The sequence below is a fragment of the Streptomyces sp. NPDC046712 genome, assembly GCF_040645695.1.
Lineage (GTDB): Bacteria > Actinomycetota > Actinomycetes > Streptomycetales > Streptomycetaceae > Streptomyces.
The window spans coordinates 1-52,920 of the sequence record NZ_JBEYYW010000044.1 but is presented as its reverse complement, the minus strand read 5'-3'; the positions used below and the strand labels follow the sequence as shown (position 1 = coordinate 52,920).

Annotated in this window: 40 protein-coding genes and 4 pseudogenes; 21 read left to right on the top strand and 23 right to left on the bottom strand. The window is 71.9% G+C overall.

Annotation, left to right across the window (positions count from 1 at the left end; translation table 11 throughout):
• From ABZ939_RS35265 to ABZ939_RS35255, 3 genes and pseudogenes are all read right to left on the bottom strand, one after another.
• A pseudogene (locus ABZ939_RS35265) lies at positions 1–103 on the bottom strand (glyoxalase); the annotation flags it as partial.
• 110 nt (positions 104–213) lie between these two features.
• The gene (locus ABZ939_RS35260) at positions 214–993 is read right to left on the bottom strand and encodes a maleylpyruvate isomerase family mycothiol-dependent enzyme (RefSeq protein ID WP_361864407.1); all 780 of its coding nucleotides are present in this window, start codon (positions 991–993) and stop codon (positions 214–216) included.
• Positions 990–1,901, bottom strand: coding sequence for a LysR family transcriptional regulator (locus tag ABZ939_RS35255; protein ID WP_361864405.1), 912 nt, complete (start codon positions 1,899–1,901; stop codon positions 990–992). Before ABZ939_RS35255 ends, ABZ939_RS35260 begins: the two co-directional genes overlap by 4 nt.
• Before the next feature lie 116 nt (positions 1,902–2,017).
• On the opposite strand from ABZ939_RS35255, the pseudogene ABZ939_RS35250 reads away from it, so the two are divergent.
• Both ABZ939_RS35250 and ABZ939_RS35245 read left to right on the top strand, forming a co-directional pair.
• Positions 2,018–2,572: pseudogene (locus tag ABZ939_RS35250) on the top strand (DUF6817 domain-containing protein); the annotation flags it as partial.
• Positions 2,564–3,493, top strand: a complete 930-nt coding sequence (locus ABZ939_RS35245; RefSeq protein WP_361864413.1) for a 2-dehydropantoate 2-reductase — start codon at positions 2,564–2,566, stop codon at positions 3,491–3,493. The pseudogene ABZ939_RS35250 and the gene ABZ939_RS35245, both read left to right, overlap by 9 nt.
• A gap of 70 nt (positions 3,494–3,563) precedes the next feature.
• Here ABZ939_RS35245 and ABZ939_RS35240 read toward each other — a convergent pair whose 3' ends face one another.
• The 9 genes and pseudogenes from ABZ939_RS35240 to ABZ939_RS35200 all read right to left on the bottom strand — a co-directional run bounded on the left by ABZ939_RS35240 (position 3,564) and on the right by ABZ939_RS35200 (position 13,434).
• On the bottom strand, positions 3,564–4,415 hold the full coding sequence (locus ABZ939_RS35240) for a PaaX family transcriptional regulator C-terminal domain-containing protein (RefSeq protein ID WP_361864403.1): 852 nt from the start codon (positions 4,413–4,415) through the stop codon (positions 3,564–3,566).
• 67 nt (positions 4,416–4,482) lie between these two features.
• Complete coding sequence (locus ABZ939_RS35235; protein WP_361864402.1) at positions 4,483–5,274, bottom strand: Asp/Glu racemase; 792 nt, start codon at positions 5,272–5,274, stop codon at positions 4,483–4,485.
• Positions 5,275–5,283: 9 nt separating this feature from the next.
• On the bottom strand, positions 5,284–6,195 hold the full coding sequence (locus ABZ939_RS35230) for a fumarylacetoacetate hydrolase family protein (RefSeq protein ID WP_361864400.1): 912 nt from the start codon (positions 6,193–6,195) through the stop codon (positions 5,284–5,286).
• Positions 6,196–6,221: 26 nt separating this feature from the next.
• Positions 6,222–7,334 (bottom strand): cupin domain-containing protein, encoded by a 1,113-nt coding sequence (locus ABZ939_RS35225; protein WP_361864398.1) that lies wholly within the window; start codon positions 7,332–7,334, stop codon positions 6,222–6,224.
• Entirely contained in the window at positions 7,331–8,371 is a 1,041-nt protein-coding gene (locus tag ABZ939_RS35220) for a carbon-nitrogen hydrolase family protein (protein WP_361864396.1), read from the bottom strand. The genes ABZ939_RS35225 and ABZ939_RS35220 overlap by 4 nt, the downstream gene beginning before the upstream one ends.
• 12 nt (positions 8,372–8,383) lie before the next feature.
• Entirely contained in the window at positions 8,384–10,783 is a 2,400-nt protein-coding gene (locus ABZ939_RS35215; RefSeq protein ID WP_361864394.1) for a bifunctional salicylyl-CoA 5-hydroxylase/oxidoreductase, read from the bottom strand.
• Positions 10,774–11,151, bottom strand: a pseudogene (locus ABZ939_RS35210) (thioesterase family protein); the annotation flags it as partial. The gene ABZ939_RS35215 and the pseudogene ABZ939_RS35210, both read right to left, overlap by 10 nt.
• 78 nt (positions 11,152–11,229) lie before the next feature.
• Positions 11,230–12,832, bottom strand: a pseudogene (locus tag ABZ939_RS35205) (benzoate-CoA ligase family protein); the annotation flags it as partial.
• 101 nt (positions 12,833–12,933) lie between these two features.
• Complete coding sequence (locus ABZ939_RS35200; RefSeq protein WP_361864392.1) at positions 12,934–13,434, bottom strand: ATP-binding protein; 501 nt, start codon at positions 13,432–13,434, stop codon at positions 12,934–12,936.
• Between the two features lie 218 nt (positions 13,435–13,652).
• Here ABZ939_RS35200 and ABZ939_RS35195 point away from each other — a divergent pair, with 218 nt between their 5' ends.
• Together ABZ939_RS35195 and ABZ939_RS35190 are read left to right on the top strand one after the other, a co-directional pair.
• Positions 13,653–14,594, top strand: a complete 942-nt coding sequence (locus ABZ939_RS35195) for an alpha/beta hydrolase (RefSeq protein ID WP_361864390.1) — start codon at positions 13,653–13,655, stop codon at positions 14,592–14,594.
• A 6-nt stretch (positions 14,595–14,600) separates the two neighbouring features.
• On the top strand, positions 14,601–15,320 hold the full coding sequence (locus ABZ939_RS35190; RefSeq protein ID WP_361864388.1) for a phosphatase PAP2 family protein: 720 nt from the start codon (positions 14,601–14,603) through the stop codon (positions 15,318–15,320).
• Between the two features lie 152 nt (positions 15,321–15,472).
• Here the strand turns inward: ABZ939_RS35190 and ABZ939_RS35185 are convergent, their stop codons facing one another.
• From ABZ939_RS35185 to ABZ939_RS35175, 3 genes are all read right to left on the bottom strand, one after another.
• Positions 15,473–16,480, bottom strand: coding sequence for a LacI family DNA-binding transcriptional regulator (locus ABZ939_RS35185; protein ID WP_361864386.1), 1,008 nt, complete (start codon positions 16,478–16,480; stop codon positions 15,473–15,475).
• Positions 16,481–16,627: 147 nt separating this feature from the next.
• The gene (locus ABZ939_RS35180) at positions 16,628–18,163 is read right to left on the bottom strand and encodes a carboxylesterase family protein (protein ID WP_361864384.1); all 1,536 of its coding nucleotides are present in this window, start codon (positions 18,161–18,163) and stop codon (positions 16,628–16,630) included.
• A 103-nt stretch (positions 18,164–18,266) separates the two neighbouring features.
• Complete coding sequence (locus tag ABZ939_RS35175; RefSeq protein ID WP_361864382.1) at positions 18,267–18,866, bottom strand: phosphatase PAP2 family protein; 600 nt, start codon at positions 18,864–18,866, stop codon at positions 18,267–18,269.
• 582 nt (positions 18,867–19,448) lie between these two features.
• On the opposite strand from ABZ939_RS35175, the gene ABZ939_RS35170 reads away from it, so the two are divergent.
• The 8 genes from ABZ939_RS35170 to ABZ939_RS35135 all read left to right on the top strand — a co-directional run bounded on the left by ABZ939_RS35170 (position 19,449) and on the right by ABZ939_RS35135 (position 30,021).
• Positions 19,449–20,693 (top strand): MFS transporter, encoded by a 1,245-nt coding sequence (locus ABZ939_RS35170; RefSeq protein ID WP_361864380.1) that lies wholly within the window; start codon positions 19,449–19,451, stop codon positions 20,691–20,693.
• A gap of 59 nt (positions 20,694–20,752) precedes the next feature.
• Entirely contained in the window at positions 20,753–21,673 is a 921-nt protein-coding gene (gene surE, locus ABZ939_RS35165; RefSeq protein WP_361864378.1) for a 5'/3'-nucleotidase SurE, read from the top strand.
• Positions 21,674–21,742: 69 nt separating this feature from the next.
• Entirely contained in the window at positions 21,743–23,362 is a 1,620-nt protein-coding gene (locus tag ABZ939_RS35160; protein ID WP_361864376.1) for a carboxylesterase family protein, read from the top strand.
• 118 nt (positions 23,363–23,480) lie between these two features.
• On the top strand, positions 23,481–24,776 hold the full coding sequence (locus ABZ939_RS35155) for a cytochrome P450 (protein WP_361864374.1): 1,296 nt from the start codon (positions 23,481–23,483) through the stop codon (positions 24,774–24,776).
• A gap of 80 nt (positions 24,777–24,856) precedes the next feature.
• The gene (locus ABZ939_RS35150; RefSeq protein WP_361864372.1) at positions 24,857–26,671 is read left to right on the top strand and encodes an ABC transporter ATP-binding protein; all 1,815 of its coding nucleotides are present in this window, start codon (positions 24,857–24,859) and stop codon (positions 26,669–26,671) included.
• Between the two features lie 168 nt (positions 26,672–26,839).
• On the top strand, positions 26,840–27,931 hold the full coding sequence (locus ABZ939_RS35145) for a substrate-binding domain-containing protein (RefSeq protein ID WP_361864370.1): 1,092 nt from the start codon (positions 26,840–26,842) through the stop codon (positions 27,929–27,931).
• A 39-nt stretch (positions 27,932–27,970) separates the two neighbouring features.
• Entirely contained in the window at positions 27,971–28,750 is a 780-nt protein-coding gene (locus ABZ939_RS35140; RefSeq protein WP_361864368.1) for an ATP-binding cassette domain-containing protein, read from the top strand.
• Entirely contained in the window at positions 28,747–30,021 is a 1,275-nt protein-coding gene (locus ABZ939_RS35135) for a sugar ABC transporter permease (RefSeq protein WP_361864366.1), read from the top strand. The genes ABZ939_RS35140 and ABZ939_RS35135 overlap by 4 nt, the downstream gene beginning before the upstream one ends.
• A 113-nt stretch (positions 30,022–30,134) precedes the next feature.
• Here ABZ939_RS35135 and ABZ939_RS35130 read toward each other — a convergent pair whose 3' ends face one another.
• The 3 genes from ABZ939_RS35130 to ABZ939_RS35120 form a co-directional block, all read right to left on the bottom strand.
• The gene (locus ABZ939_RS35130) at positions 30,135–33,746 is read right to left on the bottom strand and encodes a DUF4132 domain-containing protein (protein ID WP_361864364.1); all 3,612 of its coding nucleotides are present in this window, start codon (positions 33,744–33,746) and stop codon (positions 30,135–30,137) included.
• A gap of 72 nt (positions 33,747–33,818) precedes the next feature.
• Positions 33,819–34,739: a ketopantoate reductase family protein gene (locus ABZ939_RS35125; RefSeq protein ID WP_361864362.1), complete on the bottom strand. Its 921-nt coding sequence runs from the start codon at positions 34,737–34,739 to the stop codon at positions 33,819–33,821.
• Entirely contained in the window at positions 34,736–35,299 is a 564-nt protein-coding gene (locus ABZ939_RS35120; RefSeq protein WP_361864360.1) for a helix-turn-helix domain-containing protein, read from the bottom strand. The genes ABZ939_RS35125 and ABZ939_RS35120 overlap by 4 nt, the downstream gene beginning before the upstream one ends.
• 67 nt (positions 35,300–35,366) lie before the next feature.
• On the opposite strand from ABZ939_RS35120, the gene ABZ939_RS35115 reads away from it, so the two are divergent.
• The 4 genes from ABZ939_RS35115 (at position 35,367) to ABZ939_RS35100 (ending at position 39,881) form a co-directional block, all read left to right on the top strand.
• Positions 35,367–36,626, top strand: a complete 1,260-nt coding sequence (locus ABZ939_RS35115) for an ROK family transcriptional regulator (RefSeq protein ID WP_361864358.1) — start codon at positions 35,367–35,369, stop codon at positions 36,624–36,626.
• 214 nt (positions 36,627–36,840) lie between these two features.
• Positions 36,841–38,310, top strand: coding sequence for an ABC transporter permease (locus tag ABZ939_RS35110; protein WP_361864357.1), 1,470 nt, complete (start codon positions 36,841–36,843; stop codon positions 38,308–38,310).
• A 60-nt stretch (positions 38,311–38,370) separates the two neighbouring features.
• Positions 38,371–39,069: an ABC transporter ATP-binding protein gene (locus tag ABZ939_RS35105; protein WP_361864355.1), complete on the top strand. Its 699-nt coding sequence runs from the start codon at positions 38,371–38,373 to the stop codon at positions 39,067–39,069.
• 89 nt (positions 39,070–39,158) lie between these two features.
• The gene (locus ABZ939_RS35100; protein WP_361864353.1) at positions 39,159–39,881 is read left to right on the top strand and encodes a CDP-alcohol phosphatidyltransferase family protein; all 723 of its coding nucleotides are present in this window, start codon (positions 39,159–39,161) and stop codon (positions 39,879–39,881) included.
• Here the strand turns inward: ABZ939_RS35100 and ABZ939_RS35095 are convergent.
• Positions 39,862–40,344 carry an adenylyltransferase/cytidyltransferase family protein gene (locus tag ABZ939_RS35095; RefSeq protein ID WP_361864351.1) on the bottom strand — a complete coding sequence of 161 codons (483 nt, stop codon included), beginning with the start codon at positions 40,342–40,344 and terminating at the stop codon, positions 39,862–39,864. The genes ABZ939_RS35100 and ABZ939_RS35095 overlap by 20 nt on opposite strands.
• A 195-nt stretch (positions 40,345–40,539) precedes the next feature.
• Here ABZ939_RS35095 and ABZ939_RS35090 point away from each other — a divergent pair, with 195 nt between their 5' ends.
• From ABZ939_RS35090 to ABZ939_RS35080, 3 genes are read left to right on the top strand one after another with little or no spacing between them, the layout of a single operon-like run.
• Positions 40,540–41,745, top strand: coding sequence for a glycosyltransferase family 4 protein (locus tag ABZ939_RS35090; RefSeq protein ID WP_361864411.1), 1,206 nt, complete (start codon positions 40,540–40,542; stop codon positions 41,743–41,745).
• A 5-nt stretch (positions 41,746–41,750) separates the two neighbouring features.
• On the top strand, positions 41,751–43,472 hold the full coding sequence (locus tag ABZ939_RS35085) for a lipopolysaccharide biosynthesis protein (RefSeq protein ID WP_361864349.1): 1,722 nt from the start codon (positions 41,751–41,753) through the stop codon (positions 43,470–43,472).
• Complete coding sequence (locus ABZ939_RS35080) at positions 43,469–44,713, top strand: hypothetical protein (RefSeq protein WP_361864347.1); 1,245 nt, start codon at positions 43,469–43,471, stop codon at positions 44,711–44,713. Before ABZ939_RS35085 ends, ABZ939_RS35080 begins: the two co-directional genes overlap by 4 nt.
• Here the strand turns inward: ABZ939_RS35080 and ABZ939_RS35075 are convergent.
• Positions 44,686–46,191, bottom strand: coding sequence for a hypothetical protein (locus tag ABZ939_RS35075; protein ID WP_361864345.1), 1,506 nt, complete (start codon positions 46,189–46,191; stop codon positions 44,686–44,688). The two genes, ABZ939_RS35080 and ABZ939_RS35075, sit on opposite strands and share 28 nt — an antisense overlap.
• Positions 46,192–46,350: 159 nt before the next feature.
• On the opposite strand from ABZ939_RS35075, the gene ABZ939_RS35070 reads away from it, so the two are divergent.
• Positions 46,351–46,887, top strand: a complete 537-nt coding sequence (locus ABZ939_RS35070; RefSeq protein ID WP_361864344.1) for a WcaF family extracellular polysaccharide biosynthesis acetyltransferase — start codon at positions 46,351–46,353, stop codon at positions 46,885–46,887.
• Between the two features lie 5 nt (positions 46,888–46,892).
• Positions 46,893–48,044 carry a glycosyltransferase gene (locus ABZ939_RS35065; protein WP_361864409.1) on the top strand — a complete coding sequence of 384 codons (1,152 nt, stop codon included), beginning with the start codon at positions 46,893–46,895 and terminating at the stop codon, positions 48,042–48,044.
• Here the strand turns inward: ABZ939_RS35065 and ABZ939_RS35060 are convergent.
• The 3 genes from ABZ939_RS35060 to gmd form a co-directional block, all read right to left on the bottom strand.
• Positions 48,023–48,703: a hypothetical protein gene (locus ABZ939_RS35060; protein WP_361864342.1), complete on the bottom strand. Its 681-nt coding sequence runs from the start codon at positions 48,701–48,703 to the stop codon at positions 48,023–48,025. The two genes, ABZ939_RS35065 and ABZ939_RS35060, sit on opposite strands and share 22 nt — an antisense overlap.
• Before the next feature lie 81 nt (positions 48,704–48,784).
• Positions 48,785–51,505: a LamG-like jellyroll fold domain-containing protein gene (locus tag ABZ939_RS35055; RefSeq protein ID WP_361864340.1), complete on the bottom strand. Its 2,721-nt coding sequence runs from the start codon at positions 51,503–51,505 to the stop codon at positions 48,785–48,787.
• 198 nt (positions 51,506–51,703) lie between these two features.
• On the bottom strand, positions 51,704–52,717 hold the full coding sequence (gene gmd, locus ABZ939_RS35050; protein ID WP_361864338.1) for a GDP-mannose 4,6-dehydratase: 1,014 nt from the start codon (positions 52,715–52,717) through the stop codon (positions 51,704–51,706).
• Positions 52,718–52,920: the final 203 nt, after the last annotated feature.

The following is a 52,920-nucleotide window of genomic DNA, read 5'->3' as shown; positions in this document are numbered from 1 at the left end:
CTCCGAAGGCGGTGTAGAAGCGGCGGGCGGCCTCGGGGTCGGCCACCTCGAGGGTGACGGACGCGAGGGACGTGTTGGATGCGGTGGAAGCGGTGGTTGCCATGACCACCACGCTAGGGGCTGGTCGGCCACCGGGGCTTCTCGATTCCTGACCGGTCTCGCCACTTGCTTCGACACACACCCCCGGGCCCCGCCCACTACCGTCATCGCGCGTCATCGAGCGCCTGGTCGGTCTCCGTGGCCGGAGGTCCGGCCCCAGCCGGGAGTCGGGGGCAGCGGCCACGGGCCGGGCGGCTCGGGGACGGGGCCGTCGGCGACGAGGGAGGCGGCGGGCAGGCGCCCGCTGAGCCAGCCGAGCAGGACATGACCGGGCGCGCGGATCGTGGGGCCGGTCGGGGAGAGAGTCCAGGAGCGGTCGATGTCGACGGCCTCGACGCGGGCGACGGGGAAGCCGCGCGCGGCGACCGTGGCCACGGTGTCGTTCAGGGCCCAAGTGACGTACGGCGTCGGCCAGTTGGACGTGGTGTAGCCGACGTTCAGGTCGACGTGGTGAGTCTCCAGCTCACGCCAGCAGCGGTAGAGCGTGTACCAGGCCGGATGGCGCCAGCCCGCCAGGGCGGTGACCAACGTGTCCCATGCTCCGGCGTCCATCGACGTGGCCTCCGCGACCACTCGGTCCAGGGACGAGCGCACATCGGCGAGGAGTTGGGTGGCGGGACGGGCGGCACCGTCGTCGACCGCCTGGGCGAGCGCCGCGGCGCCGGCCCTCGGGGAGGGCTCGGCGCCGGTACGCGCGACGGTCAGCAACCAGACGTAGGCGTCCGCGCCGCGGGCCACATGGGAGACGACGTGGCCCCGGGTCCATGTCGGCAGCGCGGAGGCGGCACGCATGTCCGCGTCCGTCAGGGCGGTGAGAGCGGAGAAGAACCGGGCGCCGGAGCTGACGATCTCGGCGATCGTGGTGGGCAGGTCCGGGCGGGGACGGTCGCTCATGACGCCGAGCCCCGACCGTCGGGCGCGGTGCAGTGATGGGCCACGGCGTCGGCGAAGGCCCGCGCCAGGGGCGAGAGGGAGTCCCAGCGACGTACCGCCCAACCCGCGGTGAGGACCGGCAGGGCGGGGATCGGGACCAGGCGCAGGTCCGGGTGCCCGCCGCCCCACCGGCCGGGGAGAGCGGGGACGACGGCGTGGCCGAGACCGAGTTCGGCCAGGAGTATCGCGGTGTCCCAGTCGGCGACGCCGGTGTCGAAGACCGGCCGGATCCCCGATGCCGTCAGCCAGGCGTCGAGATGGGAGCGGGAGGTCGAGCCCTCGGGGAGGCCGATCAGTCGCGCACCCTCGAGGTCGTCGGGTTCGATCCGTGTACGGGTCGCCAGAGGGTCGTCGGCCCGGACGGCCAGCACCCAGGGGAGCTCGACGACGGGGCGTTGTTCGATGCCTCGGACCGGCGTGCCCAGGGTGATCCAGGCGAGGTCGAGGCCGCCGACGGCCAGGGCATCGAAGCAGCCGCGGCTGGAGTTCTCGGTCTGGAACTCCAGGCTCACCCGGGGAAAGCGCTGCCGGAAGTCCACCACGGCCGCGGACATGAAGTGCCGGACGGTGGTGGCACCGGTGGTGATCCGGACCGAGCCTCCGTCACCCCGCACGAGCTCCTCGATCTGGCGCAGGGCATGGTCGATGCCACTGAGGCCGTCGGTGACCGCCGCGCGCAGCAGGTGCCCGGCCTGCGTGGGCGCGACGCCGCGGGAGTGCCGCTCCAGCAGGCTGAGTCCGATCTCGCGCTCGAGCCGCTTCACATGCTGGCTCACGGCCGACTGCGTACAGGACAGGTCGCGGGCCACGGCGCTCAGCGAGCCGGCCTGGCACACCGCGGCGAAGACACGGAGATCATCAAGAGTCACGGGACCCAAGGTAAACCTTGATGCCTGCGAAGCAAACCCTAGGATTGACTTGGGTGTTGGGCCATTTGATGATCACTGCAGGTCGCGCCGACCACACGCAGAGAGGACCACCTGCCTTGTCCGCATCACCCCATGCCGTCGCTCATGCCGTCACCCGCGCCGTCGCGCTCCTCCGCGAGCTCGGCGCCGAGGACCTCGACCACCCGGGCGGAACGCTCCTCGCCCATCTGACACGCGTACGGGAACGGCTCGCCGCATGGGGCGCCCGTCCCGCTCTACAACTCGCGGGCCTGTGCCACGCGTTCTACGGAACCGACGGCTTTGCCACGGCACTCCTGCCACTGGACCGCCGAAGTGAACTGGCCGCGGTGATCGGAGCCGAGGCCGAAGAACTCGTGTACGCCTACGCGAGCTGCGACCGGGACGCGTCCTATCCCTGCCTGGCCCTGGCCGATGCCACATTCCGCGACCGGTTCACCGGCCGTGTCTTCGCCCCCGGCCACGAGCTCAGACGGGACTTCGCCGAACTGACCGCAGCCAACGAACTGGACATCGCCCACGTCGACCCCGGCTTCCGCCTGGAGTGGGGCCCCGAACTCCTCACCCTGTTCACCCGCTTCAGACCACTGCTGACCGAATCCGCCTGGAAGGAATGCCGCGACGTGCTCGCATCCTCCCCGCCGGCCACGGAGACCTCCGCCCGCGCCTGGACCGTGGCCGTCCTCGGGCCGGGAGGCGTCGGCGGTCTGCTGGCCGCGCTGCTGTCCCGAGCCGGACACCGGGTGATCTGCCTGGCGGGCGAGGCGACGGCACACTGGCTGCGGCGGGACGGCCTCCGTGTGCGCAGCGCACAGTTCGGTGACATCGACGCTCAGGTCGAGGTGGACACCGAGCTGCGCCAACCGGTCGATCTGTGCCTGGTGACCGTCAAGCAGACAGCCCTCGATCAGGCACTGACCCGGATACCGCCCGGCCTCGTCCAGGGCGCGCTCGTGCTGCCGTTGCTCAACGGCATCGAGCACACGGCCGCGCTCCGTCGGCGCTACGGCGCGCGGCAGGTCGTCCCCGGCGCCATCCGTGTCGCATCGACCCGCGTCGCCCCGGGGCGCATCGAGCACGGCAGCCCGTTCACCGAGATCGATCTCGCCGGGCCGGCGGACCGCCTCGCCCCGCTCGAGGCGATGCTCAGGGACGCCGGCGTGCGCGTCCGCGTGAGCGAGGACGAGAGCGCCGTCCTCTGGCCCAAGTTGGCCTTCCTCGCTCCCTTCGCGCTGCTCACCACCCGCTACGGACTGACCATCGGCGACGTACGGACCCGGCACCGTGAGGAGCTGGTGGCTCTCGTCGAGGAGGCCGCAGCCGTCAGCTCCGCCGGCGGAGCACCGGCCGACCCCGCCGCAGTCCTGACGATGTACGACGCGTTTCCGCCGGGCAGCAAGTCCTCGATGCAGCGGGACGCCGAGGCCGGCCGCCCCCTGGAACTGGATGCGATCGTCGGGGCGCTGTTGCGCGCGGCCGCACGGCACGCGGTCGCCGTGCCGGTCACGGCACGGCTGGTGGATGAGCTCACGGAGCAATCCGTCCGGCGATGACGTTCGCTCACGGGCCGTCGACGCCCTGGCCGGGCCGCTCGGCGTGCGAGCGGATGCCGGCCGGTGGTCGTCAGCGGGCCGGGTCCGGCTCTTCGAGGCCCGTCACGCGGGCCACGTGGTGCATGCTCGGTTCGGCGAGGACGGTGTGGAGCTGCTGGAACAGCCGGCGGGCTGGTACCGCGTTCCAGTCGGGCGGCAGCAGCTCGGTGGGCAGGCCGGGGTCGAGGTACGGCAGGCGGCGCCACTGGGTGAGCATCGGGACGTAGTGGCGGAACGCCTCGGCGTCCGCGAGGCCGCCCTGCCCCGTCGACCGCCCGGTCAGTTCCTCGGCGACCGGCTCGTAGGTGTCGGTGAACTCCGCGTACTGCTTCTGGATGGCCGGGAAGTCCCACCAGGAGCTGACCGTGTCGGACAGCTCTCTGAAGGCGGCGTAGTCCGCGGCGAACAGGTGGACGTACGAGCTGAGCCCGAGCCGCTCCAGCATGGCGCGGGAGTCGTCGAGCAGCCGCCCGGGCGCCAGCCACACACCCGGCGCGATGTTGCCGAAGCCGAGCCACGTCAGGCGGGTACGCAGTTGGTAGCGGTACGAGCGCTCCGACTCGGGCACCGAGAAGACCGCCATGGCCCAGCCGTCCGCCAGGTCCGCGGGCTCCAGACTGCCGAAGATGCGCCGGTCGCCCTCGTCGAAGACCGGAAGGACGGCCGGGCTGAGCCGGTAGCCGGTGGCACCCCGCCGCTCGGGTTCCAGGACGCCCTTCTTCTTGAGCCGGGACATCGCCGAGCGCACCGCCGGTCCGTCGACGTCGAGTTCGGACATCAGGGTGATCAGGTCGGCGATGGAGACCCAGCCGCCGAGGCGGCGCAGGAACGCTCCGTAGACCGTGTTGATCAACGAGCTGGGCCTGAGGGGGGTGTCCGACATGATCGCCTTCCGTTGTGCGCGGTCGCGATCATATCCATCCCTCCCCAGGCCCCTCCGGACTCTCGGGCTATCGGACCGCGGGCGGCTCCCCGTGGGCGAAAGCGCCCGAGAGCAGGTGGCCGGCGCCCGGTGCCACGGCCGGCAGGTCCAGGGCGCGCAGCATCTGGTGGGCCGTGCACACCGCGGCGGAGACCACCGGCTTGCCGAGGAGCTGCTCGGCCTCCTCCAGTGCGCCGAGGGAGGGCATCTGCACACAGGCGGAGAGCACGACGGCGTCCGCGTCGGAATGGTCGAGGGCGCGGGCGAGACCGGGGAGCCTCGCCGGGTCGTGCGCGGCGACGTCGAGGTTGTCGGGGATCTCCAGCGCCGTGTAGTCGAGGACCTCGATGCCCTCGTGGGTGAGGTAGTCCACGACCGTCTTCGTCAGGGGCCGCATGTAGGGGGCGATCAGGGCGATCTTCTTGGCGCCGAGGGTGTTCAGGCCGTGGACCAGGGCGCCCGCGCTGGTGACGACCGGGGCGGGGGCGCCGTTCTCGGCCGTCCGGGTGTGCAGGCGTTCCTCGGAGGTGCGGTGGTAGCCGAGCCCCATGCTCATGATGGCGACGAGGCAGGCGTAGCCGAGGACGTCGACGCGGGCGTCGGAGAGCTCCACGGCGCACCGGTCGGAGTCGGCGTCCATGGCCTTGAGCTGTTCGGGAGTCACATGGGTCATGCGCATGCGGCTGGAGTGAAAGGTGAAGCGCTCGGGCGCGATGGATTCCCGGGCCCGCAGGATCGCCGGGATCTCGGTCTCCATGGTGACGTTGGAGCTCGGGACGATCTGGCCGATGCGGTAGGTGGGGTGAGCGGGGTGGGTCATGATCGCTCCTCAGCGGGCGTCGACGACGGGATTGGTCAGCGTGCCGATGCGCTCGACGGTGGCCTCGACGGTGTCGCCGGGGGTCAGGAACTCCGGCGGGACCATGCCCGCGCCGACGCCGGACGGGGACCCGGTGGCGATGACGTCTCCCGGTTCCAGGGTCATGCCGGAGCTGATGTCGGCGATGAGCGCGGCGATGGGGAAGAGCATGTGCCGGGTGTTGGACTTCTGCTTGGTCACGCCGTTGACGCGCAGCGAGAGGTCCAGGTCCATCGGGTCCGGGATCTCGTCGGCGGTGACGACGGCCGGACCGAACGGCGCGTACGAGTCCTGACCCTTGGAGAAGAACCATTGGCCGGAGCGGCGCTGGTCGCGGGCGCTGATGTCGTTGACGATGCTGTAGCCGAAGATGTGCTCGTACGCCTCCTCCTCGCTGACACGGAAGGCGGTCCGGCCGATGACCACGGCGAGTTCGCACTCCCAGTCGAGCTGGGTGGTCAGGTCGGCATTGTGCAGGATCGGCTGACCGGGGCCGGTGACGGCGGTGGCGGGCTTGCTGAAGAGCACGGGGCGGGGCGGCAGGTCCTTGTCGGTGTCCAGGCTGCGGCTCGACTCCTCGACGTGTTCGACGTAGTTGAGCCCGACGCCGATGATCTTGCCAGGTCGCAGCGGGGCCTTCAGGGCGACCGCGTCGAGCCGGTGGGCCGCCTGGTCGGACGCTCCCGCGCACGCGGTGATCAGTTCGTGCGCCGCGACCCGGGCGGCCGGGCCGGCCTGGATGAAGGAGAGCAGGTCGGTGGGGAGGTCGACTCCGGCCCGCTCGGCCAGTGTCGTGAGGTCGAGGACGTGGTCCCCGACCTGGGCGCCGAGCCGGTCGTCGGCGCCGGTGGTGTCGTCGAGGGTGAAGGTCACCAGTCGCATGGGGGTTCCTTGGGGGTTCGAAGGGGTCAAGAGGTGGGCTGGTGGCCGCCGTTGTCGGCGTAGGCCTCTTCGCGGTGGAAGCCGAGCGAGCGCATGACCGGGAAGTCGTTGAAGGAGAACAGGCAGGCGTCCTCGGACTCGTCGAGGTTCGTGTGCTCGTGCCAGGCCCAGGACGGTACGCAGAAGATGTCGCCCTCCTGCCAGTCGTAGCGCTTCCCCGCGATGACCGAGAAGCCCCGCCCCTTGGCGACGGTGTAGATGACCGAGCCGGTGTGGCGGTGGGCCCGGGTCGCCTGGCCGGGGCGGAGGAGCTGCATGTGGGCGCCCATGGTCGGCATGACGGAACCGCCGGTGACCGGGTTGGTGTACTCCGCGATCACGCCGTCGTACGGGGATCCCTCGCCGGCCTTGGCGAGGTTGAGCAGGGCCTCGTACGTGGGCTCCCAGGGGTAGGCCAGTAGGGGCGAGTACGGGCGGGTCCACCGCTCCACCCCGTACGGGAGCAGGTTCGCGCCGTAGGTGAGGACGGAGGAGTTGATGACCTTTCCGGGGGTCTGGTACAGGTCGGGGTGGACCTCGTAGAAGCCCGCGTCCAGGGCGTTGACGAGCGGGATGTCCAGTCCGTCCTGCCAGATGACGGGCCCGTCCTCGGCGTCGTTGCCGTGCTCGTGCCAGGTGCCGTTCGGGGTGATGGCGAAGTCGCGCGGGCCGACCCTGAGCTTCTGGCCGTCCACGATCGTCCAGGCGCCGGTGCCCTCGTGGACGAAGCGCAGGGCCGCCGCCTGGTGGCGGTGCGCCGTCATGGCCTCGCCGGGGCCCATGATCTGCAGGCCCGTGTAGAGCAGTCCGGCGGCCGCGCTGACGTCCCTGCGGCCGGGGTTGACGAGCATCACCACACGCCGGCCCGCGTCGTCGGCCTTGACCAGGTCGAGCGCCTTACGGACCAGGGGGCGCAGCTCAGCGTAACGCCAGAGCACGGGGACGGACTTGGGCTGCGGGTACCAGGGCTCGATGTCATTGGCGACGGTCCACAGGGCCCCGGCTTCGAGGGCCTCCAACTCGCCGTAGTACGCGGTGAGTTCGGGTGTGTCGGTCACGCGGGCGCGGCCCAGCATGGTGTCGTCCTGCTCGGGGGTCATGCGTCCTCCTCGGGGATGGGGGCCTGGATGGGGAGCTGCGTCGTGAGTTCGGGAGCGGTGAAGGTCACAGGGGTGCGGGGGCGGTTGTCGACCTCGAGCCGGAAGATGTCGAAGCGGTTGTAGTGGCCGACGATGTCGTGCATCTGCTTGGGCTGGACGCACTTGGCGAGGTCGATGTCGGCGTAGACGATGCCCTCGTCGTCGACGAGCGGTTCGGTGACCGGGCGCCCGTCGGGGCCGAAGATGCCGGACAGGGCGCTGCGCGGCCTGGTGAAGCGCTCGCGCAGTTCCTCGTCGTCCCCGGCGAGGGCGTCGACGATCTCCGGAGAGATGGTGGAGCAGGCCACGATCGAGAACACCTTGCCCTCGAAGCTGTGCGCGGCGGTGCGCACCGCGATCGCGTCCGCCATGTCGTAGTCGGCGGGTGCCACGGGCAGGGCGATGTAGCAGGAGGCGTGGACCAGTTCGCCCTGGGCGAGCAGGGTGAACCGGGCCAGGGTGTTGGTGTTCTCGCCGCAGGCGAGGGCGCCGAGCGGGCCGACGGGGGTGCGGTGCACCCGCAGGGAGCTGCCGTCGCCGCCGGTCCAGGTCAGCTTCTCCGCCCAGGTGGGCACCAGTTTGCGGTGGACGCCGAGGAGTTCGCCGTCGGGTCCGATGGTGAGCAGGGTGTTGTAGAGGACGCCGAGGCTGTGCGGGGCGCGTTCGTTGACGCCGATGACGAGGACGACGCCGTGCTGGCGGGCCGCGGCGCGCAAGGTGTCGACGTGCGGCCCCGGGATGTCGATCGAGGCGCGCTGCAGGCGCTCGAACCAGGGCGAGCCCTCGACCGGGTTCATCGTCCAGTTCCAGTACGGGTAGCCGGGGACGAACACCTCGGGGAAGACGACCAGCCGGGCGCCGTTCCCGGCGGCCTCCGCGATCAGGGCGACGGCCTTGTCGACGGTGGCCACGGGGTCGAGGTAGACGGGTGCGGCCTGGACTGCGGCCGCGGTGAAGCGGGGCAGATCGCCGTTCTCGGGTGGTGGGGTCTGGTGCATGAGGTCTCCGGTTCAGTGGGCCGTCGCGGCTGCCGGGCGCGGCTGCCAGCGCCGGTGCACGGGCATGACGGGTGCGCGCAGCAGTTCCAGGCGCGGCGGGATGCGGTCGGTCCTGGCACCGGGCGGCCGGCCGCTGCCCGCCTTCCAGGACGGCGCCCAGGGCGCGGCCGGCCCGTGGTAGCCCTGGGCCGCGGCGGCGTGCAGGGTCCACAGCGGATCGTGCAGCTGGGCCCGGCCCACGGCGCAGAGGTCGGCCCGGCCGGCCAGGATGATCGAGTTCACGTCGTCGTACGTGGAGATCGCGCCGACCGCGATGACGGGGATGCCGGTGGCGTTGCGGACGAGATCGGCGTACGGGGTCTGGTAGCTGCGCCCGTAGCGAGGCCGCTGGTGGGCGACGACCTCGCCGGTGGACACGTCCACCGCGTCCGCGCCCGCCTCGGCGAGAGCCCGGGCGATCGCCACCGCCTCGGTCTCGCTGGTGCCGCCCTCGGCCCAGTCGGTGGCGGAGATCCGTACGATCAGCGCCTTGCCGGCCGGCCACACCGCCCGTACCGCGCGCAGCACCTCCAGGGGGAAGCGCAGCCGGCCGGTCAGCTCGCCGCCGTAGGAGTCCGTGCGCCGATTGGTGAGCGGGGAGAGGAACCCGGACATCAGGTGGCCGTGGCCGTACTGGAGTTCCAGGGCGTCGAAGCCCGCGCGGTGGGCCCGTTCGGCGGCCCGCACGAAGTCGCGGCGTATCCGGTCCAGGTCGGAGCGGCTCGCCTCGCGCGGGACCGTGCTGTGCTCGTCCCAGGCGAGGGGCGAGGCGGCGAGCAGCGGCCAGGCGGCGTCGCCGGTGAGTGGCGGCGACGTACCGTCCGGGCGTGCGGTGTGGGTGGCTGCCCGGCGGCCGGCGTGGGTCAGCTGGATACCCAGGCAGGTGTCCGACTGGCCGCGCACCACGTCGGTGATCCGCCGCCAGGCGGCTTCCTGCTCGTCGGTGTACAGGCCGGGGCAGCCGGGGGTGGCCCGGCCGTCGGCGCTGACGGCGGTCATCCCGGCGAGTACCAGACCGGCGCCGCCCAGGGCCTGGGTGCCGAGGTGGACCAGGTCGAAGTCCCCGGGGACCCCGTCCTTCGCCGTGTAGAGGGCCAACGGCGGTACGACGACCCGGTTGCGCAGCCGCAGCCCGCCCAGCCGGAAGGGGCGGAACATTGGCGGCACGCCCGCCGTGCCGCCGGCGGCGGGGTCGGCCTCGTGCCGGGCCAGGACGGCCGCGGTGAAGCGTTCGTCGCGCACCCGCAGGTTGTCGTAGGTGACCCGGCGGCTGCGGGTCAGCAGGTTGAAGGCGAACTGGTGCGGCTCCTGGCCGGTGTAGCGGCCGACGTTCTCGAACCATTCGAGGCTGGCCTGGGCCGCGCGCTGGGTGGACTCCACCACCGGCTTGCGCTCGCTCTCGTACGCCGCCAGCGCGCCGGGCACGTCCGGGTTCTCGTGCAGGCATGCCGCCAGCGCGAGGGCGTCCTCCATCGCGAGCTTGGTGCCGGAGCCGATGGAGAAGTGCGCGGTGTGGGCCGCGTCCCCGAGCAGCACCGTGTTGCCGTGCCGCCAGCTGCGGTTGCGGACGGTGGTGAAACGGATCCAGCGGGAGTTGTTGGGGATCAGCCGGTGGCCGTCGAGGTGCTCGGCGAGCAGCTCCTCGCAGCGCCGGATGCTCTCCTCGTCGCTCGCCCCCGGCGGCAGCTCGCCGGCGGCGGTGGACTCGTCGAACCGGGTCGCCGACTCCTCGAACCCCGCGCGCCGCCACGCCTCCTCGTCCATCTCCACGATGAAGGTGGAGCGGGTGGCGTCGAAGGGGTAGGCGTGCACCTGGACCGTACCGAAGTCGTGCTCGGAGACGATGAAGGTGAAAGCCTCCAGGACCTTGTCGGTGGCCAGCCACATGTAGCGGCAGTGCCGCTCGTCGAGGTCCGGGCCGAAGCTGTCGGCGTGCGCGGCGCGGGTGGCCGACCGTACGCCGTCCGCGGCCACCACCAGGTCGTAGGAGGCGGCGAGTTCGGCGGCCGGCGGGGCCTGGGTGCGGTAGCGGACGTCCACACCGAGAGCGGCGCAGCGCTCCTGCAGGATCTGCAGCAGCCGCTTGCGGCCGATGGCGGCGAAGCCGTGCCCGCCGGAGGTGAGAACGCGGCCCTTGTGGTGGACGTCGATGTCGGTCCAGCGGGCGAACTCCGCCGACATCGCGGCGAAGACCACGGGGTCGGCCTGAGCGATCCCGTCGAGCGTCTCGTCGGAGAAGACCACGCCGAACCCGAAGGTGTCGTCCGGTGCGTTGCGTTCCCACACCGTGACCTCGCGGCCGGGGGAGAGCTGCTTGGCCAGGGCGGCGAAGTACAGTCCGCCGGGACCGCCTCCGATGACTGCTACGCGCACGGCGTACCTCCTGCGGGTTCGAGGGTGAGGAGCTCCGCGGCCTGCGGGCCGGCCGTGCGCAGGACCTCGCGCACGTCGTCGGGCCACGGCTCGGATCCGGTGGCGCGGGCGGCGGAGTGGGCGACGACCATGCGGCCCGTGGCGGCGACGGACTCCGACTCGCCGAAAACGGTGAAGTCGTAGTGGAGCGAGGCTCGGCCGATCCGGGTGACCCGGAGTTCGGTGCGGACCTTCTCGCCGAACCACAGCCGGGCCTTGAAGTCCGCTTCGAAGTGCACGCGAGGGGTGCTGCCGAAGAGATGGTCGAGACCCAGGCCGCGCAGCAGGGCGGCCTCGGCCGCCTCCGCCCAGCGCACGACGGTGGAGAAGTGGTAGTGGCCGGCCGCGTCCGTGTCGCACCATTCGACGCGGCGCTCCACGGCGATGCTGGTCAGCCGGCCCGCGGCCTGTCTGCGCAGTTCGGCGCGCTGCAGTTTGCCGGTGCTGGTACGCGGCAGCTCGGCGACGAATTCGACGGCACGCGGATACTTGTACGGCGCGATGACCGCCTTGACGTGGTCCTGGAGCGCCTTGACGGTCGTCTCGCCCGCGGTCGCGCCGGGGCGGAGGACGACGTACGCCTTGACCAGCATGCCGCGCTTGTCGTCCGGGACGCCGACGACGCCGCACTCCTCCACGTCGGGGTGGGCGGCCAGCGCCTTCTCGACCTCGGGCCCGGCGATGTTGTAGCCGGAGGAGACGATCATGTCGTCGCTGCGTGCGACGTACCAGAAGTAGCCGTCGGAGTCGCGGATGTAGGTGTCGCCGGTGAGGTTCCAGCCGCTCCGGACGTAGGTCGTCTGGCGGGGGTCGGAGAGGTAGCGGCAGCCGGTGGGTCCGGTGACGGCGAGCAGTCCGGGCTGACCGTCGGGGACGGGGTGCCCCTCGTCGTCCACCACCATGGCCCGGTAGCCGGGGACGGGCCTGCCGGTGGAACCGGGCCGGATGTCCTCGTCGGCGGCGGAGATGAACACATGGAGCATCTCGGTGGCGCCGATGCCGTCGATGATGCGCAGACCGGTGGCGGCGTGGAATTCCTCCCACACGGCCGCCGGCAGCGCCTCTCCGGCGGATACGCAGCGGCGTAGACCCGCGAGCCGGTCGACCGCTCCGGCGGCCAGGATCGCCCGGTAGGCGGTCGGCGCGGTGAACAGCACCGTGACGCCGAACTCGGCCACGAGATCGGCTAGTTGCGCTGGCGTGGCCTGGTCGATCAGCAGGGTCGAGGCCCCGACGGACAGCGGGAAGACGACGAGTCCGCCGAGTCCGAAGGTGAAGGCGAGCGGCGGGGTGCCGGCGAACACGTCGTCCTGGCGCGGTTTGAGGATGTGCCGGGAGAAGGTGTCGGCGTTGGCCAGGACGTCCCGGTGGAAGTGCAGGGTGGCCTTGGGGCGTCCGGTCGTACCGGAGGTGAAGGCGATCAGGGCGACGGTCGGCGGCGGTGGCCACGGTGGCGAACTGGCCGTCCTTGGCCGCACAGCGCGCGGCCAGGTCAGTGTCGGCCGGGCCGCCGAAGGTGAGGACGGGCAGCCCGGGAATGTGGGCGCGGTCGAGTTCGTCGACGTGTCGGTGGTCGCAGAGGGCGACCGAGGGCCGGCTGATGTCGTGCAGCTCGGTGAGTTCGCCGGCCCGCAGCAGCGGCATGGTCGTGACGGCCACGCAGCCCGCCTTGAGGACGCCGAACCAGGCGGCGACGAGCCAGGGGGTGTTGGGGCCGCGCAGCAGGACCCGGTTGCCGGGCACCAGGCCGAAGTCCTCGGTCAGCACCTGGGCGACCTGGTCGGCGCGCAGCCGCAGCTCACCGTAGGTCCAGCGGTCGTCGGGGGTCAGGAGGCAGGGTCGGTCGCCGCCCCACCGCTCGACGGCTTCGTCGAGGAGGCGGGCGGCGCAGTTGAGCCGGTCCGGGTACTGCAACTCCGGGAGGTCGAAGTGGAGTTCGGGCCAGAGGTCGAAGGGGGGAAGCCGGTCGCGGCAGAAGGTATCCGTGTGTGCGGAAGGGGAGAGCTCCATGGGGCGGCACCTCGATCTGGGGCAGCGGGGAGGATGGAGCAAGTATCTCGATAAAATGCCGAACGTCAATAAAGCTCAATAACGGATCGGGGGTCGACGCCTCAGGCGACCGGCACGCAGACCCGTACGGTCTTGCCGAACTCATGGGCTCTCACGCTCAGTTGGCCGCAAGCCTCCGCGACGAGCAGGCCGACGATCAGTAGTCCGCGCCCGCTCTCGGCGTCCGGATCGACCTCCGCGGCCGCCATGGGGGCGGCGGGAGGCGGGGTCGGGTCGCCGTCCTCGACCTCCAGGCGCAGGCGTCCGCCGCCGATGGCCACCGTGACGTGCAGTCGGTCGGTGACGGGCGCGGCATGACGCACCGCATTGCCGACCAGTTCGGTGACGGTCAGTAGCAGGGTGTCCGCGAGATCACCGGAGATGCCCCAGGCTGCGAGCACGGCGCCGACGTGGGCCCGGATCCGCGGGACGCGCGCGGCGGTGGGCCGGGAGACCCAGCGCACGAGGCGGGGGCCGGGCGTGGGGCGGGGCCCGGGCGCGGGGTCGGGGGCGCGGCCGGAGGCGGCGGCAGGGGTCGTGGGCTGGGCGGTGACGGTGAGCATGAGGGCTCCCGGGAGGGCAGCGGAACGGGGGAGGTTGCTCGTGTCATGAGCGGGTGGATGCGACAACCGACGACCTTGTGGTGGCGGGATGCATCTCGCTAGAGTTCCGTGTTACACGTGTAACAAGTTACCCACGTCGCAATGGCCGGCGCAAGCAAATTCGGGCAAAACGTTACGAATCCCCGCCGGTTCCGCCACCGCCCCGTGAAAGGGCCGCAATGACGCAATCGCTCCCGGCCGAGCTCGACATGAGCTGGCCGCCCCCTCCCTTCCAGGCTCCGGTGCCGCCCGCGGTGGCCGAGAACGGCGTACGCCGCTTCGACGGAGTCACCTACGCCACCCGGCCGGGCTTCCGGCCGCGGCTGCTGGACGTCCAGGTGCCCGCCGCGGAGGGCCCGCTTCCGGCCGTGGTCTGGATCCACGGCGGCGGCTGGATGGACGGCGACCGGCGCTATCCGCCGCCGACCGTCCCCGTCGAGCTGCTGCACGGCACGGTCCTCGCGGCCGGTCTTGCGCTGGTCTCCGTCGACTACCGGCACAGCCTCGAGGCCCCGTTCCCGGCGCAGCTGCACGATGTGAAGGCCGCGATCCGGTACGTCCGCACGTTCGCCGACGTCTTCGGCATCGATCCGGACCGGATCGCCGTCTGGGGCGAGTCCGCGGGCGGTCACCTGGCCGCGCTCGCCGGTCTGACCGGTCCGCACAGCCCGGACGCCGCCGCACTGGAGGGCGCCGAAGGAGTCGGCGAGGGCGACACCTCGGTACGGGCCGTCGTCGACTGGTACGGCGTCTCCGACCTGGTCGCCGTGCGCGAGCACCCCATGCCGCCGATGCCCCCGGGGGTGGAGTTCCCCGACCCGTACGACGCGCTGCTCGGCGGCACGGAGGAGGAGCGGCCCGCGCTGGCCCGTACGGCGAGCCCGGTGACGTACGCCGTGGCGGGCGCCGCCCTCCCGCCGTTCCTGCTGATCCACGGCACGCAGGACGGGCTGGTCCCGTACAGCCAGAGCGAGGCGCTCGACGCGGCCCTGCGGGAAGCCGGCGGCGAGTCCACGCTGCAGCCCGTGGAGGGCGCCGACCACATCTTCCTGGGCACCCCGGACGTCGCCCCGATCGTCACCGCGAGCGTCGAGTTCCTCGCCCGCCACCTGAGAGCCTGAGGCGCGATGGACGAGAACGCTGTTCCCGGGCATCGACGTCCCCCGCGTCCGACCGCCGGTGTGCTGCCGCTCGGCCTGCTGCTGACCGGGGTCACGGCCCTGCTGGCGGTGGTTGTCTACACGGACGCCGGAAACCCGCCGTTCCAGGCCCTGGACGAGCGCTGGCTGGGCTGGATGGGCGGACCGCACGAGGGCATCACCGCCGCCGTGGCCACGTTGCTCGACTGGTTCGGGGGCCCCCTGGGCGTCGTCGTGCCCCTGGGAATCCTGGTCGTCCTGCTGGTCCGCAGGCGGTGGTGGTCGGTGTGCTGTCTGCTCGTCACCTACCTCGGGGCGAGCGCGCTGGTCGTCCAGGGGCTCAAGCACCTGGTGGACCGGCCGCGTCCCGAGAACCCGCTGGTCCGGGTGGACCACGGCTCCTTCCCCTCCGGCCATGCGGCCGGGGCGGCGATGCTCGTGGTCCTCGCCGGCGCGCTGCTGGTGCCGGCGGCCCGGCGGCGGACCTGGTGGTGCGCGGGCACGCTGTTCACGCTGGCGATGATGTGGAGCCGTACCTGGCTGCACGCGCACTGGCTCAGCGACACCGTCGCGGGCGCGGCGGCCGGGGCAGGGGCGGCGCTGCTGCTGTGGCGCGCCTTCATGCCCGTACTCGCCCGGGAGGAACGCGGTTCCCCTACGGGCGACAGGGCGCCACTGGCCGAACCGTCACCCGCCGTCCGCGGCTGAGACGACGGCCCGCGCCGGCCACCGCCATGCCGCCGCCGACGGCGGCGGCGAGGCACCGGAAGGCCCCGGGAGACACGTTCTCCCGGGGCCTTCCGGTGCATGGCGGTGGCCGCCTCTCGGGGCCTCTCGTCGTCGGCCGCCACCTGTGCGCGTCAGGACGACTGTCGGTGCACCAGGATCGGTTCTATACCGCTGACCTGCGGGGACGTGCCCGTGTCGATCAGCGCGTGCAGGGCGTCCGCGATGACGGCGGCGGAGGGCAGGTCCAGGGCGACGGTGGTCAGCGCGGGCTGCTGCAGGGCCGAGAGCACGAGGTCGTCGCAGCCCACGACGGCCACGTCGTCCGGTACGTCGATGCCCTCGGCCAGCAGCGCGTGCATCAGCAGGGCGGCGTACTCGTCGTTGTACGCGAAGACGGCGTCCAGGTCGAGGCTCCGCCACCGCCGGGCCAGCGCCGTGGCGGACTCCCGGGTGTAGGCGAGGTCGAGCGGTGTCACGGTGGCCGGATGCCGGGCGGCGACCCGCTCGGCGCCGGCGAGGCGCGGCCGGGCGAGCGTGTCCAGGCCGCGCTCCTGCGGGATGACCACGCCGATCCTGGTCCGGCCCCGGGCGACGAGGTGCTCGGTGGCGACGGCGCCGATGGCGGCGTGGTCGAAGGCGATGGTGTGGACACCGGCGACGGGGTGGGAGGCGAAGGCGAGCATCCCGCGCACTCCGGCGCGCCGCAGCACCTCGGCCGCCTGTGCGGTGAACCGGTCGCCGTCGAGGGCGAGCACCGCGGCCGGCCGAAGCTCGGCCCAGGCGCGGGCCGCCTCCAGCGGGTCGGTGAACCGGCCGGCGTGCATGACGGCGGTGTAGCCGTGCCGCTCCAGCTCGCTGAGCAGGTCGTCCACCCATTCGCTCACCAGTCGGCCGACGGCCGAGACCGAGGTGGGCATCAGGACCAGGTTGCTGCGTCCGGCGCGCAGGGAGCGGGCGGCGGCGTTCGGTACGTAGCCGAGCTGGGCGGCCGCGGCCAGCACCTTGGCGCGGGTGCTCTCGCTGACCCGGTGGTTCTGGGTGTTGTTGAGCACGAAGGAGACGGTGGCGCGTGACACCCCGGCCAGGCGCGCCACGTCCGCGCTGGTGACCGATGCGGGCGCCGGTGTCTCATTGACCATGACGTGCTTCGTCGCTCTCTGTAGCCCGGTGTTTCTCCTGTTCACGTTACACGAGTTAAGGGTGAAAACACGGGTGCCCCCGGGTGCCGCACGGGCACCCGGGGGAGGGGCGTCGCCACGAGTGGGCACCGCCGTGTGCAGGCGTCGCTACGGGCGGGCCGCGTGCAGCCTGCGGGAGGGTCCGGCGAGGTCCCCGACGGCACCGGTGACGGAGTCGAACCGCATGGTCGTCCGCGTCCCCTGGTCGTACCGCTCCCAGGCCGGCAGTCCGGCGTGGTTGGGGTCGCCGTCACGGATGAACGCGATCCAGGCCCGGTGCATGGCGTGTGCCAGGCCGTCGCGGACGCGGGGGTCCAGGCCGGTGAGGAACGGGGCGTGCGACCACGCGTCGAAGTTGTCGAAGACGAAGGGGAGTTCCAGGCAGTGGGCGGCGCCGAGCCTGCCTTCGTACGCCGGGGTCGGCAGGTCGAACTGGTAGGCCCAGACAGGGCGGCCGAGGGCGGCGCGTGCCTCGGCGAGCTCCAGGCACGGGATCCGGAAGAGCTCGTCGGAGATCAGATCCATGAGCACGTCCGACGGCCGCGCGCCCGGGCGCGCACGCTCGTAGGCGGCGTACGCCTCGGCGGCGCCCTCGTCACCGAAGGTCTCCGCCAGCCTGGCCACCACCTGCTCCTTGGTGGCGGCGGCATGGGCCTCGTCGAGGGCGAAGGCGAAGTTGGCCTCCTCGCGGGTCCAGCCGATCAGGACGTCGATGTCGGCCGCGGCGCCGTGCAGCAGGGTCTGTGCGGGGTGGCGGCTGAGCGTGATGTCGTCGATGACGGGCAGGAACGGCGTGGGCCAGTACCCCCAGCGCATGGTCTTCGCGAACAGTCCGCCGCCGGCGCCGATCAGCAACTGCCAGGGAAGTGTGCGGAGTTGTTCGACGCTGTCCACCCCGGCGATGTCGAGGTAGGCGTCCGTGCGCTCCAGGTACTCGGCCGGTGACGGCAGGTGCAGGCCGAACGGCGGGCTCTGCAGGATGACGCGCCGGAAGAGTCCCCGGGCCTCGGGGTGGCCGGCGAGCGCCGCGGTCGAGACCGCCCCGCCGGACTGGCCGGCGACGGTGACGTGATCGGGATCTCCGCCGAAGCGGGCGATGTTCTCCTTCACCCAGCGCAGCGCCGCGAGCTGGTCGGTGAGCCAGAAGTTGCCGGCCGGATCGCCGTCCTTCTCGCCGGGATACAGATAACCGAGCGGTCCGATGCGGTAGTTGACGGTCACCACGACGAGGTCGCCGTCGCGGGCGAAGGTCTCTCCCGAGTAGATGGGGAGCGATCCCGAACCCGAAACGAAGCCGCCGCCGTGGATCCAGACCAGCACGGGCCGGGCGGCCCCGTCGACGGCGGGGGTCCATACGTCGAGGGTCAGGCAGTCGTCGTCGAAGGGTGGGGCGCCGTGGCCGCCGAGGACGGGGTCACCGCCCTCCATGTACATCTGAGGGGCGCTCGGGCCGTCGACGGTCGCGTCCCGCACCCCCTCCCAGCCCGGGTGCGGCCGGGCGGGCCGCCAGCGCAGGGCGCCGACCGGCGGTTCGGCGTACGGCACCGCCCGGAAGACGCGTACACCCCCTTCGATCGCCCCCTGGAGGCTGTCGCCCACAGGCAGCTCCACCCTTGCCGACTCGGGGCCTTCGGTGATGGTCATGAGCGATCCTTCCCTGCTCGCCGGTGCCGCGACGGGCCGACGGCGAGAGGCTGTGGCGTTCTTCGACGCACGTGAACATTTCCATGGAGGACGGGGGTGGTCATCACCAGAGACGGTCGGCCGCGGAGCGTTCCGCCTCCTCGCGCAGCAGGGAGGCGAAGGCCCGCCACAGCAGCAGGCCCGCCCCGACCCCGCCCAGCGCGCCGGCGGCGGTGTCGCTGAGCCATTGGGCGTGCAGCCAGGTGCGGCTCCACATCATGGCGCCGACGTAGAGGGCGGCGGCGAGCCACCACCAGCGGCGCGCCCGGGGCGGAAAGCACACGGCCCCGGCCGCGACGACGAGCGCGGCGGCCGTGAACACCTGCCCCGAGGGGTACGAGCCATCGCTCACCAGGACCCACGGATGCGGCGGGCGCGGCCGGTCGACCAGCTGCTTCAGCGGCAGCACCACCAGGATGTTCGCGGCGACCCCCGCGGCGAAGGCGAAAAGCCCCGAGCGCCACCGCCCGTACACGCACAGGCAGCCGGCGAGCGCGAGGGGCACGACCACGCCGATGGGGCCGCCGAGTCGGTCCAGGACGAGGGCGAGATCCGATGCCGCGTCGGTGCGCGAGCCGTCCATGCCCCGCTCCCAGGCGTCGTCGAGGCTCTGGAAGAAAGGCGGGCCGTCGCCGCGGAGGAGGAATCCGATGGCCGCTGCCATGGACAGCAGTCCACACCCCCAGGGCACGGCACCGCGAGGCGGCGCGGCGGGGAGGTGGTCATCGGCCACCCGGGCGGGTCTTCGGTGCCGTTGGACCGGGGTGGTTTCGCGCATGGCAGGCCTTTCGCGGCGGCGCCCGAGGGCGGGGGAGGGCGGGGAAAGGGGGGCGAGGGGTGGGCTGTTCGGGGACAGCGGGGGACGGGGCAGCGGGGGACGCCCGGGGTGCCGGGCCGGCGGCTGCGCAACGTCGGGGAGCGGGGCGGGGACGGGGGTGCCCGCACCGGATGCCGGGAAGCATGGCGCATTTCTGCCGGTCGCCACAAGGTCTGAACGATCCTGACCCGCGAAAACCGAGCACCAGATTGGTTACACGTGATCCACCTGTCCGATAACGACCTCGACCGGTCTCTGGCGGTCCAGGGGAATGGGTGCTACACAGTCCCCCAGAGCGATTGATAACACGTGTAACTCGACGTGCCGAGGCGCCGACACAGCGCCCCCTCCGCCTCCCCGGCGCTGCTTCCTCGCCCTGCTTTCTCGCGCTCTCCTCCCCACCTCCCGCTCCGCTCCAGAGGAGTCGACATGACCACGAACGACGTCATCGAGCCGCAGCCCGCCGCGGCACCGGAAGGTCCCCGCCAACGCGGCCTGCTGCTCCTGCTCCTCGTCGCCAACGCCGCCATGCTCGCGGTCTACATGGGCGTCGGCTCCGTGCTGCTGCCCACCCAGATCGCGGCCATCGCCCCGGACGACAAGGTCGCGGTCCTGGGCCTGATCGGCGGCATCAGCGCCGTCTTCGCGACCGCCTGCAACCCCATCGCGGGAGCCCTGTCCGACCGGTCCGGCCGCCGCAGCCCCTGGATCCTGGGCGGCGCCCTCGCCTCGCTCGCCGGTCTGGCCTTCCTGGGCAGCGTCGACACCGCGTTGCTCGTCGGCATCGGCTGGTGCCTGGTGCAGGCGACGATGAACGTCTACCAGGCCGCGGTCACCGCGATCGTGCCCGACCGGGTGCCCGTGGCCAAGCGCGGTACGGCCTCCGCGCTGGTCGGCCTCGGCCTGCCGATCGGCGGGACCGTCGGAGTCCTGGTGGCCTCGCAGACCGCCGAGCGGCTGCAGACCGGCTACCTCGTCTTCGGTGCGATCATCGCCGGCTCGGCGCTGCTGCTGACCTTCTTCTGCCGCGATGTTCCGCGCTCCGCCCCCGCCCAGGCCGCCCCCGCCAAGGCACAGATCGCCGCCTTCCTCTCGGCCCTGGCCAACCACGACTTCCGGTGGGCCTTCATCGGCCGCGCGCTGATGGTCCTCGGCTACTTCTCCGTCATCGGCTACCAGCTCTACATCCTCGGCGACCACATCGCGCTGCCCGCCGGGCTGACCCCGCCCGCCGCGATGGCCGTGCTCACCCCCGTGACCATGGTCGCCATGGCGGTGTCCACCGTGGTCGGCGGCCTGCTGTCCGACCGGTGGAACCGGCGCAAGGTCTTCGTCGGGGTGTCGGCCGCCCTGGCCGGGCTGGTCATGATCATCCCCGTGGTCAGCCCGACCTGGAGCGGAATGATCGCCTTCAACGCGCTCAACGGGCTGGCGTTCGGCTGCTTCATGGCCGTGGACACCGCGCTGGTCACCCTGGTCCTGCCGCGGGCCGAGGACGCCGCCCGCGACATGGGCGTGCTCAACATCGCCAACGCCGGGCCGCAGATCGTCGCCCCGTTCGTCGCCTCGGCCGTCGTCACGGCCTTCGGCGGCTACACCCCGCTGTTCCTGGTCGGGGGCGCGCTCTCGCTGATCGGGGCGCTCGCCATCCTGCCGATCCGCAGCGTCCGCTGATCACGTTCCACGCTCTCAACCGTTTCGATCCGCCGATCCCCTCCCGAGGAGCAACCACCGTGAGATCCAAGCGTTTTCTGCCGTTCGCCGCTCTGCTGCTGTGCACCCCCGCGCTCGCCGGGACCGCGCCGGCCACCGCCGCACCGCAGTCCGCGGCACCGCACGGCAGCGAACCCCGCCCGCTGCGGATCCTGCTCACCAACGACGACGGCTACAACGCCCCCGGCATCCGTACGGCCTTCCAGCTGCTGACGGCCGCCGGGCACGACGTCACCATCGTCGCGCCGCTCACCAACCAGAGCGGTACGGGTACGAAGATGCTCAGCGGCACCACGGTGACCGTCCGGCATCCCGAGCCCAAGGTGTGGGCGGTGGACGGCACTCCGGGTGACTCCGTGGCCTTCGGTCTCTCCGAGGTCTTCGACGGGGCTGCCCCGGATCTGGTGGTCTCCGGCACCAACTTCGGTCCCAATGTGGCCGGGCTGGCCACCCACTCCGGCACGGTGGGCGGGGCGATCGCCGCGCTGGAGTCCGGCGTGCCGGCCATCGCCGTCAGCACCGGCGGCTGGGCCGCCCCCGACCCGGTCGCCACCGTCAACGCCATGCGTCCGACCGTCGAGTTCGTCGTCAAGCTGATCGACCGGCTGCAGTCCCGGGCGAGGTCCGGGCCGCTGCTGCCCGCGGGAATCGGGCTGAACATCAACCATCCGGTGGTCGGCGCGGACGGCAAGGGCCCGGCCGAGGGTGCCGCCGTGACCTACCAGGATCCGCAGTCCGCCCTCGTACCGGACTTCACGGATTCCGGCGACGGCACCTGGAAGGTGACCGTGAAGTTCGAGCCCCGGCCCGCCGCCAAGGGCGGCGACGTGGAGGCGGTCACCGCCTCCAAGGTGGCCATCAGCCCCATGTCCGCCGACTGGAACACCGGCCCGGCCGACTTCGCCAAGGTGAGCGCCCTCCTCACGGGGCTTCGCCCGTAGGACCCCGCCAACCACCCTCCCGCTCGCGCACGGCACGTACACGCTTCGTACACGCTTCAAGGAGGAACGATGCAGACGCATCCCATGGCGAGGCCGCGGGCCGGTCTCGCCCGGATGTCCGCACTGGCGGCGCTGCTCGCCACCGCTGTGCTCGGCACCGCTCTGCTCGGCACGGCCACGCCGTCCGCCGCGCACGAGCCGGCGCCGCGCCCCGTGGCGCGCACCGCCCAGGGCAGCCTCGTCGGCCGGACCCACGACCGGGCCCAGGAGTTCCTGGGTGTGCCGTATGCGGCGCCTCCGGTCGGGGAGTTGCGCTTCCGGCCCCCGCGGGAACCCGCCTCGTGGGGCGCGCCCCGCGACGCGAGTACCCAGGCGCCCGCCTGTCCGCAGTTCTCGCCCTTCGGCCTGCGCGATCCGCAGGCGGTCAGCGAGGACTGCCTCTACCTGGACGTCTACCGCCCGCGCGGTGCGCATCCGGGCTCTCGGCTGCCTGTCATCCTCTGGATGCACGGCGGCGCGTACAGCCAGGGAACGGGCACCCAGTTCGGCGGCCGGACCATGGCGGATCTGACCGGCAGCGTGGTCGTGAGCATCAACTACCGGCTGGGACACCTGGGTTACCTGGCACTGCCGGAGCTGACCGGCGCCAACGCGCTCCGTTCCGGCTCCTTCGGTCTGATGGACCAGATCGCCGCGCTCAAGTGGACCCGAGAGAACATCGCGGGCTTCGGCGGAAACCCCGCAACCCTCACCATCGCCGGTCAGTCCGCGGGCAGCGGTTCGGTCTGTGCCATGCTCGCGTCTCCGCAGGCCAGGGGCCTGTTCGCGCGTGCCGTTCTGCAGAGCGGTCCGTGCACTCTGCTGCGCGCCCCCGACCGGGCGCGGGCCGAGGAACAGGCCCGCGCCTACGCCGCTCGGCTGGGCTGCACCGATCCGGCCACGGTCGGAGCATGTCTCCGCGGTGCCCGCGTCGGCGATCTCGTGGACGCGGCGGCGACCCTGCCGGTCTCGGGGCCGGCGTACGGCGACAGGCTGCTGCCGGTGGAGCCCGCCGCGGCCATCGCCTCAGGGTCCTGGAACAAGGTGCCGGTCCTGATCGGCAGCACCAAGGCCGAGGCCCGGTTCTTCGTGGCGCTCACCCAGCCGTGGCTGACCGCGCAGCAGTACACCGATCAGATCCGCGCGCAGTACGGGCCCTTGGCCGACGAGGTCCTGGCACGCTATCCGGTCGCCGGGTATCCCTCCCCCTACCTCGCGCTGTCGGCCGTGCTCACGGATTCCACGTTCGCCTGCCACACGTACCGGACCGCGCGGCTCCTCGCCGAGCAAGTGCCCACGTACGCCTACGAGTTCGACGATCCGGACTCGCCGACCCTCTACGGAGCTCAGGTGCCCGGACTCGACCAGTCCAACGGGCACAGCGCCGAACTCGCCTATCTCCACGACTTCACGATGGGCGACCGGCCCCTGACGGAGCCTCAAGTGGCGCTGGCCGACCGCATGAAACGGTACTGGGGAGCGTTCGCGCGGACGGGTGATCCCCGCGTGCCGGGCCAGACGCCGTGGCCGGCGGCCGGCACCGCGTACACCTCGCTGACGCTCCACCCCACCGCCACCGGCCCGTCGACGACGTTCGCTGTCGATCACCAGTGCGGGTTCTGGGGGTCCGCGCCCCCGGCGGGAGTCTGATGCTCCAGGGGAGCGGGCGATGCGGTCTGTCGCCCACCGCGCCCGCTCCCCTACAGTGCGTGATGCCCGCATCCGCCCGTGGCGCCCTCGCCCCGGCCGCCGAACAGGAGCAGCCCCCGTGGTCACCCACTCCCCGGCACGTCGCCGGGTCCCCGAGCTGGATCCCGCCCTCGTCGGGCAGTGGCAGGCCGGGGGAGGGGAGCTCGTCGACCTCTTCGCCCAGGCACACGAACGGCTCGGCGGCATCGCCTCGTTCCGGCTCGGTCCGCGCCCGACCGTCCTGATCACCGATCCCCGGGCCGTGCAGCATGTGCTCGCGCTCCGTCCCGACCGGTACGTGAAACGCTCGCACCGCGCCCGGCTGCTGATCGGCGACGGCGTACTGGCCGCGACGGGCGAGGCGTGGCAGCGGCAACGGCGGCTGCTGCAGTCCCAGTTCACCGGCCGAGGGATGCGCCGCTACGAGCAGCGGATCGCGCAGGCCGCCCGGACCACCGCCGCGCGCTGGGCCGGCTACGCCCGCACCGGGCAGCACCTCGACGTCGGCGACGAGATGCGCCGCTTCGCCCTGGACACCATCTGGCGCTCCCTGACCGGGCATCCCCTCGACCCCGGCACGGAGCGTGAACTGGCCGCCGTGCCCGCCGTGGTGGCCGCACTGCCCAGCCTGCCCGCCGACGGCGCCGCCGCCCAGGAGGCCGTCGCCGCCGAGCTGGCCAGGATCGACGCCGTGGCGAGCCAGGCCATCGCCGCCGCCCGCGATCTCGGGGCCGGCCCCGAAGGACCGGGCCTGCTACATGTGCTGCTCGAAGCGGCGGGAACGCGCCCCGAGTACACCGACCGGCTGATCCGCGACGAGCTGGTCACCCTGCTTGTCGCCGGGCACGAGACCACCGCGACCACCCTGACCTGGCTCTACCTCCTGCTGGACCGAAACCCGGAGGCGAGGGAACAGGCCCTCGCCGCGGGTCCCGAGGGCTCACCCGAACGGCGGCAGGCCGTGCAGGCGCTCGTCCACGAAACGCTGCGCCTCTACCCGTCCGCCTGGATACTGCCGCGCTGCGCCGCGGAGGACGACGACCTCGCCGGGTACGAGGTCGAGGCCGGTACCGACCTGCTGGTCTGCCCCTACCTCACGCACCGGGACCCTCAGTTGTGGGAAGACCCCGAGCGGTTCGACCCGGGGCGCTTCGTCACCCCCGGCCGGCGTCCCACCCACCCGGGGAGCTACCTCCCGTTCGGCATCGGGCCCCGGGCCTGCCTGGGACTGCAGTTCGCCCTCAGGGAGTCGACCGTCCTCCTCGAACACCTGCTGCCCGCCCACACCCCGCGCTTCCACTCCACCCCCACCAAGGCTGTCTACAGCATCACCGTCCGCCCTGACGGGCCCACACCGGCCGTCCTGGACGGCTGAGAAAAACGCTTGGACTGCGTGGGCGCGCTTACGGAACACTGACGATTCCTGGCTTTCCGATCCAAAAACACAGGGTTGGTATGGAATCGCCTCAATCGCACGAAAGTTCGCCGGGCAGGGGTCCGGTACTCCTCGCACTTCGCTACTACGGACGGCAGTTGGCCCGGCTCCGATGGCTGACGCTGCCCGCGATGCTGCTCCCGGCGCTGGGCAACATCGGCATCAACTACATCGCGCCGCTGGTCGTCGCGAAGCTCGTCGGCCGGATCGCGGGGAACTCCGGCACGGGCATCGGCTGGGCGCTGCCCTACGTCCTCGGCTTCGCCGGCGTCCTCCTGCTCGCCGAGGCGCTGTGGCGCGTCGGGCTGCACTGCCTGAACCGCCTCGACGCCCGCGGCATCGAGAATCTGTATGTGATCGGCATGGACGAGCTGTTCGCCAAGGACGCCGCGTTCTTCCACGACAACTTCGCCGGGTCGCTGACCAAGCGGGTCCTGAGCTTCGCCTCCCGCTTCGAGGAGTTCGTCGACACGCTGACCTTCTCGGTCATGGGCAGCTTCGTGCCGCTGGTGTTCGCATCGGTGGTGCTGTGGCAGTACGACCCGCTGCTCGTGGTCGGGCTCCTGACGCTCATCACGCTCACGGGGATCTGCGTGGCACCCCTGATCCGTCGCCGTCAGGCGCTCGTCGCCCAGCGCGAACAGGCGATCGCCCGTGTGTCGGGCCACGTCGCCGACAGCCTGATGAACATGGACACGGTCCGGTCGTTCGCCGCCGAGGAGCGTGAGGCCGCCGAGCACCGGTCCCGCGTCGCGGAGTCACGACGGCTCACACTGCGTTCCTGGGACTACGGCAACCTGCGCATCGACACGCTGGTCGCGCCGATGTCCGTGCTGACCAACGTGCTCGGGCTGGTGCTCGCCCTGGCGCTCGGCGCGGGAGAGCTCGGCGTGGAGGCCGTCGTCGTCGCCTTCACGTACTACGCCAACGCGACGCGGATCATGTTCGAGTTCAACCAGATCTACCGCCGGCTGGAAAGCTCGATGACGGAGGCCGCGCAGTTCACCGAACTGCTCATGGAACCGCCGACCGTGCTCGACCCGGTGTCCCCGGAGCCGCTGCCGTCCCGGGCGGCCGACGTGCGCTTCGAGCAGGTGACCTTCGCCCACGCGGGCGCGGAGCCGCTCTTCGAGGGCCTCGACCTGGCCGTGCCCAGCGGGACGAAGATCGGTCTCGTCGGCCGGTCCGGCGGGGGCAAGACCACGCTCAGCCGGCTGCTGCTGCGAATGACGGACATCGACGGCGGCCGGATCCTGATCGGGGGCCAGGACATCAGCCGACTCCGGCAGGCGGAACTGCGCAGCCTGATCGCCTACGTGCCGCAGGACCCGGCGATGTTCCACCGCACGCTGCGGGACAACATCGCGTTCGCCCGTCCGGACGCCACCGACGCCGAGGTCCGCCGCGCGGCCGAGGCGGCGCACGTCACGGAGTTCGCCGACGCGCTGCCGGACGGCTTCGACACGATGGTCGGCGAGCGCGGGGTGAAGCTGTCCGGCGGCCAGCGTCAGCGGGTCGCCCTCGCCCGGGCGATCCTGCGCGACGCCCCGATCCTGCTGCTCGACGAGGCGACCAGCGCCCTGGACTCCGAGAGCGAGATCCTCGTCCAGGACGCGCTGTGGCGGCTCATGGACGGGCGGACCGCGCTCGTGGTGGCGCACCGGCTGAGCACGGTCGCCACCATGGACCAACTCGTCGTCCTCGACCGCGGACGGATCGTCGAGCAGGGCACCCACAAGGAGTTGCTCGCCGCGGAGGGCTCGTACGCGAAGCTGTGGCAGCACCAGTCGGGAGGCTTCCTCGACGACGCCCCCGCCCGCGCCGACCTGCACTGACGCTGCCCGCGGTGGCCGTCCGTGACCGAACGGGGGCGGTGCGTGGGCGGATGTCACCCGCTTGCCGCTCTCCGGGTTGCGGCTAATGTCGTATTAAGGCCACATGTGCACCCCTCGTTCCCGCCGCTTCATCGGTGAAGGGAAGGGGGCGTACGGAAGGAGCCCCCTATGACCCGCACATTGCGCGGCGCGATAGCCCTGGTCGGAGCCGCCGCCCTCTCACTCGGCGCCGTGGCGACCAGCGGAGCAGCCCAGCCGGGCGCGGGGAACGCGGCGCAGGACGACATCAAGATCGGTCTGCTGCTGCCGGAGAGCAAGACGACGCGGTACGAGAAGTTCGACCGGCCGTACATCGAGCAGAAGATCAAGGAACTGGCGCCCGACGCCCAGATCGACTACTACAACGCGGCCGAGAGTGCCACCACCCAGCAACAGCAGGTCAACACCGCACTCGCCAAGGGTGACCAGGTGCTGATCCTGGACGCGGTCGACGCCAAGTCCATCCAGTCCTCCGTGCAGAAGGCCCGTGACGCGGGTGTGAAGGTCGTCGCGTACGACCGCCTCGCGCAGGGCCCCGTCGACGCCTACGTCTCGTACGACAACCGCAAGGTCGGCGAGTTGCAGGGCCGGGCACTGCTCGAGGCGCTTGGTGACAAGGCCGACACCGGCCAGATCGTGATGCACAACGGCTCGCCGACCGACCCGAACGCGGCCGAGTTCAAGGCCGGCGCCCACTCCGTCCTCGATGGCAAGGTGAAGATCGGCAAGGAGTACGACACGCCCAACTGGGACCCGAACAACGCCAACCAGCAGATGTCGGGTGCCATCAGTGCCCTCGGCAAGGACAACATCGTCGGCGTCTACTCCGCCAACGACGGCCTGGCCGCCGGCATCGCCACCGCCCTCAAGTCGGCGGGCATCAACGTGCCGCTGACCGGTCAGGACGCTCAGCTCGACGCGATCCAGCGGATCCTGCTGGGCACCCAGACGATCACGATCCAGAAGCCGTACAAGCCGGAGGCCGACATCGCCGCCACGATGGCCGTCAACCTCGCCGAAGGCAAGGCGCTTCCTCGCGACCTGATCCCCACCACCGTCACCAGCGGCAGTGGCGAGAAGGTCCCGGCCACGCTGCTGACACCGATCGTGGTCCACAAGAACAACATCGAGGACACGGTCGTCAAGGACGGTATGTACACCGTCGCGGAGATCTGCACTCCGACCTACGCCGCAGCCTGCAAGGAGGCCGGACTCCAATAGCCGTAGCCCAATGGGGGGGTACGGAGGAGGCGGTTGAAGTTGCCGGAATCACCTGTGCTCACACTGCGGGGGATCTCCAAACGGTTCGGCGCGGTCCAGGCGCTGTCGGAGTTCGATCTGGAGGTCCACCCCGGCGAGGTCGTCGCGCTCGTCGGCGACAACGGCGCCGGGAAGTCCACCGCCGTCAAGGCGATCGCCGGGGTGAACCCGCCCGACGAGGGCGTCATCGAATGGCAGGGCCGGCCTGTCACCATCCACCGGCCCCACGACGCCCAGAACCTCGGCATCGCCACCGTCTACCAGGACCTCGCGCTCTGCGACAACCTCGACGTGGTCGGCAATCTCTTCCTCGGCCGCGAACTGCGCCGCTTCGGCGTGCTCGACGAGGTCCGCATGGAGCAGCGCTCACGCGAACTGCTCAACACCCTTTCCATCCGCATCCCCAGCGTCCGGATCCCCGTCGCCTCCCTCTCCGGTGGGCAGCGCCAGACCGTCGCGATCGCCCGGTCGCTGATCGGCGAACCGCAGGTCGTCATCCTGGACGAGCCCACCGCGGCCCTGGGCGTGGAGCAGACCGCCGAAGTGCTCGACCTGGTCGAGCGACTCCGTGAGCACGGTCTGGGAACCATCCTGATCAGCCACAACATGGTGGACGTGATGGCGGTCGCCGACCGGATCGCGGTCCTGCGCCTCGGCCGGAACAACGGGTTCTTCGACAAACGCTCCACCACCACCGAGGAGATCATCTCCGCCATCACCGGGGCCACCGAAAGCGCCGTCACGCGCCGCCAGGCCCGTAAGCGGGAGGAGGAGGGATGAGACGGGACCGAGGATCCGACGACGCCGCCCAGAGGCCGGCGCACGAGGCCATGCCCGCAGTCGACACCCGTCTGCTCGTCCGCGAGGAGGGCCTTCGGGGGTATCTCGGGGAGTTCCGGCGCAAGTTGCGCAGCGGGGAACTGGGCTCGCTGCCCGTCGTCATCGCCGTGATCATCATCTGGACGGTGTTCGGCAGCCTGGACAGCGCGTTCCTCTCGGCCCAGAACCTCTCCGACCTCAGCCAGCAGATCGTCGGCACGGGCATGATCGCCGTCGGCATCGTCTTCGTCCTGCTGCTCGGCGAGATCGACCTCTCCGTCGGCTCCGTCAGCGGTCTGTGCGCCGCGATCTTCGCCGTGCTCAACGTCCTGAACGGCATGAACGAGTGGCTGGCGCTGCTCGTCGCCATCGCGGGCGGAGCGGCCGTCGGGTTCATCCAGGGCTTCTTCTTCGCCAAAGTAGGCGTGCCGGCGTTCGTCGTCACCCTCGCGGGCAATCTTGCCTGGAACGGCCTGATGCTCCAGGTGCTCGGCACCAGCGGCACGGTCAACATCCCCAGCGACAGCATCGTCGCCGAGCTCTACTCGACCATCTTCCACAGTCCCGCCGCCGCCTATGTGACCGCGGCCGTGGGCGTCGGGCTCTTCCTCGCGGCCTCGCTCCTGGACGCCAAGCGCCGCCAGGCGGCAAGGGTGCCCTTCCGGCCGGTCGCCGAGATCGTGCTGCGTACGGTCGTCATCGCCGCGATCGCGTTCGTCTCGGCCTACATCCTCAACCAGTATCAAGGCCTTCCGCTCGCGCTCCTGATCTTCCTCATCCTGCTGGTGGTCGTGGACTTCGTACTGCGCCGTACGTCGTACGGGCGTCAGATCTTCGCCGTCGGCGGCAACATCGAGGGCGCGCGCCGGGCAGGCATCAGCGTGCCCTTCGTCCGGATCACCGTCTTCTCGATCGCGGGCACCATGGCCGCGATCGGCGGCCTCTTCCTGGCCGGACAGATCCAGTCCGCGAGCCAGACCTCCGGCGGCGGCAACCTGCTGATGAACGTCATCGCGGCGGCCGTCATCGGCGGCACGAGTCTGTTCGGCGGGCGCGGCTCCGTCTGGTCCGCCCTGCTCGGCGCCCTCGTGATCGGCTCCATCCAGTCGGGCATGAACATCATGGGCGTCAGCAACGCCGTCCAGTTCATGATCACCGGATCGGTCCTGCTCGCCGCCGTGGTCGTCGACTCCCTGTCCCGCAGGAGCCAGAAGGCCGCGGGCCGCGCCTGATCCCGGGCCGAGCCTGAGTCCGCTGTTTCCCGCTCGGCTCAGAGCCCGCGAGGAACGCTCGGCTCAGAGCGCGCGAGAACGCAGCAGGTGCCCCTCCGGGGCGCTCACGGTGCTCACGAGGTCAGCTCGGTCAGATCGGCGAGCAGCTCGGACACGGTCACCGGGTCGAGGTCCGCGAACTTCAGCGGATACTCCCGACTCCCCCAGTGGTCACCCGGCTGCTTGTCGAGCCAGATGGTCTCGAGGGTCTGGTCGGGGAACTGGTCGATCATGCCGACCGCGATGCCCTCCTGCAGGGCGATCACCAGATAGCACTCGGGCCCGATGCGGCGGGAGAACCACCGCTCCACGCCCGCGTCCTGCGGCTGCCCCCGCTCCCAGCCCCGCTTCTGCAGCCCGAGCAGCTTGCCCACGGGCACGCTGATGCCCTCGAAGCGGGGGAGGCGCGCACCGCCGGCCTCCTCCTCCGTCACCGCGAGGACCGGCCGCCCGAGCTGCGGGAACGGCTGCACGATCTCGTAGCCGGCGAACAGCTCCGACCACGTCCCGAGCTCGGCGTCGCTCAGGTGCAGGGGGTGGGCGAGCGTGACGGTCGCGTCGTCGGCGATCGACACCGTCTCGTCCTCGGCATCGGCGTACGTACGGTCCTCGGCGACCCGGAACGCGGTCACCGTCCCCTCCGCCTCGGCGAGCCAGACCAGGCGGCGCACCAGGTGCCAGATCAGCGGGTGCTCCACGAACAGCTGCCGGAACTCCGCCCCCGTCCAGGAACGCCGGTTCACCATCGCCTCCTCCAGGCGCCGCACCTGGTCGGAGGCGATCGTCCGGGCGGCCTTCTTCAGGGCGGAGAACCGCTTGCGCTCCGCCGGGGCCAGCTCCGCGTCGTCCCGCACACCCGGCTTCGGGAGATCCTTGAGGCGCCGGCCGCTCTCGTCCCGTACGAACGGCCTGAGCTGCTCGTCGAAGCCGACCGCGAAGCGGCGAGGGCCGTAGTCGACGACCGTGCTGCCGTCGGCGTCCAGGCCGAGGTCCGGCACCAGACGGTCCGCCAGCTGCTCACCGGTCAGGCCCAGCTCGGCGGCGACGGCGGAGATCTTCTCCTGGGCGCGGAGCTTCAGCGCCTTGAACTTCACCCGCTGGGCGATGCCGTGCAGGTGCAGCAGCGCCACATCGGTACCGACGGCTGCCAGCACGTCGAGCCCGTCGACAGCCCGGTGGTGCGCCCCCTCGCCCGGCCAGGCGCGGATGATCGGGGTGAGCGCGCGGACCGTGTCGTCGTCCCCGAACCAGCCGAGGGCGTGCAGCGCCCACGCGTCCTTGGGCGGCATCCCGGCGAGCCGCCACTGCTCGAACAGCGCCCAGGCGAACGCCGCCAGGGACTCCTTCGAGCAGAGCTCCCGTACGACATTCACACCCGGGTACAGCGCACCCGGCTTGGAGATCGCCAGCATGGTGAGGACATGCTGGACGGCCGAGGACGGCAGGGCTCCGCCCGCGGACGTCACAAGCTGCGGAAGGGCCAGCGGATCGGCCCAGGTGCCCGGCTGCGGCATCCGCGCGGGCAGCGCGGCCACCAGTGGATCGGAGTCCAGCAGGACCCCGATCGCCTCGGACGCCTCCTCGCCGTACTCCGCGGCCGCCCGGCGGACGGTGTCGGCGCCGTGCGCGGACACGATCAGCGTCAGCGCCCGCTCGGCGGCGGTCCGCACCGCACCCGGCTCGCCCAGCGCGTCGGGCACGAGGAGCCCCGCGGCATCGGCGCCGTGCCGGACGAACCAGGCGGTGGCCGTCTTCCCGGCCACCTTGAGCCGCTCCAGCCAGTCCGCCATCAGCCGGGCCACAGCGGGATCGACGAACGGCATGAGGAGCGGCGCGACCGACGTCGGGTTCGCGGCGGCGATCCGCAGGGCCGTCGGCAGCGCGGCCAGCTCGTGCCGGGCGACGAGCGGCTTGAAGGTGTTCGCACCGTCGTAGCCGCCCTCGCCGCCCTTCCAGCCGGCGAGCAGCGGCCGCACGTCCTCGGCCGGGGCGTGGGTGAGTACCGCCACGTCGTGCCAGGAGTTCAGCCGTCCCGAACGCAACTGCTCGACCAGCTCCCCCATCGGCCGGTACGGCTGCCAGGCGGTGACCCAGGACTCGGCAACCGACCACCGCTGATGCTCACCCGGCTGCCACACGATGCGGGAGCCCGGCGGGACGGAGAGCCCGGTCACCACCCGGGGCTTGACGGCCTTGCGGGGACGGGTCCACGGCGGGGCGGTCAGCAGCTCCGGCAGCGACTCCAGGGGGAGTTCCTCGACGCGTCCGTCCTGACGCGCGAGCGGCCCGACGATCTCGGCGACCTCCTCGGAGAGCTCGGGCAGGACGGCGAGCGCGGTCTCGCGGTGGGCGGCGACATGCGTCTGGAGCAGGCGTCCGGCCATCGCGGCGCCGTCGCCCGAACCGCGCGAGGCCGCCGCCAGCAGCCGCATCGCCCGCACGGGGAAACGGTGCGCGGAGGCGATCAGAGCGGTCCGCACATGCTTGTCGTCCATGCGGTCGAGCAGATGGCGCAAGGCCATGTCCGAGGGCAGTTCGCTCAGCGCGGCAGCCATGGCCTTGGTGTCGTCCGTGTCGATGTGCTCACGGTTCAGCTCACCGGCGAGCAGGGGCGCCATCGCCGCACCCACGCCCTCGGCGAGGGTCGCGACGACGGCCGGGTTCCAGCCGCGCCAGCCGAGATCGCACCGCTCGCCGAAGAGAGCGACCTGCTCGGCGGAGCCGAGCGAGCACAGCAGCATCTCCCGCACCGCGGGCTCGGCATGGGCGCGCTCCGCCCGCCGCGCACAGCACTCGTCCACCCAATCCGTCTCCGTGGGAACGAGGAACGACACGGCGACGGCCCTGCGCACGGTGTGCCGGTGCCCGGCGAGCGCGTCGACCGCGGCCCGGTAGGTGGCCTCGTCCGCCACCGTCAGCAGGGCCCGGACCCGGTCGAGGGCGGTCCGCGAGGTCTTCCGGCCCCAGGTGACGAAGGCCTCCTGCTCCACCTCCACGGCGACGAGATGGCTGCGGTGGTTCTTCGTCTGCCACTCGCCCCGCGTCTCCTGCAGCTCGACGGCGGCACAGGCGGCGAACGGCAGACCGAACTCCGCCACCCAGGCGTCCGCGACCACCGCGTAGCCGTCGCCCTGCGCGCCGACCATCCGCGCGAGCACAGCCGCGCCGACGGCGCTCGGCGTGCCGTCCTGGTGTGCGCGGGCCGCCTCGACGAGCCCGGGATCGCTGCGCGGGGCGTCGAGCGCACGCTCGATCGCGTCGGCGTCCCGCGCGAGCCACAGCCGGAGCTGCTCCGACGCGTCCGCGTCGATCGCGGGCACGGTGCGGCGGACGCCCCCGCGCCTCGGGTAAAGATTCCGCTTCCAGGCGGTGGGCAGGACGAAGGTGTCCTCGTCGGGAACGGCCGCGAGCGCGGCCACGGAGGCTTCGGGGGCCTCCGGAACGGAGCTCGCCGGCACGGGAAGGCCGGTGGTCGCCGGCCCATCGACCTCCTTGTAGCCCTTCCGCTCCTTCTCCGCGATGGCCTTGACCAGGAACGACTGTGCGGCCGCGAGGGAGTCGAACTCCTTGACCCGGGTCTGCCCTTCGGTCCCGGAGCGCCCGAAGCGGACGGTCACGGACGTGCCCACGGACTCGGCTTCCCAGAACTTGTCCGAGCCGTCCCCGACATACTCCCAGCGGCGCACCGGCCCTCCCCTTTTCCCGGTTGATCAGTTGCCCGCACAGTAACGGGCAGCTCCGACAACGGGGTCAGGGCCTCAACTCACCACCCGTGCCTGGTGGACACGCAGGTGCAGCGTCGCCAGGTCCAGGAGCGGGGTGGGCACCGAAAGGGCACGGGCCCGGGCCACCAGATCGCCGAAGAGGTGCTCGACCTCGGTCGGGCTCCCGGCCACCAGATCGCGGTAGAGCGAGGGCACCATGGAGGACCCCGCCGCCGTCACGATGCCCAGGGTCGCGGCCCGTTCGGACTCCGGTACGGGATGTCCCGCCGCGGCCGAGACGGCCGATGCCTCCGCCAGCACCGCCGGGCCCAGTTCGGCGCCGCCCGGGACGGCGCTGACCTCGCCGACCGTTCCGCGCATCAGACCGGTCACCGCGCCGAAGGTGGTGATGAAGACCCACTTGTGCCACATCGACGCCATCACGTCCTCGGGCACCAGGGCATCGATGCCCGCCTCGCTCAGTACCGCCCGGATCTTCTCCACGCGCGGGGAGGGAGTCCCGTCCTGCTCGCCGATCGTCAGATGGGCGAGCGGCGCGAGAACGACGATGTCCCCTTCGTCGCTGAGGGTGGTAACCACCTTGGCGACTCCGCCGAGGACCGGTGCGGTGCCGAAGCGGCCGTTCAGGGTGTCGATGTGGGAGAGCCCGTTGAGCAGCGGCACGATCGCCGTGTCGGGGCCGACGGCCGGGGCGATGTCCTCGATCGCCTGCTCCAGGGCGGTGGACTTCACGGAGAGCAGCACGAGGTCGTACGGAGTGGTCAGCTCGTCCGCCGTGAGCAGCCGGGGCTCCAGGGACCATTCCTCGCCGCGGCCGGTGATGCGCAGGCCGCGCTCGCGGAGCACGGCGGCGCGCTGCGGACGGACCAGGAAGGTGACGTCCTGTCCGGAGCGGGCCAGCAGGGCTCCGAAGTAGCCTCCGGTGGCTCCGGCGCCGACGACCAGGATCTTCATGAGTGCGTACCTCTCGTGGGGCGTTGCGTCGTGGACGGTATGAGCAGTGGCTGGAGCAGGCGGTGCGGGCGGGCGAGGGCCGCCGTCACCGGGTCGTCTTCGGCGGTGGCCGGGGCGAGCCCGGGGCCGGGAGTCACGAGGGTGTCGCCGACAGGGACCGGCACCCCGCACCCCGTACAGCGGCCGTCCGCGGCGATGGGGGCGTCGTCGTCGGCGTGACGGAAGACCCGGCGTGGGCCGCCGTCCGCCGCGTAGAACTCGTCGCCCCAGGAGGTGAGGGCGCGGACGGCGGGCCACAGCGCCACGCCCTTGGGCGTCAGGCCGTAGACCTCGCGGCGCCCGGTGTCCGGGAGGCGCCGCAGGACGCCGGCCTCGGTGAGGGTGGTGAGCCGGTCGGTGAGGACCGCCCGGGGGAGGCGCAGATGGGCGGCGAACTCACCGAAACGGCGGACCCCGTAGAAGGCGTCGCGCACGATCAGCAGGGTCCAGCGCTCGCCGATGATCTCCATCGAGCGGGCCAGGGCACAGGTCTGACCGCTGTAGTCGCGCGGAAGTGGCATGGCGCAGACAGTAGCCCAAAGAGTTCGGTGGTTGAACTGCTTTTGCCGGGGTTAGGCTCGGCGCACGATGAAGAAGACTCCGGGGACCGGGGACGCGCACCCTGCGCAACCCAAGGCCGACAAGGCGAGCGTGCGACGGCACAACCTCAGCCTCGTCCTGCGGACCGTGCACGAGGCGGGCGAGACGACCCGTGCGGCGGTCGCCGCGCGCGTGGGGCTGACCCGCGCCGCCGTCTCCTCGCTGGTCGAACACCTCCTCGACCAGGGCTTCCTGGTGGAGTCGGGCAAGACGTTCAGCGGGCAGGCGGGGCGGCCGGGGACGGTACTGAAGGCGGCCGACACCGGGCCGGCCGGGCTCGGCGTCGAGATCAACGTCGACTACGTGTCCGTGTGCGTCGTCGACCTGGCGGGAACCGACCGGCTCCGGATCACCCACCCCGCCGACAACCGCGTCCACCGAGCGGCCGGCGCGGCCGAGGTCCTCGGGCGTGCGGCCCGGATCGCTGCGCGCGTCCTCGCGCGGGCCGCGGAACGGGAACTCCACCCGGCGGGCGTACGGCTCGCCCTGCCCGGCCTCGTCTCGAGGGGGACCGTCCACCAGGCCCCGAACCTCGGCTGGAACCGCGTCGAGGCGGACCGGATCTTCGCCGCGGCCCTCACCGCCCTGCGGCCCGGGCAGCCGGAACTGCCGGTCGCCTCGGACAACGAGGCGAACGTCGCGGCGCTGGCGGAGCTGTGGTTCGGTGCGCTGGGCGACGTACGGAGCTTCCTCCACCTCACCGGCGAGATCGGCGTCGGCGGCGCGATCGTCGTCAACGGCGAGCTGCTGCGGGGCGCGCACGGCTTCGCCGGCGAGATCGGCCACATGGTCGTCGCCGCGGACGGGCCGCTGTGCCGCTGCGGCTCGCGCGGCTGCCTGGAGCAGTACGCGGGCCAGTCGGCGCTTCTGCGGGCGGCGGGGCTCGCGGAAAAGGGGACGGCCGTGAGCGGCTCGGCCGTCGAGGAGTTGGCGCGCCGCGCGGAGGCGGGCGAGCCGCGGGCGGTGGCCGCCGTCGAGGAGGCCGGCCGGATGCTCGGGCTCGCGCTCTCCGGCGCGGTGAACCTGCTCGATCCCGAGGTGGTCGTCCTCGGCGGGATCTACCCCCGCCTGATGCCCCGCCTGGCCCCCGCCGTCGACGCCGAACTCGCCCACCGCGTCGTCTCCGGTCTCTGGCTCCCCTCCGCAGGCCGTCTCCGCCCCGCCTCCACCTCGACGGACGCGGCCCGCGGAGCGGCAGCCGTGGTCATCCGCGAAGTCCTGTCGGACCCTCTGTCATACGGCCGCTGAAGCTGCCGGGTTCCGTCCCCGCCGACGGGTGGCGGGTCCGCCGCAGTGGCTGCCGCCGGCCGGCCTTCCGGCCACAGCCCCGCCCGCCGCCGGCGGTCAAGTGCGTGGGCACGGCCCCGGCTCTGCCAACCCGCACGGCCCCGCCCCCCGACTCTCATCCCACTCTCACGTGGGCCTTATCCAGCCATCACCGCACGTGCCTAGCTTCACGCCCATGTTCTTCACCTACCTCCGGCGCGAGCTGCGCCGTCGCAGAAAGGCGGCGCTCGTCGTCGCCTCCGGGCTTGCGCTCGGGATCGCGCTGGTCATCGTCGTCAACTCCGTGGCCGCCGGGATGAAGCAGGCACAGACGCAGGTGCTCGAATCCCTCTACGGGCTCGGCACCGACCTCACCGTCACCAAGGCCCGTGAGGAGCCCAAGGCGGGCGAGCAGGCGCAGCGGCCGCGGTTCGAGTTCGATGCCAAGGAGGACGGCGAGGAGCAGAGCAGCGACCGGCTGATGGTCCAGGGGTTCCAGACCCTGGCAGCCTCGACCGCCGCCACCGTCGCGAAGCAGGACGGCGTCGCCCGGGCCGTCGGCGGTCTCAGCCTCACCAACCTCAAGATCGACGGCCAGTTCAAGCGCGGCGAGTTCAAGCAGGACACCCGTGCCGCCCAGCCCGGCGGCCCGGGCGGCGGCAGCGGCGGCGGAGGCACCGTCGAAGGCGGTGGCGCCGCCTTCGACGTCAACTCCTTCACCCTCTACGGCACCGACGTCACCGCCCCCGACCTCGGCCCCCTCACCACCTCCACGATCTCCAAGGGCCGGACCTTCAAGACCTCCGAAACCGATGCCAAGGTCGTCGTCCTCGACAGCGCCTACGCCAAGCAGGAGGGCCTCGACCTCGGCAAGACCCTGACGGTCAAGGGCGTGAAGTTCGAGGTCATCGGCATCGCCACCGCCGACAGCGGACAGGCCGCCGCGCAGGTCTACCTCCCCCTGAAGCAGGCCCAGACGCTGTCGGACTCCAAGGACAAGATCACCACCGTCTACGTGAAGGCGACCGACTCGACGAAGATCGAGACCGTCAAGGCCGCCATCCAGAAGAACGTGTCCGGCACCACGGTCACCACCTCCGCCGATCTCGCCGAGACCGTCTCCGGCTCCCTCGACACCGCCGCCAACCTCGCCACCAACGTGGGCAAGTGGCTCTCGTACGCCGTCCTCGTCGCCGCCGTCCTGGTCGCCGGTCTGCTCACCTCCTCCGCGGTCAGCCGCCGGGTGCGCGAGTTCGGCACGCTCAAGGCGCTCGGCTGGAAGAGCGGCAGGGTCACCCGCCAGGTGATGGGCGAGGCCCTCGTCAACGGCCTCATCGGCGGTGCGCTCGGCATCGCCGCGGGTCTCGGCGGCGCGTACCTCGTGACCGCCATCAGCCCCACCCTCACCGCCGAACTCGGCGCCGGCGCGCTGAACAGCGGTGGCCCCGGCGGTGGCCGCATGCTCGGCGGCCCCGGCATGAGCACGGTCCGCGACGGCAGCGCCGCCGGCAACACCCTGGACATCGCCCTGACCGCCCCGGTGAGCGTGACCACCGTCGGTCTCGCCGTGGTCCTCGCCCTCGGCGGCGGGCTCGTCGCCGGCGGCTTCGGCGCCTGGCGCGCCTCGCGGCTGCGCCCGGCGGACGCGCTGCGCCGCGTCGAGTAGCCCTGATCCACCGGGCAGCCCCCAGCCCGAACCCCCTTCACGTATCGCAGGAGTTGCACCATGTACGAGCTCACAGGCGTCACCAAGCAGTACCGCAGGGGCCAGGAGAGAGTCGACGCGCTCGCCGGGATCGACCTCACCATCAGGGAGGGCGACCGCCTCGTCATCCAGGGCCCCACCGGCGGCGGCAAGTCCACCCTGCTGCAGATGCTGGGCGGTCTCGACCGGCCCACGGCGGGCAGCGTGATGCTCGACGGCGTGGATCTGGCCAAACTTCCGGAGAGTCGGCTGACGGCCGTACGCAGCCAGAACATCGGCTTCGTCTTCCAGTCCTTCAACCTCATCCCCACGCTCACCGCCCAGGAGAACGTGGAGACGGCGCTCGTCCCGATGGGCCTCAAGGCGGGCGAGCGGCGGGGCATGGCGGCCGAGGCGCTGGAGTCCGTCGGTCTCGGCGAGCGCCTCGGGCACCTTCCGTCCGAGCTCTCCGGAGGCCAGCAGCAGCGCGTCGCGATCGCCCGGGCCCTGGTGAAGCGGCCCAAGGTGCTCCTCGCCGACGAGCCGACCGGCAACCTCGACGAGTCGATGCGCGACGAGATCGTGGAACTGCTTGAAGGGCTTTGGAAGGAACACGGACTGACCTTCGTCATGGTCACCCACGACAGCGCCATCGCCCGCCGCGCCCCGCGCCTGGCGACCATCCGCAAGGGCCGGATCACGATCAAGGAGAACCGTCACGCACAGGCCGTGGACGCATAGGGCCCGTCACCCCGGACCCCCCGGAGATGCCATGATGTGCGCCATCGCGTACGAAAGTACCAAACTCGCACAATGACCCGGGGGGGTTCGTGGGAACGATCGGGACCGCGCTGACCGAGCTGACATCCGCGCAGAAGTCCGCGAAGGGGGTCTCGCTCTACTCGCGGTTCGTCAACCGCCCCGTCGGGCGCTACCTCGCGGCGGGCTCCTACGCCGCCGGACTGACGCCCAATCAAGTCACCTTGATCAGTGCGGCGTTCAGCTTCGCCGCCGTCGCGGGCGTGGCCCTCGGGGAGCCGTCCTGGGCGCTCGGGCTGCTGATCTGGCTCGGTCTCGCCGTCGGCTTCGCCTTCGACTCCGCCGACGGCCAGCTCGCCCGTCTGCGCGGCGGCGGCAGCCCGGCGGGGGAGTGGCTCGACCATGTGGTGGACTGCGCGAAGATCACCGCCCTGCACCTCGCCGTGCTGATCGCCTTCTACCGGCACCCCGAACACTTCGGCACGGCCTCGGACGGCTGGCTCCTCGTCCCCCTCGGCTTCCAACTCGCCGCCGTCGTGACCTTCTTCGGCGGACTCCTGACCGAGAAGCTCAAGCCGCGGCCCGCCCCCGGTACGCCCGCGCCCCAGCCCTCCACCCTGCGGGCGGTGGCGCTGCTCCCCGTCGACCACGGCGTCTTCTGCCTGGTCTTCCTGCTCCTGGGCGGCGGTTCGGCCTTCCGCTGGACCTACACCGCGCTCGGCGCCGCGAGCGCGGTGTTCCTCCTCGCCTTCCTCACCAAGTGGTTCCGCGAACTCAGCGCAGCCCCTCGCTGACCCCGCCGACTCCGGTGCCCGGCTCGGCCTCCTGCGTCAGGATGTCGAGCGCACGGCGGAGCTGGGTGCTGGACGTGTGCATCGTGTACGGGAAGTAGACGATCTCCACCCCCACCCCGGCGAAGTCCCGCTCCAGGCGGTCTCCCTTGGGCGTGCCCCGCCAGTCGTCCCCCTTGAACAGCACGTCGAACCTGACCTGCTTCCACGTCTCCAGCTTGTCCGGCACGGTCTCCACGAACGCCGCGTCGACGTACTTGACGTTGCGCACGATCTCGAGACGTTCCACCAGTGGAATCACCGGGCGCCGGCCCTTGGCGAGCTCCGCCATCTCGTCCGAGACCACGCCCGCCACCAGGTAGTCGCACTGGCTCCGCGCGTGCCGAAGGATGTTGAGATGGCCTATGTGAAAGAGGTCGTAGGCGCCCGGCGCGTAGCCGACCCGGTACGGCCTTCCTGCGGTCATGTGTGAAACCCCCCAGGTGCGTTCGCGCTCCCCAGCGCGAAGGAGTTCCGACGATAGCGTGCACGTTCCGTTGAGAGTGGGTGAACGACTAGGGTGAGGTCGGGTTCACGTACGGGGGAGAGGGACGGTCGCGTGGGGGAAGTGACGGCTGGGAACAGCGGCGGGGGTACGCCGGGCATACGACGGCGGCTGCTGATGGTGTCCACCAACTACGCGCCGGAGCACGCCGGAATAGGCCCCTACGCCACCCAGATCGCCGAACACTGGGCGGCGCGCGGCCACGAGACCCACGTCCTCGCCGGTATGCCGCACTACCCCTCCTGGTCCCTCGACCCGGCCTACGCCGGTGCTTGGCGGCGCACCGAGGAACGCGCCGGAGTCGTCGTGCACCGCAGACGCCACACCGTCCCGCCCCGTCAAACCGCCCTGAAGCGGGCCGCGTTCGAGGCGACCGTTCTTGCCCACGGTCTGCTCGCACCACCCTCCATGGCCCGGCCCGACGCCGTCCTCGCCCAGATGCCCAGCCTCGCCGGAGGCATCATCGGCGCACGCCTCGCCGCCCGTTGGCGGGTTCCGTACGTCCCCGTCGTCCAGGACTTGATGGGCGCCGCCGCCGCGCAGAGCGGTATCCGCGGCGGCGACCGGGCAGCCGCGCTCGCCGCCCGGGCCGAGACGTACTCCGTGCGCCGGGCCACGCTCGTCGGCGTCATCCACGAGACCTTCGTGGACAAGGTCGTGGCCATGGGGGTCGACCGCGGCCGCATCCGGCTCGTGCCCAACTGGTCGCACGTGCCCAGCCCTTCGGCGCCCCGCGCCGAGACCCGGCAGCGGCTCGGCTGGGGCGAGGGCGAGACCGTCGTCCTGCACTCCGGGAACATGGGCCTCAAGCAGGGACTCGAGGTGCTCGTCGAGGCGGCCCGCCGCGACCCGAAGATCCGGATCGTGCTCCTCGGCGACGGTAACCAGCGTGCCCACCTGCGCGAGTTGGGCGCCGGGATCCCCAACCTGGACTTCATGGCACCGGTCGGCGACGACGAGTTCCCCGACACCCTCGCCGCGGCGGACGTCCTCGCCGTCACCCAGCGGGCCTCCGTCCTCGACATGAGCGTGCCGTCCAAACTGACCTCGTACTTCGCGGCCGGACGCCCCGTCGTCGCCTCCGTGGCCGCCGAGGGCGGCACCGCCCTCGAAGTGCTGCGCTCCGAAGCCGGCGTGCTCGTACCGCCGGAGGACCCCGACGCGCTGCTCGCCGAGATCCGTAGACTCGGCGACGATCCGGCGGCAGCCGACGCGCTCGGCGCCCAGGGGCCCCGTCACGTCGAGGCCCATCTGACCCGGGCGGCCGGACTGGCCCGGATCGACGCACTGATCGACGAGGCTCTGGGGGGTCCGAGCACGTGACACACATGAACGTCACCGCGGTGGAGGACGACGAACCGGAGCTGCTGCGCGACCAGTTCCGCCAGCTCTTGCGCTACCGCGCGATCATCGGAGCCGGCGTCGGGATCGGACTCCTCGGCGGCGTCTGGTTCGGCCTGTCCAACGCCGACACCTATGTCGCCACCAGCCAGGTCGTGCTCCGCGCCCCCGTCAACGACCCGTTCAATCCCAGCATTTCGCAGGACAAGACCCTCAACATGGGGTCCGAGCGGCAGACGGCGCTGAGCAGCAGCGTCGCCGAGCAGGCGGCCAAGAAGCTCGGCTGGACCGGCACCGTCGGCAAGCTGCAGAAGGACTTGCAGGTCACCAACCCGCCCCAGAGCCAGGTGCTCCAGTTCACCTACACCGCCGACACGCCCAAGGCCGCCGCCGACCGGGCCAACGCGGTCACCCAGGCCTACCTGGACCTGCGCAAGAAGCAGTGGACCGACCTGCGGGCCACGATGCTCGAAGGGCAGCAGAAGCAGCTCGACGAGGTCGCCAAGAAGCACGACCAGAAGACCAAGGAACTCGACCGGATGCCCGACGGGGCGGCCCGGGACGCCGAGTACGGCGTCAAGACCAACCTGCTCAACCGGATCAACGAACTCGACGCGCGGATCAGCCAGCTCAAGTCGCTCGACATGTCGCCCGGCACCGTCATCCGCGTCGCCACCGCCCCCGGTTTCTCCGACGGCCCCGGGCTCCCCATGAGCCTCGGCCTCGGTGCCCTCGTCGGTGTGGCGCTCGGCCTGCTCGCCGCCTGGGTCCGGCTCGTCTTCGACCCCGCGCCGCGCTCCGCAGGCGACGTCGCCCGCGCGGTGCGCGCCCCCGTCCTCGGCACCCTGCCGCGCGGGGCCACCGACGTGCTCCTCGCCGACGACCACACGGACGCCCGGGTCGCGGAGGAGTACCGCTCCGTCGCGTTCCGGCTCGCCTACGACCAGCGCTTCGCCGACCGGCGACGGCTCCTCGTCGTCGCCCCGCGCGGCTCCAACGACGCCGCCGTGGCCGTCGCCTCGCACCTCGCCGCCTCGTTCGCCGAGACCGGCAAGGACGTCCTGCTCATCGAGGCCGACCTGCGCACCCCCACGCTCGCCGGACGCCTGCGCGCCCACGCGGCGGCCGCACCCCGGTGGAGCAGCCCGGTGGAGAGCGACGAGAACGGCTGGCCCGGCAGGCGCCAACTCTCCGTCGACGCGGGGGAGTCCGGCTCCTTCGGCCTGGTGCCGGGCGAGCGGGTACGGAACGTGGCCCGAGCGCTGACCGCCCCCAGGGTCTCCCGGCTCATCGCCGAGGCCGACTCGCCCAACTCGACCGTCGTGGTCCTGGCCCCGCCCGTCCTCAACTACGCGGACGCGCTCGCTCTCGTCGACCGCGTCGACGGTGTCCTCATCGTCTGCGACCCGCGCGGTGTCCACCGTACGGATCTCCAGCGCATCCGCGAGCTCATCGCGGGCGCCGGCGGTACCGTCCTCGGCGCCGTCGTGCACACCCCGGGCCGGCAGCGCGGCGCCGCCAAGCAGTCGGCCGGCCGGCGCGGCGGGGGCGGGCGGGGCAGACCGCCGGCTCCCGCGCCTTCCGAGAGCGAGGAGTTCGCCGCCGAGCCCGAGCAGGTGATCCTGGGCGACGGCTCGGACACCGTCGCCCTGCGCCAGCTGCGCGCCGAGGACCTGCGCTCCGGTGACGTCCGCGCGGGCGACCGTTGAGACGTGCCGTCACCGTCGCCGCCTCGGTCCTGGACCAGGCGGCGTCCAGCCTCACCAACATCGCCGTCCTGGTGATCGCGGCGCGGGCGTCCACCGCGGACGGCTTCGCCGCCTTCTCCATGGTCTACATCGGCTTCACCGTGCTTCTCGGCCTCAACGCGGCGTACGTCGGGCAGAGCGTCGTCCTGGAGAAGGGCGAGGAGCACGAGGTCGGCGCGGCCGCCCGGTCCGCCGTGACCTTCACCGCCCTCGCCTCGACGGCCGCCGCCGTCCCGCTGCTCGCCGCCGGCGCCCTCGTCGGAGGCCCCACCGGTCCCGCCCTGCTCGCCCTGGGCGCCGTCCTGCCGATCGTCCTCGTCCAGGACGGACTGCGGTACGGCTTCTCCGCACTGCGGCAGCCGCACCGGGCGCTGGCCGCCGACACCCTCCGGCTTCTTTCCGTCGTACCCGCCCTCCTGCTCCAGCCGCACGGCTCCTCACCGGCCCGCCTCGTACTCGTCTGGGGCCTGTCCGCGCTGCCCGCCGCACTCCTCGGGCTCGTCCTGCTCCGGCCCTTCGTGCGGAACCGGCCCGGTGATCCGCGCCGCTATCTGCGCAAGGACCACCTCGGTCGGCGCTTCGTCGTCGAGTTTGCCGTCGGCAACGGCTCGAGCCAGCTCGCCGTCCTCGGCCTCGGACTTCTCGCGAGCCCCCTCGCCGTCGGCGCGCTGCGCGGAGCGTCGACCCTGTTCGGCCCGCTCAACACGCTCTTCACCTCGGTCAACGCCTTCGGCCCGCCCCTGCTCGGCAGGGCCGGCTCCCGGCGTGCCACCGTACGGGCCGCCGCCGGACTCGCCGCCGTCCTCGCGCTCGTGGCCCTCGGCTGGGCCGCCGCCCTGTACGCGCTCCCGGAGCGCCTGGGCCGGGAGCTGCTGGGCGCCACCTGGCAGTCCGCCGCCGGGCTGCTGCCCGCCACCGGCAGCCAGTACGCGGTGATGGCGGCGGGCACCTGCGCCCTGGTGACCCTGCGGGTCCTCAGCCCCCGCGCCACACTCTCCGTCCAGGTGGTCTTCTCGCTGCTCTCGGTCGCCCTGATGCTCGGCGGGTACGTCATCGGCGGCGCGGCCGGCGCCGCCTGGGGCCTGGCCGCCGGCTCCGCCCTGAAGGCCCTCGCCGCCTGGTCCCGGGTGGCACGCACGCGTCCCGAGCCCGCCCCGGAACAGCAGGGCGGCGGTCAGCGCAGCGCGGCGCCCCTGTCCTGACGCCAGGTGGTGACCAGGGCGATGCAGATCAGCGCGATCGCCACCCGGCCCGACGCCTGGAGCAGCGGGCCGCGCAGCAGGATGAAGGAGTAGCCCGCCACGAGCGGCACCACCAGGGAGATCAGACTGCCCGGTGGTGCCCGGCGGGTGCCGCGCCGGGCGAACCGCCCGTCCACGCGCGCGGCGGCATAGCCCATCCCCATCATTCCGGCGCCCATGCCCACGGCCCCGAAGTCGATCCAGAGCTCGGCCCAGACGGGGGACGAGAGATTGGTGTTCACCGTCCCCATCCACTGGCCGACCATCACGCCGGTGTCGCGCGGCTTGCCCGGCCACACCGAACGGGGCACCGCGAAGAGCACGGACCCCGCCAGCTGGCGGCCGTAGCGGTGCCGGCTGCCCGAGTTCACCAGCGTGATCGTGTTGGCGAACATGCCGACCTGGTCGTAGTCCTTGAGCGCCAGCGGCTCCAGGACCGAGGTCGTCTCGACCGGGCGGTAGTTCTTCTCGTCGTACCGGAAGCGGTCGGAGAACGGAAAGACGATCAGCGCCATCACCACCCCCAGACTCAGCGCCGACCGGTACATCGCCGCGCTCACCGGGAACACGGTGAACAGCAGCGAGAACATCACCGTGAGGAACCAGTACCGGGGATTCGAGATCGGGTTGTTCACCACGCAGTTGAGCAGCACCAGCGCCACGAAGACGGCGATCACCATCGGGCGGCGCCGGGCCCGTCGCGAGGTGACCAGCCAGCGGCAGTACACCAGGAGCGCGAAGAGCGCGGGGACCGTGCCGAAGCCGCGCAGGAACGCCTGCCCGGCCTGCGAGTCGGCCTGCGAGACGCCCGCCTCCTCGATCCCGGCGATGATCTCCTGACGGCTGGAGAAGAACACCGCCGGCCCGCCCAGCTTGACGACGAACAGACCGCTGCACGCGAAGGCGAGCAGCACCAGCAGGTACAGCCTCCGCCGGTGCACCAGAGCCGGGCGCTCCTCGCCCCGCCCGGAGCCCCCCGGACGACCACGGGCCAGCAGCGACCCCAGGTCGAACGCGGCGCAGCCGACCAGGACCAGGGCGACCGCCGTCGTCAGATCGGAGCGCGGACCGACCACCGGTGTCGGCACCCTTCCCAGGACCGCCTGCGCGAGCGGCGCCACGCCCATCGCCATGTAGACGAAGAGCCAGAACGAGCCCTGGAGCAGCTTCCGCCGACGGGTGAGAATCATGGCCGAGAGCCGGGCTCCGGCGTACATGGTCAGCGCGATCTGGAGGTAGTACGCGGCGTCATGCACCCCCGCCCCCGGCTGGATCGCCACCAGCAGCGGCAGGAAGACCGTGAAACCCAGCACCAGCGGGATCGACAGGGCCCGCGACAGCAGCGTGCGCGGGGACACCGGAGGGGCGAGGAGCAGCGGCGCGGGCGCCGTGGGCCCCGGGCGTGGTTCCGCCGCCGTACCGCGTACATCGGTCGTCATCCCGCCCCCTGGAATCCCCGGAGTTCCGGCCCCCGGCACATCAATGCGCCACCCCGGAACGTCACTTCGCGGCAGTCTACCGACGCCCCCCTGTCACCTCGTGTCAACCGTTAGTCTGAACGCCTCGGCGCCTGGGGAGGCGCTGTTGGGGGTGAACTCATGCGGAATCTCCCGGCCTTCACGCTGGCCGGTTACGACAAGGGCCGCGGCAAGCTCGTGCAGGCCCTCTGGTTCGCGGTGATGAACACGGTCTTCATGGCCTGGTTCTGCCCGGCCCGGCTGCGGGTCGCGCTGCTGCGGGCCTTCGGCGCGACCATAGGCGACGGCGTGCTCATACGGCACCGGGTGAGGATCCTGTGGCCGTGGAAGCTGACCGTCGGCGACCACACCTGGATCGGCGAGGGCGCCTGGCTGCTCAACCTGGAACCCGTCACCCTCGGCGCGCACGTCTGTGTCTCCCAGGAAGCGCTGCTGTGCACCGGCAGCCACGACCACCGGGCCGCCGACTTCCGCTACCGCAACGCCCCGATCACGGTCGAGGACGGCGCCTGGGTGGCGGCCCGTGCCACCGTGCTCGCCGGGGTCACCGTCGGCCGCCACGCGGTCGTCGCCGCCGGCACGACGCTGCACAAGGACCTGCCCGAGCTCACGCTGCACACCGCCGACGGCCGCCGCCCGGTCCCGGTGCCCGCATGAGCGGCCTGCGCGTCCTGCACGCGGTCACCCTGCACAGTCCGACCCACGCCTTCGGCGGACCGGTCAGAGTCGCCGTCAACCTCTGCCGCGGGCTGGCCGAACGGGGCCACCACCCGCGCCTGGTGGCCCTCGGCGACGGCTTCGGCGACCAGCTGCCGACCGAGGTCGACGGCGTCCCCGCCCGTCTCTACCGGGCACGCTCCATCCTCCCGCTCGGCTTCAGCGGCGTCACCTCGCCCGCACTGCTCGCCGGGGCGGGCGCGCTGGTCAGGGACGCCGATGTGGTCCACGTCCATCTCGCCCGGGACCTGGTGACCCTGCCCGTGGCGCTGGCCGCGCTGCGGGCCGGCCGCCCGCTCGTGCTCCAGACGCACGGCATGGTCGATCCGAGCGGGAGGCTGCTGGCCAAGGTGCTGGACGCGGTCGCGGTCCGGCGCGTGCTGCGGGGCGCCTCCGCCGTCCTCCATCTGACGGGCCGCGAGCGCAAGGACCTGGACGCGGTGGTCGGCGGGCCGCTCGCCCGGGCCGTACGGCTCGTCAACGGCGTACCCGCCCAGGAGCCGCGCCCGGAGCCGTCCGGCCCGCCCCGCGTCCTGTACGCGGCCCGGCTGCAGGCCCGCAAGCGCCCCACGGACTTCGTCGCGGCCGTTCCGGAGATCCTGCGCCGTCACCCCGACGCCAGCTTCGTCCTCGCCGGCCCGGACGAGGGGGAGCGGGCCGCCGTCGACGCGCTCGTCGCCGACCTGGGCGTCGGCGACCGGGTGGAGCGGCCCGGACCGCTGTCGGCCGCGCGGATGCTCGAGGAGCTGCGCCGGGCGCATGTGTACGTCCTGCCGTCGGTCGACGAGCCGTTCCCCATGTCCGTCCTGGAGGCGCTGTCGGTCGGCACCCCGGCCGTTGTCACCGCCTCCAACGGCCTCGCCCGCGACATCGAGGAGGCCGGTGCGGGACGAGTGGTCACGGACGCCACGGGCCTCGCCCCGGCCGTCATCGCGCTGCTCGACCGGCACGCGAACGACAGCGCCTCCGTGGCGGCCCGCAAGCTGGCCACGGAGGCGTTCTCGATGGAGGCCGTCCTCGACACCCTGCTCGGGGTGTACGAGTCCGCCCGCGAGGATCGGGCCGCCCGGGAGGGTCAGGCCGGCAGCCAGGCGTAACAGGACGAGGAGACGAACTCCACCGTCCCCGCGGGGACGGTGGCCCGCACCGGTCCCTCGGCGCCGAGCGCCGGACCCGAGGCGAGCACCTTCCCGCCGCTGCCGAGCGCCCGCCACGTGCACGACGGATCGGTGGTCAGCGCGCGGTACGTGCCCGGCTTCGGCTGCTTCGCCGTGCCGTCGGGGAAGCCGGTCTTCGCCGTGGCGAGCAGCGGCTTCTGGGCAGGGCACAGATGGTTCACGGCGGCCTCGGCGTCCGGGATGTCCCCGGCGACGAGTGCGCCCACCGCCGCGTCCTTGTCGCGCTTGGCGGTGCGCTCCAGACGCTGGCAGGACTCCTGGCCGGTCTGGAGCACGGCGGCGGGATCGGTGTTCTTGGGCACCCGCCCGCTCAGGTACTCCTTCTGCTCCTTCGTGAACGAGCCGGTGACTGGCTTGAGTTCGGCATCGGGAACGACGGGCCCCCTGGTCGCGGAGGGCGTGGGGCCGGTCGGCTCCGCCTCGGCCTGCCGGTCCGGCACGGCCGCCGAGCGGGTGGGTGTGGCGGCCTTGGCCGCGCCGTCCGAGGTGTCGCTCCCCGAGGAGCAGGCGGAGAGGGTGAGCAGCGCGGTCAGCACGGCCGCCGCCGCTGCCGGGCGCCGGTGGAGAGAACGACGCATGAGGGAACTCCCGTGGTACGTCGGATGCGGGGCCCGGCAGGCCGGGCCCCGCATCCTGTGATGGACGGTTCAGCGCGCCGGCTACGGGGCGCCGAAGGTCAGCACCAGCTGCGGAGTGCCCTCCGCGGCCGTCGCCTCGGTCGACCAGAGCCACAGCGGGTCGGTACCGGTGCTGGTGAGCGCGACGCTGTACGAGCCGCCGAGCGCCGCCGAGATCGCCGACGTGTCCAGCGCGGCCGAGTAGATCGCCGAGCCGTCCGTGGCGCCGCTGAGCGTCCCGATCGGACCGGAGCCGAGCGTCGGGCGGTTGTTGTACGTGAGCCCGTCCTCGGTCCATGCGCCGGTGACCGGCACGACGGACTGGGAGTCCGCCGAGCCCGCGCCGGTCATGGTGGTCGTCTTCACCGCGAGCCGGGCGCTCTTGAGGACGGTGCCGGCCGGGGCGGCCGGCAGAGTGAACCGCAGGTACGACTCGTACGCCGCCGTACCGCGCACGGCCAGCGAGCTGGACGTGCCGTAATTGGTGCCGGGGGCACCGGCGTTGGCGTACGTGTCCTCCGACGCGGTGACCGTGGCCACCGAGTCGGCCGGCGCGGAGGCCAGGCTGTGGTGCTTGGCGACCTGCGCGGCGGTGAGCGCCGTCGGGTAGACGGCGGCCTCGTCGAGCTGGCCGGCGAAGAAGGTGCTCGTCGGGCGCAGCGGCCAGCCGGACAGGTTGTCCGCGCCGACGTGCCAGTAGCCCGCGTACTGCTGGTTGGTGGTGACGGTGTTGGACGCCAGCAGCTTGCCGTCGACGTACAGCTTCATGCCGTCCGGACCCTGGGTGCCCACCGCGTGGTGCCAGGCGCCGTTGTTGTACGAGCCCAGGGACGTGAGGGTGCGGACCGAGCCGGTGTAGACGCCGAACACCACGTTGCCGGTGTTCGTCATGTACAGGTGCTTGTCGTAACTACCGCTGTTCCGCGTCGTGTTGTTGCCGAAGCCGATCAGCTTGCCACCGCGGTTCGTGGTGGTCTTGAACCACGTCTCGATGGTGAAGGCGCCGGGGACGGTCTGCCGCCGGTCGCTGTGGATCTGCTCGTCCGTCCCGTTGAGCGTGACGGCCGTGGAGGCGCCGGTGACGGCGGCCGGGGTCTGCCGCAGCGCGGGGGCGTTGATGTACAGACCGCTGTTGTTGCCGTCGGAGGAGTCGGCCGCGTACGGCGTGGTCGACTCGTCCAGGCGCCAGTACAGCCCGGCGCCGTCGGCGACCACCTGCGAGGCGTACGGCTCCGGGGAGGTCGGCACGGTCACCGTGGCGGTGGCGGAGAGGGCGCTGGTGTTGCCGTCCGCGTCGCCGGCGGTCACCCGGTAGGTGTAGGTCTGGCCCGGGGTCACGGAGGTGTCCTTGACCGAGACCTGGGGGCGCGACCAGTGCAGCGAGTCGCCCTGGACGGTGGCGATCGGCGTCGCGGCGCCGTTGCGGTAGACCTTGTACGTCAGCTTCGAGTCGTCCAGGTCGAGGCTGGAGCGCCAGCGGATCTGCACCGCGTTCGGGCCGACGGCGGCCGCGCTCGCGACCGGGACGGTCGGCGCGCCGGTGTCGGGGCCCGAGGCGAAGCGGGTCAGACCCTGCGCCGGGGCACCGTTGGTGGTGGTGAACTCACCGCCCACCCACAGGTACTTGGTCGTTCCCGTGCCCGAGATGGTGAAGGCGCGCGGCCCGATGCCCTCGCCGAGGCCGTCGTTGGTGTCCGGGAACCAGCCGAGCTTGCCGGTCGACGTCGTCGGCTGGGCGAGCAGGTGGTAGCGGCGACCGTCGGGGAACTCGCCGACGCTGGAGCAGTCGTGGGCGTGCGAGGCGCTGTAGAGCACGCCCTCGTAGGAGCGGACCGCCTGGGTGGCACCGAGGCAGGTGTCGCGCCAGCGCTGCTCGAAGTCGGAGAGGTTCAGGGCGATGCGGCCGTCGAAGACGCCGCCGCCCGTGCCCTCGTTGCCGGTGTAGAAGCCCGTCGCGTCCGTCTCGATGTCCTTGACGACGGAGTTCGTCGGGATCCAGCCGTTCGGGTACGCCTTGGTCACGGCGCCGGTCGTGGCGTTGACCACGGCGAGCGCGTGCGAGTTGGCGCCGTTGACGGTGAAGAAGTCACCGCCGAGCAGCACGTGCTGGCCGTCCGGGGTGACCTCGATGGCCCGGCCGGGCTCGTCCGCGTTGGCGGTGAACGGCAGTAGCGCGCCCGCGGTGGTGACGGCGGCGAACCGCTGACGGGTCTGCCCCTCGACCGTGTCGAAGTCGCCGGCCGCGTAGACGGTGGTGTCGGTGACGGCGAGCGCCCGCACGGTGGCGGGGAAGCTCGGGGTGAAGGCCGCCTTCGGTGTGCAGGTGGCGATGTCGATCGCGGCGAGGCTGGAGACCGGCGTGCCGTTGACGGCGCCGAAGTAACCACCCGCGTACAGCGTCTTCTTGTCCGGCGAGACCACCAGGGCCCGCACGGTCGCCGTGCCGCTGCCGACGGTGAAGGAGAGGGTGCAATCGGTGGGCGCGCCCGTGGCCGCGTCCAGCGCCGCGAAGTTGACGGCGCCCTTCGGAGTGCCGGAGCCGCCTTCGGGCGGGCGCACCTCGGAGAAGGTGCCGCCCACGAAGACGGTGTCGTTCGCCTCGGCGAGTGCCCAGACGATGCCGTTGGTCTGCCAGGTCGGCAGATCGTCCGCGGTGAAGGCCACCGGCGGCGTCAGGGCCGCGGCCGTCGGGGCCAGAGAGCCTCCGGCTCCGGCCGCGACGGTCAGGACGAGGGCAGCGGTAAGCCCCCAGGATCTACGCATGTTCCCCCCAGGCGTGATAGCCCAGTCAATGTGGCGAGAAGTGGTGCAACTGCCATGTGATGAATGCGAACTGTACGACGAAGTGACAAGCGGGAAAGCCTATTTGGCCAATCCGGTACCTTCCGTGCTCCCGCGTCCCGCGCGGAGCGGCCGCCCCGACTGTCGTCCCGGAGCGGCCGCACGGAGAGAAGGCGCTGGTCAGCGGTCGATACGGACCGTGGCACCCGCCAACTGGTCCTCGACGAGCCGGACATCGGCGTCGACCATGATCCGGGCCAGCTCCTCCACCTGGACCGAGGGCTTCCAGCCAAGCAGGTCCCGCGCCTTGGACGCGTCGCCGATGAGGGCGTCGACCTCGCTGGGACGCTCGTACTTGGGGTCGTAGCGGACGTACTCCGCCCAGTCGAGCCCCACGTGCGAGAACGCCGTCTCCACGAACTGCCGTACGGTCGCCGGGACTCCGGTCGCCACCACGTAGTCGGTCGGCTCGTCGCGCTGGAGCATCCGCCACATCGCGTCGACGTACTCGGGGGCGTACCCCCAGTCGCGTACGGCATCGAGGTTGCCCAGGTACAGCCGGTCCTGCAGTCCGGCCTTGATGCGCGCCACGGCCCGGGTCACCTTGCGGGTCACGAACGTCTCGCCGCGACGCGGCGACTCGTGGTTGAACAGGATGCCGTTCACGGCGAACATGTCGTACGCCTCACGGTAGTTGACCGTGGTCCAGTAGGCGAAGACCTTCGCGGCACCGTACGGGCTGCGCGGGTGGAACGGCGTCTGCTCGTTCTGCGGAGGCGGTGTGGCGCCGAACATCTCGGAGGAGGACGCCTGGTAGATCCGGGTGTCGACCCCGCTCGCCCGGATCGCCTCCAGGAGCCGCAGCGCGCCCAGGCCCGTCACATCGCCGGTGTACATCGGTGCGTCGAAGGAGACCCGCACATGGGACTGCGCGCCGAGGTTGTAGACCTCGTCGGGACGGATGTCGCGAAGCAGGTTCACCAGCGCCACCCCGTCCGAGAGGTCGGCGTGGTGCAGCACGAACGAGCGGTTCGCCTGCTGCGGATCCTGGTACACGTGATCGATCCGCTCGGTGTTGAAGCTCGACGAGCGACGGACGAGGCCGTGCACCGTGTAGCCCTTGGAGAGCAGCAGCTCGGCCAGGTACGAGCCGTCCTGTCCCGTGACGCCGGTGATGAGTGCGGTCTTGCTCATGCGTGGTGCCCCTCCCGAACGGTCCGGCCCCCAGCCGGTCCGTATCTTGCGGATATGTAGTGATCCGAGCTGTAAATCCGGATCTGCTGTACTGCGGTCACTCTCGGCCTGGCATGATCCGGGCCATGACTGAATCGAGGAATGTCCCTTCGGAAGCCTTGTCGTATCTGCCGGAGCGGGCCCGTGTGTTCGTCGCGGGACAC

Bases quoted from the DNA above. Each gene is read 5' to 3' on its own strand.
- ABZ939_RS35260 (WP_361864407.1), bottom strand. From the start codon at position 993: ATGAGCGACCGTCCCCGCCCGGACCTGCCCACCACGATCGCCGAGATC.
- ABZ939_RS35240 (WP_361864403.1), bottom strand. From the start codon at position 4,415: ATGTCGGACACCCCCCTCAGGCCCAGCTCGTTGATCAACACGGTCTAC.
- ABZ939_RS35235 (WP_361864402.1), bottom strand. From the start codon at position 5,274: ATGACCCACCCCGCTCACCCCACCTACCGCATCGGCCAGATCGTCCCG.
- ABZ939_RS35230 (WP_361864400.1), bottom strand. From the start codon at position 6,195: ATGCGACTGGTGACCTTCACCCTCGACGACACCACCGGCGCCGACGAC.
- ABZ939_RS35225 (WP_361864398.1), bottom strand. From the start codon at position 7,334: ATGACCCCCGAGCAGGACGACACCATGCTGGGCCGCGCCCGCGTGACC.
- ABZ939_RS35220 (WP_361864396.1), bottom strand. From the start codon at position 8,371: ATGCACCAGACCCCACCACCCGAGAACGGCGATCTGCCCCGCTTCACC.
- ABZ939_RS35200 (WP_361864392.1), bottom strand. From the start codon at position 13,434: ATGCTCACCGTCACCGCCCAGCCCACGACCCCTGCCGCCGCCTCCGGC.
- ABZ939_RS35195 (WP_361864390.1), top strand. From the start codon at position 13,653: ATGACGCAATCGCTCCCGGCCGAGCTCGACATGAGCTGGCCGCCCCCT.
- ABZ939_RS35190 (WP_361864388.1), top strand. From the start codon at position 14,601: ATGGACGAGAACGCTGTTCCCGGGCATCGACGTCCCCCGCGTCCGACC.
- ABZ939_RS35185 (WP_361864386.1), bottom strand. From the start codon at position 16,480: ATGGTCAATGAGACACCGGCGCCCGCATCGGTCACCAGCGCGGACGTG.
- ABZ939_RS35180 (WP_361864384.1), bottom strand. From the start codon at position 18,163: ATGACCATCACCGAAGGCCCCGAGTCGGCAAGGGTGGAGCTGCCTGTG.
- ABZ939_RS35175 (WP_361864382.1), bottom strand. From the start codon at position 18,866: ATGGCAGCGGCCATCGGATTCCTCCTCCGCGGCGACGGCCCGCCTTTC.
- ABZ939_RS35170 (WP_361864380.1), top strand. From the start codon at position 19,449: ATGACCACGAACGACGTCATCGAGCCGCAGCCCGCCGCGGCACCGGAA.
- ABZ939_RS35160 (WP_361864376.1), top strand. From the start codon at position 21,743: ATGCAGACGCATCCCATGGCGAGGCCGCGGGCCGGTCTCGCCCGGATG.
- ABZ939_RS35150 (WP_361864372.1), top strand. From the start codon at position 24,857: ATGGAATCGCCTCAATCGCACGAAAGTTCGCCGGGCAGGGGTCCGGTA.
- ABZ939_RS35145 (WP_361864370.1), top strand. From the start codon at position 26,840: ATGACCCGCACATTGCGCGGCGCGATAGCCCTGGTCGGAGCCGCCGCC.
- ABZ939_RS35135 (WP_361864366.1), top strand. From the start codon at position 28,747: ATGAGACGGGACCGAGGATCCGACGACGCCGCCCAGAGGCCGGCGCAC.
- ABZ939_RS35125 (WP_361864362.1), bottom strand. From the start codon at position 34,739: ATGAAGATCCTGGTCGTCGGCGCCGGAGCCACCGGAGGCTACTTCGGA.
- ABZ939_RS35120 (WP_361864360.1), bottom strand. From the start codon at position 35,299: ATGCCACTTCCGCGCGACTACAGCGGTCAGACCTGTGCCCTGGCCCGC.
- ABZ939_RS35115 (WP_361864358.1), top strand. From the start codon at position 35,367: ATGAAGAAGACTCCGGGGACCGGGGACGCGCACCCTGCGCAACCCAAG.
- ABZ939_RS35110 (WP_361864357.1), top strand. From the start codon at position 36,841: ATGTTCTTCACCTACCTCCGGCGCGAGCTGCGCCGTCGCAGAAAGGCG.
- ABZ939_RS35105 (WP_361864355.1), top strand. From the start codon at position 38,371: ATGTACGAGCTCACAGGCGTCACCAAGCAGTACCGCAGGGGCCAGGAG.
- ABZ939_RS35095 (WP_361864351.1), bottom strand. From the start codon at position 40,344: ATGACCGCAGGAAGGCCGTACCGGGTCGGCTACGCGCCGGGCGCCTAC.
- ABZ939_RS35090 (WP_361864411.1), top strand. From the start codon at position 40,540: ATGGTGTCCACCAACTACGCGCCGGAGCACGCCGGAATAGGCCCCTAC.
- ABZ939_RS35085 (WP_361864349.1), top strand. From the start codon at position 41,751: ATGAACGTCACCGCGGTGGAGGACGACGAACCGGAGCTGCTGCGCGAC.
- ABZ939_RS35075 (WP_361864345.1), bottom strand. From the start codon at position 46,191: ATGACGACCGATGTACGCGGTACGGCGGCGGAACCACGCCCGGGGCCC.
- ABZ939_RS35070 (WP_361864344.1), top strand. From the start codon at position 46,351: ATGCGGAATCTCCCGGCCTTCACGCTGGCCGGTTACGACAAGGGCCGC.
- ABZ939_RS35060 (WP_361864342.1), bottom strand. From the start codon at position 48,703: ATGCGTCGTTCTCTCCACCGGCGCCCGGCAGCGGCGGCGGCCGTGCTG.
- ABZ939_RS35055 (WP_361864340.1), bottom strand. From the start codon at position 51,505: ATGCGTAGATCCTGGGGGCTTACCGCTGCCCTCGTCCTGACCGTCGCG.
- gmd (WP_361864338.1), bottom strand. From the start codon at position 52,717: ATGAGCAAGACCGCACTCATCACCGGCGTCACGGGACAGGACGGCTCG.